The sequence below is a fragment of the Mycobacterium sp. IEC1808 genome, from assembly GCF_002101935.1.
GTDB lineage: Bacteria > Actinomycetota > Actinomycetes > Mycobacteriales > Mycobacteriaceae > Mycobacterium.
This window is the reverse complement of sequence record NZ_LQPV01000009.1, coordinates 57,672-112,823: the sequence shown is the minus strand read 5'-3', so window position 1 is coordinate 112,823 and position 55,152 is coordinate 57,672. Positions and strand designations below refer to the sequence as shown.

General features: G+C 68.6%; 59 protein-coding genes and 2 pseudogenes (2 of these 61 running past the window's edge). 28 read left to right on the top strand and 33 right to left on the bottom strand.

The genetic code is table 11. The features are described from left to right. The 6 genes from AWB92_RS06395 to AWB92_RS06370 form a co-directional block, all read left to right on the top strand. A protein-coding gene (locus AWB92_RS06395; protein ID WP_085184568.1) for a chorismate mutase crosses the window boundary here: on the top strand, positions 1–47 show its final stretch. Its footprint begins 493 nt before the window's first position; only the last 47 of its 540 coding nucleotides appear in the window; its start codon lies beyond the left edge, outside the window; it ends in the stop codon at positions 45–47. Between the two features lie 131 nt (positions 48–178). Then, positions 179–589, top strand: coding sequence for a transglycosylase family protein (locus AWB92_RS06390; RefSeq protein ID WP_068107642.1), 411 nt, complete (start codon positions 179–181; stop codon positions 587–589). Positions 590–620: 31 nt separating this feature from the next. Further along, entirely contained in the window at positions 621–1,094 is a 474-nt protein-coding gene (locus tag AWB92_RS06385) for an SRPBCC family protein (RefSeq protein WP_173817369.1), read from the top strand. Between the two features lie 6 nt (positions 1,095–1,100). Next, positions 1,101–1,934 (top strand): SDR family oxidoreductase, encoded by an 834-nt coding sequence (locus tag AWB92_RS06380; RefSeq protein WP_085184552.1) that lies wholly within the window; start codon positions 1,101–1,103, stop codon positions 1,932–1,934. A 13-nt stretch (positions 1,935–1,947) separates the two neighbouring features. Then, positions 1,948–2,367 (top strand): lipoprotein LpqH, encoded by a 420-nt coding sequence (locus tag AWB92_RS06375; RefSeq protein WP_085184551.1) that lies wholly within the window; start codon positions 1,948–1,950, stop codon positions 2,365–2,367. Between the two features lie 57 nt (positions 2,368–2,424). Continuing rightward, entirely contained in the window at positions 2,425–3,750 is a 1,326-nt protein-coding gene (locus tag AWB92_RS06370; protein WP_085184550.1) for a cytochrome P450, read from the top strand. Positions 3,751–3,754: 4 nt separating this feature from the next. On the opposite strand, the gene AWB92_RS06365 is transcribed toward AWB92_RS06370, so the two are convergent. From AWB92_RS06365 to AWB92_RS06355, 3 genes are all read right to left on the bottom strand, one after another. Beyond that, complete coding sequence (locus AWB92_RS06365; protein WP_085184549.1) at positions 3,755–3,937, bottom strand: hypothetical protein; 183 nt, start codon at positions 3,935–3,937, stop codon at positions 3,755–3,757. Positions 3,938–3,998: 61 nt separating this feature from the next. Continuing rightward, on the bottom strand, positions 3,999–4,346 hold the full coding sequence (locus tag AWB92_RS06360) for a hypothetical protein (RefSeq protein WP_142281960.1): 348 nt from the start codon (positions 4,344–4,346) through the stop codon (positions 3,999–4,001). Between the two features lie 11 nt (positions 4,347–4,357). Then, positions 4,358–5,266 carry a dienelactone hydrolase family protein gene (locus AWB92_RS06355; RefSeq protein ID WP_085184547.1) on the bottom strand — a complete coding sequence of 303 codons (909 nt, stop codon included), beginning with the start codon at positions 5,264–5,266 and terminating at the stop codon, positions 4,358–4,360. A 63-nt stretch (positions 5,267–5,329) separates the two neighbouring features. Between AWB92_RS06355 and AWB92_RS06350 the strand changes: the two genes are divergently transcribed. Continuing rightward, positions 5,330–5,788 (top strand): limonene-1,2-epoxide hydrolase family protein, encoded by a 459-nt coding sequence (locus tag AWB92_RS06350; protein ID WP_085184546.1) that lies wholly within the window; start codon positions 5,330–5,332, stop codon positions 5,786–5,788. A 362-nt stretch (positions 5,789–6,150) separates the two neighbouring features. Further along, positions 6,151–6,633 (top strand): hypothetical protein, encoded by a 483-nt coding sequence (locus AWB92_RS29290; RefSeq protein WP_142280261.1) that lies wholly within the window; start codon positions 6,151–6,153, stop codon positions 6,631–6,633. Positions 6,634–7,033: 400 nt separating this feature from the next. Here the strand turns inward: AWB92_RS29290 and AWB92_RS31010 are convergent, their stop codons facing one another. Then, entirely contained in the window at positions 7,034–8,512 is a 1,479-nt protein-coding gene (locus tag AWB92_RS31010; protein WP_085184544.1) for a PE family protein, read from the bottom strand. A 243-nt stretch (positions 8,513–8,755) separates the two neighbouring features. Continuing rightward, positions 8,756–8,959, bottom strand: coding sequence for a hypothetical protein (locus tag AWB92_RS06335; protein ID WP_068177107.1), 204 nt, complete (start codon positions 8,957–8,959; stop codon positions 8,756–8,758). A gap of 141 nt (positions 8,960–9,100) precedes the next feature. Between AWB92_RS06335 and AWB92_RS06330 the strand changes: the two genes are divergently transcribed. Continuing rightward, the gene (locus AWB92_RS06330; RefSeq protein ID WP_158090357.1) at positions 9,101–9,862 is read left to right on the top strand and encodes a ubiquinone/menaquinone biosynthesis methyltransferase; all 762 of its coding nucleotides are present in this window, start codon (positions 9,101–9,103) and stop codon (positions 9,860–9,862) included. On the opposite strand, the gene AWB92_RS31005 is transcribed toward AWB92_RS06330, so the two are convergent. Together AWB92_RS31005 and AWB92_RS31000 are read right to left on the bottom strand one after the other, a co-directional pair. Further along, positions 9,859–11,235: a PPE family protein gene (locus tag AWB92_RS31005; protein ID WP_085184542.1), complete on the bottom strand. Its 1,377-nt coding sequence runs from the start codon at positions 11,233–11,235 to the stop codon at positions 9,859–9,861. The genes AWB92_RS06330 and AWB92_RS31005 overlap by 4 nt on opposite strands. Beyond that, a complete protein-coding gene (locus AWB92_RS31000) occupies positions 11,232–12,620 on the bottom strand; it encodes a PPE family protein (protein WP_142281959.1) in 1,389 nt (462 codons plus the stop codon). Before AWB92_RS31000 ends, AWB92_RS31005 begins: the two co-directional genes overlap by 4 nt. A 117-nt stretch (positions 12,621–12,737) precedes the next feature. Here AWB92_RS31000 and AWB92_RS06315 point away from each other — a divergent pair, with 117 nt between their 5' ends. Further along, positions 12,738–14,078, top strand: a complete 1,341-nt coding sequence (locus tag AWB92_RS06315) for a phenylacetate--CoA ligase family protein (protein WP_085184566.1) — start codon at positions 12,738–12,740, stop codon at positions 14,076–14,078. Between the two features lie 31 nt (positions 14,079–14,109). On the opposite strand, the gene AWB92_RS06310 is transcribed toward AWB92_RS06315, so the two are convergent. From AWB92_RS06310 to bfr, 9 genes are all read right to left on the bottom strand, one after another. Further along, on the bottom strand, positions 14,110–14,301 hold the full coding sequence (locus AWB92_RS06310) for a hypothetical protein (protein ID WP_068177097.1): 192 nt from the start codon (positions 14,299–14,301) through the stop codon (positions 14,110–14,112). A 170-nt stretch (positions 14,302–14,471) separates the two neighbouring features. After that, positions 14,472–14,906: an SRPBCC family protein gene (locus tag AWB92_RS06305; RefSeq protein ID WP_085184541.1), complete on the bottom strand. Its 435-nt coding sequence runs from the start codon at positions 14,904–14,906 to the stop codon at positions 14,472–14,474. After that, positions 14,906–15,739 (bottom strand): lysophospholipid acyltransferase family protein, encoded by an 834-nt coding sequence (locus AWB92_RS06300; RefSeq protein WP_085184540.1) that lies wholly within the window; start codon positions 15,737–15,739, stop codon positions 14,906–14,908. Before AWB92_RS06300 ends, AWB92_RS06305 begins: the two co-directional genes overlap by 1 nt. Positions 15,740–15,769: 30 nt before the next feature. Then, positions 15,770–16,870, bottom strand: a complete 1,101-nt coding sequence (locus tag AWB92_RS06295) for an amidohydrolase family protein (RefSeq protein ID WP_085184539.1) — start codon at positions 16,868–16,870, stop codon at positions 15,770–15,772. Further along, positions 16,867–18,219: a glutamine synthetase family protein gene (locus tag AWB92_RS06290; RefSeq protein WP_085184538.1), complete on the bottom strand. Its 1,353-nt coding sequence runs from the start codon at positions 18,217–18,219 to the stop codon at positions 16,867–16,869. Before AWB92_RS06290 ends, AWB92_RS06295 begins: the two co-directional genes overlap by 4 nt. 22 nt (positions 18,220–18,241) lie before the next feature. Next, entirely contained in the window at positions 18,242–19,123 is an 882-nt protein-coding gene (locus AWB92_RS06285; protein WP_085184537.1) for a TIGR03854 family LLM class F420-dependent oxidoreductase, read from the bottom strand. 101 nt (positions 19,124–19,224) lie between these two features. Beyond that, a complete protein-coding gene (locus AWB92_RS06280) occupies positions 19,225–19,719 on the bottom strand; it encodes a carboxymuconolactone decarboxylase family protein (protein WP_067154583.1) in 495 nt (164 codons plus the stop codon). Next, entirely contained in the window at positions 19,716–21,812 is a 2,097-nt protein-coding gene (locus AWB92_RS06275; RefSeq protein ID WP_085184536.1) for an MDR family MFS transporter, read from the bottom strand. The genes AWB92_RS06280 and AWB92_RS06275 overlap by 4 nt, the downstream gene beginning before the upstream one ends. Positions 21,813–21,889: 77 nt before the next feature. Further along, positions 21,890–22,369, bottom strand: a complete 480-nt coding sequence (gene bfr / locus AWB92_RS06270) for a bacterioferritin (protein WP_067154673.1) — start codon at positions 22,367–22,369, stop codon at positions 21,890–21,892. A 239-nt stretch (positions 22,370–22,608) separates the two neighbouring features. On the opposite strand from bfr, the gene AWB92_RS06265 reads away from it, so the two are divergent. Then, entirely contained in the window at positions 22,609–22,788 is a 180-nt protein-coding gene (locus AWB92_RS06265) for a (2Fe-2S)-binding protein (RefSeq protein ID WP_085184535.1), read from the top strand. 4 nt (positions 22,789–22,792) lie between these two features. Here AWB92_RS06265 and AWB92_RS06260 read toward each other — a convergent pair whose 3' ends face one another. Genes AWB92_RS06260 through AWB92_RS06245 form a run of 4 tightly spaced genes read right to left on the bottom strand, consistent with a single transcriptional unit; the run spans position 22,793 to position 25,690 of the window. Beyond that, entirely contained in the window at positions 22,793–23,542 is a 750-nt protein-coding gene (locus tag AWB92_RS06260) for an enoyl-CoA hydratase-related protein (RefSeq protein ID WP_085184534.1), read from the bottom strand. Between the two features lie 23 nt (positions 23,543–23,565). Next, on the bottom strand, positions 23,566–24,009 hold the full coding sequence (locus AWB92_RS06255) for a TIGR03618 family F420-dependent PPOX class oxidoreductase (RefSeq protein ID WP_085184533.1): 444 nt from the start codon (positions 24,007–24,009) through the stop codon (positions 23,566–23,568). 8 nt (positions 24,010–24,017) lie between these two features. Beyond that, on the bottom strand, positions 24,018–24,719 hold the full coding sequence (locus AWB92_RS06250; RefSeq protein ID WP_085184532.1) for a hypothetical protein: 702 nt from the start codon (positions 24,717–24,719) through the stop codon (positions 24,018–24,020). A 26-nt stretch (positions 24,720–24,745) separates the two neighbouring features. Further along, positions 24,746–25,690 (bottom strand): hydrogen peroxide-inducible genes activator, encoded by a 945-nt coding sequence (locus AWB92_RS06245; protein ID WP_085184531.1) that lies wholly within the window; start codon positions 25,688–25,690, stop codon positions 24,746–24,748. A gap of 102 nt (positions 25,691–25,792) precedes the next feature. On the opposite strand from AWB92_RS06245, the gene AWB92_RS06240 reads away from it, so the two are divergent. From AWB92_RS06240 to AWB92_RS06230, 3 genes are read left to right on the top strand one after another with little or no spacing between them, the layout of a single operon-like run. Next, the gene (locus tag AWB92_RS06240) at positions 25,793–26,380 is read left to right on the top strand and encodes a peroxiredoxin (RefSeq protein WP_085184530.1); all 588 of its coding nucleotides are present in this window, start codon (positions 25,793–25,795) and stop codon (positions 26,378–26,380) included. A gap of 10 nt (positions 26,381–26,390) precedes the next feature. Further along, a complete protein-coding gene (locus tag AWB92_RS06235) occupies positions 26,391–26,927 on the top strand; it encodes an alkyl hydroperoxide reductase (RefSeq protein ID WP_068107691.1) in 537 nt (178 codons plus the stop codon). Between the two features lie 3 nt (positions 26,928–26,930). Beyond that, positions 26,931–28,217 carry an alpha-amylase family protein gene (locus tag AWB92_RS06230; RefSeq protein ID WP_085184529.1) on the top strand — a complete coding sequence of 429 codons (1,287 nt, stop codon included), beginning with the start codon at positions 26,931–26,933 and terminating at the stop codon, positions 28,215–28,217. On the opposite strand, the gene AWB92_RS06225 is transcribed toward AWB92_RS06230, so the two are convergent. Further along, on the bottom strand, positions 28,203–28,628 hold the full coding sequence (locus AWB92_RS06225; protein ID WP_173817364.1) for a DUF1810 domain-containing protein: 426 nt from the start codon (positions 28,626–28,628) through the stop codon (positions 28,203–28,205). The genes AWB92_RS06230 and AWB92_RS06225 overlap by 15 nt on opposite strands. Positions 28,629–28,644: 16 nt before the next feature. Between AWB92_RS06225 and AWB92_RS06220 the strand changes: the two genes are divergently transcribed. The 6 genes from AWB92_RS06220 to AWB92_RS06195 all read left to right on the top strand — a co-directional run bounded on the left by AWB92_RS06220 (position 28,645) and on the right by AWB92_RS06195 (position 34,918). Continuing rightward, entirely contained in the window at positions 28,645–29,889 is a 1,245-nt protein-coding gene (locus tag AWB92_RS06220) for an alpha-hydroxy acid oxidase (protein WP_142281964.1), read from the top strand. Positions 29,890–30,003: 114 nt separating this feature from the next. Continuing rightward, positions 30,004–32,316, top strand: coding sequence for an endopeptidase La (lon, locus tag AWB92_RS06215; protein WP_173817363.1), 2,313 nt, complete (start codon positions 30,004–30,006; stop codon positions 32,314–32,316). A gap of 217 nt (positions 32,317–32,533) precedes the next feature. Then, complete coding sequence (locus tag AWB92_RS30360; RefSeq protein ID WP_241523379.1) at positions 32,534–33,025, top strand: hypothetical protein; 492 nt, start codon at positions 32,534–32,536, stop codon at positions 33,023–33,025. Between the two features lie 148 nt (positions 33,026–33,173). Beyond that, positions 33,174–33,506, top strand: coding sequence for a TfoX/Sxy family protein (locus tag AWB92_RS06205; RefSeq protein WP_085184526.1), 333 nt, complete (start codon positions 33,174–33,176; stop codon positions 33,504–33,506). A 43-nt stretch (positions 33,507–33,549) separates the two neighbouring features. Beyond that, the gene (locus AWB92_RS06200) at positions 33,550–34,185 is read left to right on the top strand and encodes an endonuclease (RefSeq protein WP_085184525.1); all 636 of its coding nucleotides are present in this window, start codon (positions 33,550–33,552) and stop codon (positions 34,183–34,185) included. Between the two features lie 7 nt (positions 34,186–34,192). Beyond that, positions 34,193–34,918: a DUF72 domain-containing protein gene (locus AWB92_RS06195; RefSeq protein ID WP_068177054.1), complete on the top strand. Its 726-nt coding sequence runs from the start codon at positions 34,193–34,195 to the stop codon at positions 34,916–34,918. Positions 34,919–34,924: 6 nt separating this feature from the next. Here the strand turns inward: AWB92_RS06195 and AWB92_RS06190 are convergent, their stop codons facing one another. The 3 genes from AWB92_RS06190 to AWB92_RS06180 form a co-directional block, all read right to left on the bottom strand. Further along, on the bottom strand, positions 34,925–37,048 hold the full coding sequence (locus AWB92_RS06190) for a hypothetical protein (protein ID WP_085184524.1): 2,124 nt from the start codon (positions 37,046–37,048) through the stop codon (positions 34,925–34,927). Positions 37,049–37,158: 110 nt separating this feature from the next. Then, positions 37,159–38,643, bottom strand: coding sequence for an acetyl-CoA acetyltransferase (locus AWB92_RS06185; protein ID WP_085184523.1), 1,485 nt, complete (start codon positions 38,641–38,643; stop codon positions 37,159–37,161). A gap of 134 nt (positions 38,644–38,777) precedes the next feature. Further along, positions 38,778–41,186, bottom strand: a complete 2,409-nt coding sequence (locus tag AWB92_RS06180; protein ID WP_085184522.1) for a CoA transferase — start codon at positions 41,184–41,186, stop codon at positions 38,778–38,780. A gap of 152 nt (positions 41,187–41,338) precedes the next feature. On the opposite strand from AWB92_RS06180, the gene AWB92_RS06175 reads away from it, so the two are divergent. Both AWB92_RS06175 and AWB92_RS06170 read left to right on the top strand, forming a co-directional pair. Continuing rightward, positions 41,339–42,241, top strand: a complete 903-nt coding sequence (locus AWB92_RS06175) for an undecaprenyl-diphosphate phosphatase (protein ID WP_085184521.1) — start codon at positions 41,339–41,341, stop codon at positions 42,239–42,241. A 65-nt stretch (positions 42,242–42,306) separates the two neighbouring features. Beyond that, a complete protein-coding gene (locus AWB92_RS06170) occupies positions 42,307–42,804 on the top strand; it encodes a DUF427 domain-containing protein (protein WP_085184520.1) in 498 nt (165 codons plus the stop codon). 7 nt (positions 42,805–42,811) lie between these two features. Here AWB92_RS06170 and AWB92_RS06165 read toward each other — a convergent pair whose 3' ends face one another. The 4 genes from AWB92_RS06165 to AWB92_RS06150 all read right to left on the bottom strand — a co-directional run bounded on the left by AWB92_RS06165 (position 42,812) and on the right by AWB92_RS06150 (position 45,454). After that, entirely contained in the window at positions 42,812–43,615 is an 804-nt protein-coding gene (locus AWB92_RS06165) for an SDR family oxidoreductase (protein ID WP_085184519.1), read from the bottom strand. A 56-nt stretch (positions 43,616–43,671) separates the two neighbouring features. Next, positions 43,672–44,346 (bottom strand): TetR/AcrR family transcriptional regulator, encoded by a 675-nt coding sequence (locus tag AWB92_RS06160; protein ID WP_085184518.1) that lies wholly within the window; start codon positions 44,344–44,346, stop codon positions 43,672–43,674. Between the two features lie 72 nt (positions 44,347–44,418). Beyond that, the gene (locus AWB92_RS06155) at positions 44,419–44,835 is read right to left on the bottom strand and encodes a hypothetical protein (RefSeq protein WP_142281957.1); all 417 of its coding nucleotides are present in this window, start codon (positions 44,833–44,835) and stop codon (positions 44,419–44,421) included. Between the two features lie 91 nt (positions 44,836–44,926). Continuing rightward, entirely contained in the window at positions 44,927–45,454 is a 528-nt protein-coding gene (locus tag AWB92_RS06150) for a GNAT family N-acetyltransferase (RefSeq protein ID WP_241523378.1), read from the bottom strand. A 46-nt stretch (positions 45,455–45,500) separates the two neighbouring features. On the opposite strand from AWB92_RS06150, the gene AWB92_RS06145 reads away from it, so the two are divergent. The 4 genes and pseudogenes from AWB92_RS06145 to AWB92_RS06135 all read left to right on the top strand — a co-directional run. Beyond that, on the top strand, positions 45,501–46,349 hold the full coding sequence (locus AWB92_RS06145) for an SDR family oxidoreductase (protein ID WP_085184515.1): 849 nt from the start codon (positions 45,501–45,503) through the stop codon (positions 46,347–46,349). A 158-nt stretch (positions 46,350–46,507) separates the two neighbouring features. After that, positions 46,508–48,895 (top strand): phosphoketolase family protein, encoded by a 2,388-nt coding sequence (locus AWB92_RS06140; RefSeq protein WP_085184514.1) that lies wholly within the window; start codon positions 46,508–46,510, stop codon positions 48,893–48,895. 21 nt (positions 48,896–48,916) lie between these two features. Continuing rightward, a pseudogene (locus AWB92_RS31265) lies at positions 48,917–49,399 on the top strand (PE family protein); the annotation flags it as partial. 30 nt (positions 49,400–49,429) lie between these two features. Continuing rightward, positions 49,430–50,353: pseudogene (locus tag AWB92_RS06135) on the top strand (hypothetical protein); the annotation flags it as partial. Positions 50,354–50,413: 60 nt separating this feature from the next. On the opposite strand, the gene AWB92_RS29770 reads toward AWB92_RS06135, so the two are convergent. After that, positions 50,414–50,581, bottom strand: coding sequence for a hypothetical protein (locus AWB92_RS29770; RefSeq protein ID WP_156766615.1), 168 nt, complete (start codon positions 50,579–50,581; stop codon positions 50,414–50,416). An 81-nt stretch (positions 50,582–50,662) separates the two neighbouring features. Here AWB92_RS29770 and AWB92_RS06130 point away from each other — a divergent pair, with 81 nt between their 5' ends. Continuing rightward, positions 50,663–51,223, top strand: coding sequence for an ABATE domain-containing protein (locus tag AWB92_RS06130; RefSeq protein ID WP_085184513.1), 561 nt, complete (start codon positions 50,663–50,665; stop codon positions 51,221–51,223). 43 nt (positions 51,224–51,266) lie between these two features. After that, on the top strand, positions 51,267–52,010 hold the full coding sequence (locus tag AWB92_RS06125; RefSeq protein ID WP_085184512.1) for a CPBP family intramembrane glutamic endopeptidase: 744 nt from the start codon (positions 51,267–51,269) through the stop codon (positions 52,008–52,010). A gap of 4 nt (positions 52,011–52,014) precedes the next feature. On the opposite strand, the gene AWB92_RS06120 is transcribed toward AWB92_RS06125, so the two are convergent. The 4 genes from AWB92_RS06120 to AWB92_RS06105 all read right to left on the bottom strand — a co-directional run. Continuing rightward, complete coding sequence (locus tag AWB92_RS06120) at positions 52,015–53,043, bottom strand: zinc-binding alcohol dehydrogenase family protein (protein WP_085184511.1); 1,029 nt, start codon at positions 53,041–53,043, stop codon at positions 52,015–52,017. Between the two features lie 48 nt (positions 53,044–53,091). Beyond that, positions 53,092–53,391, bottom strand: coding sequence for a GlsB/YeaQ/YmgE family stress response membrane protein (locus AWB92_RS06115; protein ID WP_068188741.1), 300 nt, complete (start codon positions 53,389–53,391; stop codon positions 53,092–53,094). Positions 53,392–53,600: 209 nt separating this feature from the next. Continuing rightward, positions 53,601–54,626, bottom strand: coding sequence for an alanine and proline-rich secreted protein Apa (locus AWB92_RS06110; protein ID WP_085184510.1), 1,026 nt, complete (start codon positions 54,624–54,626; stop codon positions 53,601–53,603). 97 nt (positions 54,627–54,723) lie between these two features. Then, positions 54,724–55,152 carry the 3' end of a sulfate/molybdate ABC transporter ATP-binding protein gene (locus AWB92_RS06105; RefSeq protein WP_085184509.1) on the bottom strand. 669 nt of this gene lie beyond the right edge of the window, so 429 of the gene's 1,098 nt are visible here — the last part of the coding sequence; the start codon falls outside the window, past its right edge; it ends in the stop codon at positions 54,724–54,726.

Here is a 55,152-nt window from a genome sequence, read left to right as displayed (position 1 = left end):
ACCAGCAAGCCCTTTCGCTTGCGACCAAATCGTATTGCCAGGGCTAATTTATTTAATTCTCACCATTCTCTAAAGCTCTGATTTCGCTGCTCAGGGGCTCAATTGCGCTGCTAGACGGCTTATCTCGCCACCTTTTCGAATCGGTAACGCTTCGGACACGCCCCGCGAAATGCCTGGCATGAGAAAACTCTGCAAGCCTCTCATCACGTCCGCCATCATCGGCGGGTTCGTTGCAGCATCGCTGAGTTCCTCCGGCGTCGCAGGCGCCGCTCCCGGCGCCCCCAACTGGGACGCGGTCGCCCAGTGCGAATCCGGCGGCAACTGGCACGCCAACACCGGCAACGGGGAATACGGTGGGCTGCAATTCAAGCCGGGCACCTGGGCCCAGTACGGCGGTGTCGGCAATCCGGCAGCCGCGTCCAGGGAAGAGCAGATCGCCGTCGCCAACCGGGTTTTCGCGCAAGACGGACTCGATCCGTGGCCGAAGTGCGGCTCGGCGTCGGGCCTGCCGATCGCGATGTACACGCACCCCGCGCAGGGCATCAAACAGATCATCAACGGGCTTATCCAGGCGGCCGTCCCGCACTGACGGATATCGCGCCCTATGAGCCGGGGCGAAGCTGTGTTTGGATCAGCGCATGGAAGGTTCGGCGACTGTTCACATGGCGGCGCCCGCGGACAAGATCTGGGATCTCATTGCGGACGTTCGCAACACGGGACGGTTCTCCCCGGAGGTGTTCGAGGCGGAGTGGCTGGGCGATGCGACCGGCCCCGCGCTCGGCGCCCAGTTTCGCGGCCACGTCAAGCGAAACGAGATGGGACCGGTCTACTGGACGACGTGCAAGGTCACCGCATGCGAGCCCGGCCGCGAATTCGGGTTCGCGGTAATGCTCGGCGACCGGGCCGTGAACAACTGGCACTACCGGTTGGCGCCCAGCGGCGGCGGCACCGACGTGACCGAGTCGTTTCGGCTCAATCCCGCGCCGTGGCTGGGCATCTACTGGTTGTTGGGCGGATTCCTGCGCAGGCGACGCAACATCCGCGATATGACCAAGACCCTCAACAGGATCAAAGACGTGGTCGAGGCGGGCTGACTCGACGTGAAATCGGTCTTCATCACCGGCGCGGGCAGCGGCATGGGCCGCGAGGGAGCGAAGCTGTTCCACGCCAACGGCTGGCGCGTCGGCGCGGTGGACCGCAACGAGGACGGCCTGACGACGCTGCGAGGAGAGCTGGGTGACGACCGGCTGTGGACGCGTGCCGTCGACGTCACGGATAAGGCCGCGCTCGAAGCCGCGCTGGCCGACTTCTGCGCCGGCAACCCCGACGGCGGGCTCGACATGATGTGGAACAACGCCGGCATCGGCGAATCGGGCTGGTTCGAGGATGTCCCGTATGAGGCCGCGATGCGCGTCGTCGAGGTGAACTACAAGGCGGTGCTGACCGGCGCGTACGTCGCGCTGCCCTACCTGAAGAAGCGGCCCGGCAGCCTGATGTTCTCGACGTCGTCGTCTGCGGGCACCTACGGGATGCCGCGCTTAGCGGTCTATTCGTCGACCAAGCACGCGGTCAAAGGGTTGACCGAGGCGCTCAGCGTGGAATGGCAACGGCACGGGGTGCGCGTGGCCGACGTGTTGCCGGGTCTGATCGACACCGCCATCCTCACCACGACCACCAACCACTCGGACGACGGCGGGCGGGCGATGTCCGGCGAGGACGTCCGAGCCAGCGCGCCGAAGAAGGGCATGATGCGGCTGATGCCGGCGAGCAGCGTCGCGGAGGCGGCCTGGCAGGCCTATCACAACCCGAAGCGGCTGCATTGGTACGTGCCGAAGAGCATTCGCGTGATCGACCTGCTCAAGGGTCTGAGTCCGGAGTTGGTGCGGGGCCGCATCGTCAAGGCCCTGCCCGCGCTGATGCCGAAGCAGCAGTGAGGGGGATGGCAGGGTGCGAAACCGTTGGGCCGCAGCCATTTTGGTGCTGATCGCGGGGGCCGGTGTGGCCGGTTGCGGGCAGGCGCAGACGGTGCCCCGCAAAGCCGCCCGGGTGACCGTCGGGGGCGCCGCCCAGACGACGCGTCCCGCCGCGTGCAGCCAGACCCAGTCCTATCGGACCCTCGACATCGCCGATCACGATGCGCACGTCGAGGCGGTGGTGATGCTCAGCGGCTACCGGGCCATCCCGCAGTGGGTGAAGATCCGCAACTTCGGCGGGTTCACCGGCAGCTTCTGGCAGGGCGGGGTCGGAGACGCGCACGCCGACGTCACCAACAACGCCTACACCATCACCGGTAGCGCATACGGAATCAGCAGCAGCGACCCCAACAAGACGGTGACCACCGACTTCAAGATCATCGCCGAGTGCTGAGCGGGCACGCGAATTCCGCCTAGGCTGGGTCCAAACCACCGAGCTGATGGAGGCCCCGTGAAGGAGAGATTGCACTGGCTCGTGATGCACGGGTTCATCCGGGGCGTCGCGGCGATCGGCATGCGGCGGGGCGACCTTCAGTCCAGGTTGATCGCCGACCCGACGATCGCCAACGACCCGGTTCCGTTCTACGAGCAGCTGCGCGCCCAGGGGCCGCTGGTGAAGGGCCGGGTGAACTACCTGACCACCGACCATGCCCTGGCCCACGAGCTGCTGCGGTCGGACGACTTCCGTGTGGTGAACATGGGGTCGAACCTGCCGGCGCCGATGCGTTGGGTTGAGCGCCGCACCAACGACGACGATCTCCTGCATCCGCTGCGCGCGCCGTCGCTGCTGGCCGTCGAGCCGCCGGACCACACGCGCTACCGCAAGACGGTGTCGGCCGTGTTCACGCCCAGGGCGGTCGCCGCGTTGCGCGACAACGTCGAGCGCACCGCGACCGACCTGTTGGATCGGCTGACCGGCGAGCCCGGCGTGGTCGACATCGTCGGGCGATACTGCTCGCAGCTCCCCGTCGCGATCATCAGCGACATCTTGGGAGTCCCCGAGCGAGACCGGCCCCGGGTCCTGGAATTCGGCGAACTCGCCGCGCCGAGCCTGGACATCGGACTGCCCTGGTGGCAATACCGCACCGTGCAGAAAGGGATCGTCGGGTTCAACGCCTGGCTCGCCGATCACCTGCGCGAGCTGCGGCGCGCCCCCAGCGACAACCTGATGAGCCAGCTGATCCAAACCGCCGAAAGTGGCTCCGCCGAAACGCATCTCGACCCCGACGAACTTCAGGGCATCGCAGGCCTGGTGTTGGCCGCGGGCTTCGAGACCACGGTGAACCTGCTGGGCAACGGAATCCGGATGCTGCTGGACACACCCGAGCATCTGGACACGTTGCGTCGCCGACCCGAGTTGTGGCCCAACGCAGTTGAGGAGATCCTGCGCCTCGACTCGCCGGTGCAGCTCACCGCGCGGGTGGCGCTGCGCGACGTCGACGTGGCCGGCATGCGGATCAAACGCGACGAGTTGGTGGTGATCTACCTGGCCGCCGCTAACCGGGATCCGTCAGTGTTCCCCGACCCCGACCGCTTTGAAATCGAAAGACCAAATGCCGGAAGGCATCTCGCGTTCTCCGGGGGACGGCACTTCTGTCTGGGAGCCGCCCTCGCGCGTGCCGAGGGGGAAGTCGGGCTGCGGACGTTCTTCGACCGTTTTCCGGAAGTGCGGGCGGCCGGCACCGGAAGCCGGCGGGACACGCGGGTGCTGCGCGGTTGGTCGACGCTGCCGGTGGTCCTGGGGCCGGCACGGTCGATGGCGCAGGTCGACGCCTGACGGACTAGCGGCGGCGGCGGCGCCGCCGGCCCGGCCAGCTCCTGTTGCCCGAACAGGCCGCGATGAGCGTGGTGGGGGCTGCCGTCACGGCGACGAGCGCCAGCCTTCGGATGGCTTCGCGCCGGGTCAGCAGGCCGTCGACCGGATCGGCCCCGATCTCCTCGGAGGTATCGCGCTGCGATGTCACGACGCAAGTATGCGGCAAAGCCGCAGCCAACAGCGGGATTTGTGAGCGGTTGGTCCACCGGCTAGGGGTCCTCGCCCGGGGGGCCGCTTCGCCAGCGAAGCGCCCCCGACGCGACGATGATCACCGCGGGCAACGTGCCGGCCGCGAAAATGCCGAACTGCCAAGCCCATCCGATCGCCTTGTTGCGGAATTCCTCGTCGTGGGCGACCTCGGTGCCGGTGGGTGTCCTGGCGACGCAGCCGTGGGTCTTGGCCCACCAGTCGTTGCGCACCAATTCGTAGCCGTGGGCGTTCACCCAGTCATGGCAATCCTCGCTGGTCCCCCAGAACCCGCGGGCGAGCGCCCCGCCCGCGCCGGCCAGCATTCCGACCAGTGCAATGCCGATCAGCACCCTGGCCCGCGTGCTCATCGAGCCGCGGCTCATTGTCCGGCCAGGTAGCGGCCGAACCAATCGAGCAGCCGCTGCCACGAGTCGGCCGCGGCGGTGGCGTTGTAGCGCGGACCGGTGTCGTTGAGGAAGGCGTGGTCCGCGCCGGGCTCGACGACGATCTCGTTGACCAACCCGGCGCGGTCAAGCGCGGCTTTCGCGGCGGCCTGTGTCCCGGTGACCCGCGCGTCCAGAGCTCCGTAGATCGCCAGCACGGCGGCCCTGGATCCGGCGAAGTCCGGGTTGGCCGGCAACGGCCCGTAGAACGGGACCGCGGCCCACACCCCCGGCACGCCGGAGGCCAGCAGTTGCCACACCAATCCCCCGCCGAAGCAGAAGCCCACCACGCCAACCTTCTGGCCGGGGGCGCGCCGCTTCAGTTCCGCGACACCGGAATTCAGGTCGTGGGTGAACCGTTCCGGGGGGATGCCGCCCAACGCGGCGGTGGCCTGCGCCGGGTCCTGGAAGGCCGCGGTGCCGCCCTCCTCCGACAACAGGTCGATGGCGAGCGCCGAATAGCCGGCCCCGGCGAGCCGCCCGGCCACCGAGCGCACCCAGTCGGTCAGGCCCTTGTTCTCGTGAATGACCAGGACGCACCCCTTGGAATCGGCGACCTGGGCCCACGCCCCCTGCAGCTGGCCCTGTGGCCCGGCCCAGGTGATCGGCGTGGTCGGCCGCGTGTTGGCCGCGCCGGGTGGTTGCGCTGAGCCGGTTGAACTTTCGGGCGCGGACCTGGGCGCTCCCGCAGGGCTTTTCGCGGAGCAGGCCGAGATGAGCTCGGCGGCGGCCGCGGTCCCAAGGCCGAGCAGGGCCAGGCGCCGCAGGGTTTCGCGGCGGGTCAGCAGGCCGTCGACGTGGTCGGTCGCGATCTCCTCGGCTAAGTAGCGGCGCAGCGTGGTCACCCTGGCGAGTATGCCCAAAGCCGATGGTTGACACGTGTCCGGTAACCCGGTTTATTTGCCGCTATGACGGAAGTTTCTGAGGTCGCGGTCGAGGATGTCGTCGTCGGGATGTGGCAGGCACTGTCGCGGCGGGACTGGGATGCGGTCAAGACGTTCCTGAGCGACGACTGTCTCTACGTCGACATGCCGGTGCCCGCGTTGGCGGCGCGCGGTCCGGACGACATCGTCAAACGGCTCAAGATCGGGCTCGAGCCGCTGGCGGGCTACGAGAACCACGACGGCGTGCTGGTGTCCAACGGCTCCGACGTCATCTACGAGCATTCGGAGACTTGGACTTTCGCGTCGGGCGAGCAGGGCGTGCTCAGGTTCGTCACCGTCCACAAGGTCGAGGACGGCAAGATCACCGTGTGGAAAGACTATTGGGACATGCAAAGCCTGGTCGGCTTCGCACCACCCAATCACTTCGAGAACTTGGCGAGCGCCGACACCAGCTGGGTTTTCGACGCGTCGGCCTTGGTCTGACGGGCTATAAGGCACCATGACTCCTTCTACGTTGGGAGATTAGGAGCGGAGCGGGCCGCTGAGGCCGATAGCCGTAGCAGACGCGCTGCTGGGTGAACGCCGCAGGCTGCTCGTGTCCTTCGGTCTCCGCGATCGGCCACTGCCGCCACGGTGACGGGCCACCCCTGAGGAGAGCAGGGGCGGCTCGATTCATCGTCGAGATAGGCGCGGGCATCGTCCATCGGAGTAGCGGGCCGACTGCTTTCAAGTAGTGAACTACGCTATGCCGCGCGCGGGAGAGCTGAAACGGTGATTTAGTGGTCGTCTTTTACGGGCTAACGGCACGCAAGAGGGCAATCTAACCCAGGAAAGGGAAGTCTGTCATGTCGAATGCGCAAACGGAAAAGGCCCTTGACGAGATCACGCGTTGGGCTCGTGAATTCGCCGCGGGCGGGAATCCCGATGGTGGAGAGAACATCACTTTTGCAATCGCACGCCAGGGTTCGCACACGATCACGAATGCGTTTCTCGCCGAGGGCGACTGTACACAACCGTTCGTCCCGTCAGGCAAACGCGGCACGCTGCACAATCAACCGCCGCCAGAACTGCCACCGGCTGCGTTCTTCATTACGGGGGCGCACGGTGTCGACCAAGTGCCGCTCGGTATGGAAGTAGATCTGAATACGGGAACCGTGACGATGCAAGGGGCATTTCCCGAAATCGCATCAACGCTCAAGTTCAAGTTGGAGTACTTGGAGCATTTTACAGATGACGTTGGTAAAAATATCGCCTTCTACTCGAAATCGGATAAACCCGATGATAAGGCTGGGTACATAAGCGTGTTCTGTCTGATTGGCGCGGTTTAGTGGCACAAGGCTGAGGCGGCCTTCCGAAAACTTCGGATCCAAATCCCCAGAGCGTCGGCTGTAACCTCTGCTGTTGCAGTGCGCATGGCAGGAGGGAAAGCGTTTGCCGATTCGGAAATATCTGGGTCCACAACTGTGCTCGCGGCCCCCGGTCTACCGGGTCAGACCACATCGCTACATCCTGGCTACGGAAGGACTGCTGGAAATGCAAAGCCCCGTCAGCTTCGCGCCGCCAAATCACTTCGAGCGCCCGGCCACGGCCGACACCAGTTGGATTTTCGACGCGACAGCCTTGGTCGGACGAGCCCGCTGGTGGCGGGCTCTCGGACCGGTGGCTGATGGCTGCCATTGATTGCGTTCTGGCGCAGCGTGATTCGGCTATCCCGATCAACCGCGACGGTCACTTGAAGAAGTTGCTCAGGCCAAAGAAGCCCGCGATAAGGTTGCCGGTGTTGAGCAGACCCGACACCTGGCCGGATATGCCGGGGTTCAGGGCGCTCGGGACGCCGGTGTTGAAGAAGCCCGAGACGAAGGCGTTCACGGTGCTGCCGTAGGCCCTGTTTCCAAATCCCGACATGAAGCCGTCGGCTGTGGTGCCGCCGCTAGCCGTGTTGCCAAAGCCCGAAACGTCGAAGCCGGTGTTGCCGAAGCCCGACGTGGTCTGGCCGCTGTCACCGGTCAGCCCGAGGCCAGTGTTGACGTTGCCCGAATTCCAGATGCCCGTGTTGACGTTGCCCGAATTCCCCCATCCGGTGTTCGTGCTGCCCGAGTTCCAGAAACCCGTGTTGCCGCCCGTGTCCAGGGTGCCGCCCGCGTTCCCGAAGCCGGTGTCCAACTGGCCTGAGTTGAAGAACCCGGTGTTCAGCGCGCCCGAGTTGGCGAAGCCGAAGTTGGCCGTGCCGGAGTTCCCAAACCCGACGTTCCCCACGCCGGAGTTCCCGATGCCGAAGTTGCCGTGGGCGCCCGGCGCATTGACGGCTGCGTTGAGGATGCCGATATTGCCGTTACCGGAGTTGAAGAAACCAATATTGCCGGTACCGGAGTTCCCGATGCCGATGTTGCCGCTGCCCGAGTTCAGCCCGCCGAGGTGGAACTGGCCGGTCACGTAGTTGTAGTAGGTATCGCCCACGCCGATCTCGTTGTCGCCGGTGAGCCCGAGGCCGATGTTGGCGTTGCCGGTGTTGCCGGCGCCCGTGTTGCCGAAGCCGTTGTTCCCGGCGCCGACGTTGGAGTTGCCGTTGTTTCCGATTCCCCAGTTGGCGTTGCCGGTGTTCCCAAACCCTATGTTGCTCAACGGGCTACCCGGTGGGGTGGTGAAGTCGGAGTTGGTGTTCCCGAAGCCGACGTTGAGGCTGCCGGTGTTTCCGCTGCCGAAGTTGAGGTTGCCGGTGTTTCCGCTGCCGACGTTGCCAACGCTGGGGTGCAGAGCGTTGCCGTTCCCGCCGCCGATGTTCCTGTCGCCGGTGTTCCCGGTGCCGAGGTTGGAGTTGCCGGTGTTTCCGTTGCCCACATTGTTGGTGCCCCGGTTACCCAGACCCAGGTCGAAGGTTGGGGCGGCAGCGACCAGGCCTTGCTGCAGCGCCTGCAACGGCGCGGCATTCGTCGCCTCGGCCACGGCGTAGGTGATCCCGGCCCCGTTGAGGGCCTGCGCAAACTGGGCGTGGAACGCCGCGGCCTGGGCGCTCACTGTCTGAAAGCCCTGGCCGTGGGCGGAGAACAGCGCCGCTATGGCCGCCGACACCTCATCCTCGGCCGCGGCCAGCACCCCGCTAGTGGGGGCGGCGGCCGCCGCGTTGGCGGCGGTGAGGGCCGAACCGATGTTGGACAGATCCGTTGCCGCCGACGCGAGGAAGTCCGGGGCCGCCACCAGATAGGACATCGTTGTGCTCCTGCTCGATATCAACAATCCCCCCGGCGGACGGCACTGTATCGCCGTCGCACCCGCGCAGTGGGCGTTTCAACCAAACATTCACCCCGGCGTCAGGACCTAGACGGCTGTTGCGGTCTGAGTTTGGGACACGCGAAGCCGCTGAAGCGGCCCGTCGCCGAAAATGGTTAGCGCGCGTAATGATTCGTCATCGGAGGCCGGTCGCGCCCGCGGCCGCCGTCGGCATGGCTGCGGTCAAAGATGCTCCATGAGGCGGGACATCAGCTCGTCCTCGAGAAAACGGCGCTCATGCAGCGGGTAGGTCCTGGGCTCGGGCAGCTCAACATGAATGTGCCCGATCGCCGCGATTACCGCCGCGCCGGGCCAGTGGTGATGGGGACCGGCGTCCGACGCCGGAGATTCGGATTGCGCGTGGAATTTGGGCAGTAAGTGCAGCATGGCGGATGCCTTCGGGTCGTGGCTGGCTCCTACCAGTAGTCAAGCCTATTCAACACATGTTAGACAAGCATGATGGCGCCGGCAACGCCGATCGCCGAGGGAGAACGAACCCGACCTCGATGGAAGGGGTGCGCAGATCCGATGATCACCCGGCGGTGGAACGAGTCCGACGAGGCCAAGAGCAGCTACGTCAAGGAGCTGTTTTCCGCGCTGGCTTCGCGCTACAACGTGATGACCGATCTGTGGACCCTCGGGCTTCATCGCTTGTGGAAGCGACAAGCCATGGAGCTATGTGCCCTACGGCCGGGGGAACGGGTGCTGGACGTCGCGACCGGGACCGGTGACCTGGCGTTCCTGGAGGAGGCGGCCGTCGGGCCGGAGGGCAAGGTCGTCGGGGTCGACTCCTGCGCGGCGATGCTCGCGGTCGCGCGGGGTCGACACCTCGGCAGCGTCGACTTTCAGGAGGGCGACGCCATGGACCTGCCGTTCCCGGACGCATCGTTCGACGTGGTGACGATCAGCTTCGGGCTGCGCAACGTCGCGGACCGCGGCCGGGCGCTGCGCGAATTCCGGCGCGTCCTACGCCCGGGCGGCCGGTTGATGGTCCTCGACTTCAGCAAGCCGAACTCGAAGGTGCTGACGCTCCTGCACGACGCGCTCTACTTCGTGCTGATGCCGGCGCTGGGCTGGGCCGTGGCCTGGCACCGCGACGCCCATCACTACACCTCAGATTCGATCCGCACCTGGCTGTCCCGGGACGGGCTGGCCAAGGCAATGCTGGAATCGGGCTTCGCCGACGCCCGCTACGTCTCACTCAGCAGCGGGTTCGCAACCGTCCACTTCGGTGTGCGCGAACCCCGGCTGACCGAGCTAACAGCAACGGCGGCAACGGATTCGGCCTAGCGCTGCAGGGCCTCCTTGATCAACAGTGTTGCTGAGCGTTTGAGCACATCGCGCTCCCGGGTCAGGTCGGCGACCCCCTTACGCAGCGCGATGAGCTCCTCGCGCTCGCTCAACGGCGACGGCGCGTCCGGCGTCAACACGTCGAAGCCCCGCCACTGCGCCCGCGCGCGCTCGGTTGCGCCCTTCTCCCCTCCCGCCTGGGCCTGCCCGCAGCCGTTGGAGGCACCGGCGCCGTTACGTGGCGCGTTGACGATGCTGCCGATCGGACCGATCGCGGGCATCCCGCCCAGCGCACCCGTCGCTCCGGCCTGCGGCACCGAGGCGGCGCCCGCCACCGGCAATGCGCTTGCGGCCAACCGGATCTCGGGGGCCGCGCTGCCCCAGGACTGCGGCACCGAAAGTCCGCCCACCGAGGCCGCCCGGCCTGCCGACGCGCCGGGGCCGCCCACGGAGCCCGCCAGGGTCGACCCCGCGCCCGCGGGCACCTCGGAGACGTCGGAGGCCGCAATCGCCGGCGCCGCGGGTGCCGACAAAACCAATGCCGATTGGATCCACGGGTTTTCGAACGGGGCCACCAGGAACGAGACTCCCGAGGCAAGAAAGGCTCCCGTGCTGAAGAGGTTTTGATAACCCGAGGTACCAAACATCACGGCTTCGAAAGCCTGGACCGGAGCGCTGTTCAACAGATCCAGCAGCCACTGCGATGGCCCACCCGCGGCGAGCCCTTGCAGCGCGTTGGGCACCGCATTGAGCAGCTGCGACAGCGTCGACTGGATCGACGCGCCCGGCGTGCCTGACGCCTGACCGACCGCGGCGGCCTGGGCGGCGATCCCGCCCGGGTCGGTGTTCTGTGCCGGCGTGCTGAACGGCGCCAGGGTCGTCGCCGACGCCGAGGCGCCGGCGTATCCGTACATGGCGGCGGCATCTTGAGCCCACATCTCGATGTACTGGGCTTCGGTGGCCGCGATGGCGGGCGTGTTTTGGCCGAAGATGTTGGTGGCCACCAACGTCATGAGCAACGCCCGGTTGGCCGCGATCACCGGCGGTGGCACGGTGGCGGCGAACGCCGCCTCGTACGCCGCGGCCGCCGAGCGGGCCTGGTTGGCGGTCGCTTCGGCCTGTGCGGCGGTGGTATTCATCCACTGCACAAATGGAAATGCCGCCGCGGCCATCGACCCCGAGGCCGCGCCCAACCACTGTCCACCGGTGAGCGCCAACACCGCCGCCTGGTACCCACTCACCGCCGAGCCCAGCTCGGCCGCGAGCCCGTCCCAGGCCGACGCGGCGGCCACCAAGGGACCCGAACCCACTCCCATATACATCCGCCCGGAATTGATCTCCGGCGGCAGCGCCCCGAAATCAAAAATGCTCATGGCCGGATCGCCTCCTTGATCAAGCGGGCCACCGCATCTCGCTCCATCGCGAGGTCGGCCATCTCCTGGCGCAACTCGTTGAGTTCGAGGCGTTCGCGTTCACCCAACTCGGCGTCCGCATCTCGCCGCGTCGGCGTCGTGGGCGAATCCGATTGGCTCGCCAACAGGCTCCCGCCCGTCGCGATCTCCGGGATCACCTTGCGGCGGCCGCGGGAGGTGGAAGGGCCTTCCCCGACCCGGGGCGCGTTGACGACGCTGCCGATCGGGGGCATGCCGCCGAACCAGCCGGCCGGCCCGACCGCCTCCGCCTGGGGTAAGGCGTCCGGGTCAGCCATCGGCAATCCCCTTGCGGCAAGGCGGATTTCGGGCGCCGCGCTGCCCCAGGACTGCGGCACCGCGAGGTCGCCGACCGAGGCCGCCCGGCCCAGGCCCGCCGATACGTCGGCGCCGCGCACCGAGCCCGCCAGGGTAGACGTCGCCCCCGCGGTCACCCCGGACACATCCGACGCCGCCAGGCCAGCCGGCACCGCACCAACCGTCGGCACCACCGGTGCCAGCCCGGGAAAAGCCGCCGAGATCAGCGGGGCGACAAAGTAGATCGCGTCGACAGCCAAGAACGAGCCGCTGTTGCCGATACTGTTGACGGGCATACTCACCGCCGTGCTGAAGGTGTTGAGAGCGCTGCCCAGAGGGCTGTTCAACAGGTCGATCAGCCAGGTTACCGGGTCGAACGACGGTGATCCCGCGGCGAGGCTTCCCAGTGCGCTGGGCACCGCCGACAGGGCGGACAGCGTCTGTGACGTCGTTGCTTGCGCCGACGACGCCGCCGCAGCGACGGACTGGGCGCTCTCCCGGGCGGGGTTGGTGTTCGGCGCCGGCGTGCTGAACGGTGGCAAGGCGGTTGCCGTCGCTGCGGCGCCCGCGTAGCCGTACATGGCGGCCGCGTCTTGAGCCCACATGTCGCCGTACTCAGCTTCGGCCGCCGCGATCGCCGCGGTGTTTTGGCCGAAGATGTTGGTGGCCACCAATGCCATCAGCAACGCCCGGTTGGCCGCGATCACCGGCGGTGGCACGGTGGCGGCGTACGCCGCCTCGTACGCCGCGGCCGCCGAGCGGGCCTGGTTGGCGGTCGCTTCGGCCTGTGCGGCGGTGGTATTCATCCACTGCACGTAGGGGAAGGCCGCCGCGGCCATCGACACCGACGACGCGCCCAACCAGTGCCCGCCGCTGAGCTCCAGGATCGTCGCCTGATACGAACTGGCCGCCGAACTCATCGCCGCCGCCAAACCGTCCCAGGCCGACGCGGCCACCATCAACGGGCCTGAACCCGCTCCCATATACATCCGACCGGAGTTGACCTCCGGCGGCAACGCCCCGAAATTCACGAGTAGTACCTCCTCGCTAACTGGCCCCGCGGGTAAGCATGGCGCTATTCGGCCCGGAACGATAGAAATCGAGACGACGATGCGGAGGGCGGCTTGTCACGGGCGGACTACGAACGGATGCGGGCGGCGCATCTGAATGCGGTGCGCGCCGCCCTGGAAGACCACATCGCGCGGCTGGACTGGTCCCGTCAGCGCATCGAGCGCTACCAGGAATTGCGGCTGCGATCCCTGCTCGCCTTCGCCCGCGAACGCTCACCGTTTCACGCGCGGCGGCTGCGCGGGATCGACCCGGCGCGTGCCTCGGTCGCCGATCTGGCATCGCTTCCGATGATGACCAAGCGGGACGCCCAGGAACAGTGGGACAGCATCGTCACGGCATCCGGCCTCGACCGCGACCGCGCCGAACGCATTCTCGCTGAGCAGCAATGGTTTTCGTACACCCAGGGCAACGAGCAGATCTTCAGCTCGGGCGGGTCCAGCGGCGTGCGCGGCGTGTACGTATGGGATTGGCAGTTCTTCATCTCCGCGGCCTGCCTGGCGTGGCGCACCCAGACCCGCGAAGAGCAACGCGGCGAGACCATTTCGCGCGGCACGCGGCTGGCGGTGCTGGAGGCCGGCGTTCCGCCGCATGCCAGCACGCCGCTGTTCGACGTGCCGACCGTCCCGGGGATGGAGACTGTCGTGATCGCCGCCGGCGGCCCGTTCGAGGAGGTGCTTGCCGCGGTGGCCGCCGGGCGCCCCACCCACCTGGTGGGCTACCCGTCCGTGATCGGGCGGCTCGCCCGCGCCGCGATCACCGGCGGGCTTCGCATCGAGCCGGTGCGCATCAGCACGAACTCCGAGCCGTTGCTCGAGGAGGACCGGCGGGCGATCCGCGAGGCGTGGGGCGCGCCGATCCACAATCTCTGGGGCTCAACGGAAATCGGGGTGCAAGCGGTGGGCTGCGCCCGCGGCCAGGGGCTGCACGTTTGCGAGGACGAGGTCGTCCTGGAGCGGGTCGACGACGACGGCAGGCCGGTGGGGCCCGACCAGCCGGCCGCACGCACGCTCGCCACCGGACTCGCCAACCGAACGTTCCCCTTCATCCGCTACGACCTCGGCGACGAGGTCACGCCACTGCCGGGTGAGTGCGCCTGCGGCAGCGCGTTCGCTCGGGTTGCCGACATCGGCGGACGCCACGACGACGACTTCCGTTACGGCGCAACGACGATCCCGGCGACCGCGTTCCGTCACGTCCTGGGCACCGATCCGCGGATATCCGAATACCAGGTCACCCAGACCGCCGCCGGGGCCGACATCGTGGTCGTCGGGAACCCAGACCGAGAGGCCCTGGGTTCCGCACTGGTTGCCGCGCTGCGACGGTACGGGTTGCCCGAGCCGGAGATCCGGATCCGGGCCGCCGACACCCTGCAGCGCCATCAGGGCAGCGGAAAGCTGCGACGGTTCATACCGCTCTAGCGCTGCTGCGACGACGGCGCCGAAAAGCCCCTTACCCCAAGTTCGACTGACCGCGACTCGAGCGCAGCTGCGGCTGTTCAGCGGCCTGTTCCCTGGCATAGCACAGCATCCGCTCGCTCAAGTGGATCAGCGGATCCTCGTGCCCGCTCGGCATCGTATAGGCCAACCGGCGCAACTCGATGGCGAACTCACCCAGGCGCTGGCTCAGGGACGCGACAGACATGAAACGGCTACTACAAGTGGTGTGGTGCGGGACAACATCGCCCCCAAACCTCCCCATTGGTTCCTGATCTTGCTTGCGACGCGGCCCGACTCGTCAATGAAAGCGTAGTTGGCGCTGCAGCTTACTCACAATGGCAATTGTGAAAACCCCCGTCATCAGTTTCCGCCCGGCTAGGTCTCGGCCAGGCGCTTGAGGCACTTCAGGGTTTCGGACAGGTTGCGGCCGACCTGACGCACGGCGATTCGGTCGGCGATGTAGCCGAGCAGGCCGCCGGGCGCCTGGTAGGACAGCCGGAACGTCACCTTGGTCTTGCCGTCGGCGGCGTCGCGCAGCCGGATGCGCCCACGCAGGTTGACTCCGGTGATCCCCACCCACGCGACGTCGCGGCGGTCGTCGAACTCGACGATCTCGATCAGGCCGCCGACCGGCACCGAGCCGATCTTCCAGTGCACGGTATAGCGCGCACCGACGCCGCGTTCGATGTCGTTCGACGACTCCCAGCGCTCCAGGCTGGTCATGAACGACGGATAGCAGTCCGGATCGCTGACGATCTTCCAGACCGCGTCACGGTCGGTGTTGATTACACAGCGGCGTTCGACGCGCATCAGCCGATCACCGGGAATCGACGCTCGGCGGCCAGGCGATCGACGCCGCCCTGCAGGCTGGCCATCACCTTGTCGTGGACGGCTTCGTCGTCTCCGTCGACGTCGATCGGGTGTTGCACCTCGATGACGATCTTCGTCGGCAGCGGAATGTGGCCCGCGAGGTCGCTGATGTTTAGGCCCCAGGGCAGGGCCAGCGATATCGGGATGCTCTTGAGCCGCAGCAACTTGTCCGCCATCAGCAGCTTGGCCAGCCACTGCCCGCGGTTGAGGAACAGCGCGCTCTCCTGGCCGCCGACGCTGGCGACGGGCACTATCGGCACGCCGGCCTCCCGGGCCAGCCGCACGTAGCCCTTGCGGCCGCCGAAATCGACCTTGTGGCGCTCCCATGACGGGCGGAACACCTCGTAGTCCCCGCCGGGATAGACCAGCAGCGCCGCGCCGGAATCCAATGCCAGGCGGGCGTTTTCGGGATTGGCGGCGACGGTGCCGAACTTGCGTAACCAGCCCAGCGGCGGCGCGGAGACGACGAGGTTGTGCGCCAACTGATAGAAGGGCCGCTCGACGCCGAAGTACGAGCAGAACGCGAGCGTGAACACGAAAGTGTCAGGGGGCACGTTGCCGCCGCTGTGATTGCCGACCAGCAGCACCGGCCCCTCCGCCGGGATGCGGTCCAGGCCCCGCACGTCGGCCCGAAAGTACAGCGACGCCAGCAGCCAGGTGCCCGGAAGCTGGTCGCGGATGTAGTCGGGGTCGCGCTGGTCGAGGTCGGCTTTGGGAACCCGCGACACCACCTGGTTGCGGGCCCACCCCAAGACGTCCCCCATGGTCGCCATTACGGCGGTGTACCCCGGTGTCGCCGGGCGTCAAACGCGGTAGATGCGGGCGGCGTTGTCGCGGGCGACGAGGTCGACCACCCGAATCGCGTCGTCGCGGCTCCAGTCTCCGTCGGCGACGAATCTGCTCAGCACGCGATGAATGCCCTTGCGCCACAAAGCCGCACCGAGGAAGTGCAGTTCCGGGGGGCCGTAGCCGTCCGACGAGTACAGGATGCGTCGGAACGGCGCCATTTCCAGTAGCCGGGCGAGGAACGACGGTGACCGCGCACCCAGGTAGTTCACGCTCAGCCCGCCATCGACGTAGACGTTGTTGAAGGCCTGCGCCAGGTAGCCGGCCTCGCGCTCGAAGGGATAGCAGTGCAACAGCACGATCGGCGTGGGAGCGGATTGCCGCAGTAAATCGAGCAGCAATAGCGGGTTGGCCTGGTGCAGGTCGCAGTCCCGGTCGCCGAAGCCGACGTGGAACTGCAGGGGCTTGCCGAGCCGCAACGCCTGGTGCAGCCCGAACCGCAGCAGCACCCGATCGGTCAGCCGGGTGCCGCCGCTGTCGCGCCAGCGGCCCGCGGCCTCGGCGACCTGGGCCGCGGACGGTTCGCTCAGGTCGCCGCGGAACCCGCCGCGGTAGGCCAGGATGGACTTAGTGCCGACGGCGGTGGCCGCCCGCCGGTGCAGGATCTCCTCGAAGGCCGAGGCGTAGTCGCCCGGCGCCTGAGCGGCCTGCTCGGCCACCTGCTCGAGCCGGACGACCTCGTGCGCGCGGTTGCCCGACCACTCGGCCATCTCGGCGGTGCCGGCCGTGGCCCCGCCGCCGATTCCGGTGTCGACGAGCCAGTCGCTCACGTTGGCGGCCGGCAGGAACCGCCTCGCCAGCTCGGCTTCCGTGTGCTGCCGACGTCGTTCCCAGTAGGCCTGCGGGTCAACGTGTTTGGGCAGCCCGAGGATGGGGGCGCAGTGGGCACGCACGGCGAAGCCGAGCTGGGAGTCGAAGCCGGAGTCGACGAGCGGTTCGGTGTTGGCCTCGTTGAGGGCGTTCTCGAACCGTCCCCGATCCCCCGCCGCCAACCAGGACCCGTGGACGTGCTGGTCGATCAGCGCCACCTGATCGATGTGCTCCGCCAGGGCGTTCACAGGCTCCAGGCCATCCGGAACTTGTCTGTCAGCTGCTCGGCGTCGAGGTCGCCGTAGCGCTCATGCTCGAGGCTGCGGACCGCGACCACCATGTCGACCGCGGCGTCGCCCAGGATGCCCCGCAGCAAGGCCGAACCATCAAGCGCGGCAATGGCTTCCGGCTGTGCTTCCGGTAGGAGCAGGATGCCGGCGTCGGCGCGTTCCGACTCGGACAGCTTGGCCGGGTCCACGGTGATCTCCGGCGGCAGCGGCGCCTGGCGCTTGATCCCGTCGAGCGCCAGGCCGAGGATCGCCGCCGTCGCCAGGTAGGGGTTGGCCGACGGATCGACGATCTTGACCTCGACGTTGGCGCCGCGCGGATTCGCGGACCCACCCTTGATGAACCGCACCGCCGCCTCCCGGTTCTCGGTCCCCCAGCACGCGTAGGCGCCGGCCCAGTTCCCGGGCCGCATCCGCAGCCCGGACACGATGGATCCGCAGAGAATGCCCTGGGCTTCGGGCAGGCCAGCGATCACCCCGGCGACGGCGCTCTCCCCCGCCGCCGTCATGCCTGCTCGTCCGGGCCCGTCGGAAAACAGCGGCCCGTCCGGGCCGGCCAATGAAAAGTGTTGGTGCGCACCGGATCCGACGCTGCCGGCGAACGGCGCCGGTGACATGCTGACGCGCAGCCCCTGACGGCGCGCGGCCCGGCCGATGATGAGCCGGGTCACCGCCAGCTGATCGGCGGCGGCCACCGGCGCCAGCGGTGACAAGGAGATCTCGAACTGATTGGCGCCGTACTCGGGATGGAACTGCTCGATGCCGACACCGGCCGTCGTCGCCGCCGCGTTGACGTCGCGAATGAACGCTTCGTGTTCGAGCACGCCGGCCAGGCCGTATTGCGCCCACAGCGCGGCGGGCAGCCGGCCGCCGTCGGGCTGGACCAGGAGGAACTCGATCTCGTGCCCCACGATCGCCTGCAGGCCGGCTTCTTCGATCGCGGCCTCGATCCGGCCCAGCGTGCCCCGGGCGCACGCCGGCACGGGTGTGCCGTCCTGCTCGAAGAACGAGGCGGGCGCCCAGGCCAGCCCGTCGCCGACGATCCGCATGGCCGACAGGTCGATGCGCAGCCGCTGATCGCCGACCACCCCGACCTTGTCGGTGAACGCGATGCCGCTCTGGTCGATCGTGAAGCCGTGCCAGGAGGGGCTGGCGCCCAGGCCGGGATCGGCAAAGGTGTTGGTGCGCCGGATCGGGACCGTTTTGGCGTGCGTGAGACCGGCGGGGTTCACGACGCTGCCGATGACCGTGTCGACGCCTTCGCCCTCCAGCTGAGCGATCGCGGCGGCGGCGAGCGGGGTGGCTGTCATGGCAGCCATTGTGGCAACTCGGTCAGTTCTGGCGCGGGATCAACTCGGTGGCGAAGCGATCGAGGAAGTCGTCGAGCGGCGCCTTGCCCGCCGGCCGGATGACGAATTTGGTCAGCCCGGCGTCGAGGTAGGCGTCGAGTTGGCGGTGCAGTTGGTCCCAGTCGGCGGCGATCAGCTCGCGGGGATCGAGTTCGGGGCGCCGCCGCCGGGCCGCCGCCACCAGCTCCGGGGACAACTCGCCGTCCGCGACGGCCAGCGAGATGCCGTAGTGGTCGGGCTCGATGCGCCGACCGGCTTCCGCGGCGGCCCGTTCGATCGCCTCGCGTCCCGCGCGCGCCTCGGCCGGGGTGAGGAAGCTGCCCAGCCACCCGTCGGCCAGCGCGCCGATGCGCCGAAACGCCGCCGGCGCGGAGCCGCCCAGCCAGATGTCCAGCGGCGGCACCGGCCGCGGGGCGACCGCGGCCCCGCTCACGGTGAAATACCGGCCGTTATAAGTGGCGGCGTCGTCGACCAGCGCCGCGCGCAGCACCCGCAGCGCCTCGTCGAACACGGCCGCGCGTTCGCCGTCGGGGACCACGAACACCTCCCGTTCGGCCGGAATCGCCGAACGCAGTCCGAAGACGGGCAGGACGCGTTTGGGGGCGACCGCCGCCAGCGACGCGAGCTGCTTGGCCACCAACACGGGGTGCCGCCCCGGCAGCACGGCCACCGACGTGCCCACCTTCAACCGGGTCGTGCGGGCCAGCGCGTAGGCCATGCCGACCATCGGATCGACCGCCGGGGAGTAGACCAGCTCGGAGAACCACAGCGAGTCGACCCCGCTGCTCTCCAAATGATCGACGATGCCTGCGAGCCGGTCCGGGGCGGTGTCCAGTCCCAGCCCAACGCCGAAGCGAATCTTCACAGGTATCGCAACGCCGGTTGCGTGCCGGTTTGTGCCCGCCAAACTTAACTGGCTGCGACGTTCCCCGGCGTGTCGTCGCAGACGTTGCAGTGTCGCCGCGGCTAGGCGCGGCTGGGCAGGGTCAGCTTGCAGGCCTGGCCGATGTCGAGGGTGCGGAGCATCCGGCCCATGCCGACCCACAGGGCGCAGGACATGGCGAGGTCGGCGAGCAGCTCCTCGGTGAAGTGCTCGTTGGCGCGGGCCCAGAAGTCCTCGTCGTCGCGCAACTTGGTGTGCTCGGTGCCGAATCGGTGCGCGAACTCCGCGGCCAGGCGCTCCTGCTCGCTGTACCCCGGCCAGGTGCGCCACTCCAGCGCATGCTCGTAGAGCTCCTCGTCCACGCCGGCGGCGGGGCCGTCCGCGTCGCGGGTGTTCATGCACACGGTGCATTCGTTGTCGTGGGCGATGACGGTCCGGGCCAGCTCGCGGGTGCGCATGGGCAGCCGGTTCTTCGTGTAGACCGCCTGGCTGAAGTTGGCGATCGCGCCGCCGAGGTCCGGAGACTTCGCGGCCCAGCCATAGATGTCGTCGTCGGCGAACGTTCCGATTCGGCTCATGGCGTGATGGTACGCCCAGCCCCCTGGCCTAGCGCGTTCATGGCCACCGTCGGAGTCTCGTTGTCCCAATCGCGTTGGGCCAGAACTCGATGCGCGACGCGTCCGAGCGCGGCCTGCACCTGTCGCCGGTCGGGCCGGCCCTCGAAGCCGGGCGAGCGTTCCAGCTTGTCGACCAGCCAGGCCACCAGCAGCGAGTGCACGTATTCGACCTGCTGCGCCCCGGCCGGGGTCAGCCACAATTCGTCGCCCTCGCCGCGCGCGTAACCGGTGGCGACCAGGCGGGAGAAGGTGGGCTCCAGCACCTCGAACGGGATCCGCAGGTAGTCGGCCATGTCGGTGAGCCGGGCGACCCCGTACATCTGCCCGTAGCGGTTGATGCGCAGGACGCCCCACAACCCGGCGACGTCGAGCCGGCAATCGGGTCGCATCGCGATGCTGCGCAGTCGCATGCCCGGAACGCCCCGCAGCAGGCGGCCGATCGCGGCCTCCAGCATGTCGTCGGGCGTCTGGCTGGTCGGCATGGCGAACGCCTCGCCGATGTCGCCCCGCTTGTTGCCGATGCCGCGCAACGGCACCTGGCGCAGAAACAGCGCCACGACGAAGCCCACCAGCGCGACCGGGACCGCCCACAGGAACACCTGGGTGAGCGAGTCGGCGTAGGCCCGCACGATCGGCGCGGCCATGTCGTGGGGCAGCCGGTGCAGGGCCTCCGGCGAAGCGGCCGCGGCGGCCGGGGCGCGCGCGGCGGCCAGGGCCGGACCGATCCGGCCGTGCAGGAAGTTGGTGAACAGCGAACCGAATATCGCTGCGCCGAAGGAACTTCCGATCGTCCGGAAGAATGTCACGCCGGAGGTGGCGACCCCGAGGTCGTCGAAGCTCGAGGTGTTCTGCACGATGAGGACCAGCGTCTGCATGCACATCCCGATCCCCGCCCCGAGGATGACCAGGAACAGCGACTGCAGCCACGCCGACGTCGACGGTTCCATTCGGGACATCAGGAAGAACGCGAACCCCATCACCGCGGTGCCGGCGACGGGAAAGACCTTGTATTTGCCCGTGCGCCCGACCAGGATGCCGCTGCCCATCGAGGTGGTCAGCATTCCCACCACCATCGGCAGCGTGCGAAGGCCCGACGTGGTGGCGGAGACACCGTCGACGAACTGCATGTAGGTGGGCAGGAACGTCAGGGCGCCCAGCATCGCGAACCCGACCACGAAGGACAGCACGCAGCACACCGTGAACACGGGGCTGGCGAACAGCCGCGTCGGCAGGATGGGCGCGGCGACGCGGCTTTCCACCCAGACGAAGATCGCCAGGGCCACGGCGGAGCCGGCGAACAGTCCGATGATCGTCGCCGAGCCCCATGGATATGTGGTGCCGCCCCAGCTGGTGGCCAGCGTCAGCCCCGAGGCGCCCAGGCCGACGAAGACGATCCCGACGTAGTCGATGACCGGTTTGCTGCGTTCGGACAGCGCCGGGATGGCGGCGGCCGCCACGAAGAAGACCACGATCGAGATCGGCACGTTGATCCAGAAGGCCCACCGCCAGGTGAGGTGGTCGGTGAAGTAGCCGCCGAGCAACGGGCCGATCACCGTGGTCACGCCGAACACCGCTCCCATCGCGCCCTGGTAGCGGCCGCGATCCCGCAGCGGAATCACCTCGCCGATCAAGGCCATGGCGGTCACCATGAGCCCGCCGCCACCGATGCCCTGCAGCGCGCGCGCCGCGACCAGCATGCCCATCGAGGTCGAGAGCCCGCAGAGCACCGACCCGGCGACGAAGAACACCACGGCCGCCTGGAACACCCGCTTGCGGCCGAACAGGTCTCCGAACTTGCCGACGAGGGCGGTCATGATGGTCGAGGCCAGCAGGTAGCTGGTGACGACCCACGATTGATGGCCCGCCCCGCCGAGGTTGGCGACGATGGTCGGCAGCGCGGTCGCGACGATGGTCTGGTCCAGTGCCGCCATGAGCATGCCGAGCAGGACCGCGACGAAGATGAAATTCCGCCGCTGCGGATTGACCGCGACTTCCCCGGGCGTGGACTGGTCAGCCTGGCGGGCCGGAACCGCCGCCGGTGTCGTGCTCGTCATGCCTGCCTTCCCTGGGCGTTCGATGCCTATGAGTGCCCAGGGTTAACCGATGGCAACCAAGCGCTGCCTCGACGGGCTCAGCTCGGTGGCCGCGACACGCACTGCGCCGAGTACAACTCCTCGCCGAGCTTTTCCATCAACTCCAGCTGCGTTTCCAGGTAGTCGATGTGCTTTTCCTCGTCGGCCACGATCTTCTCCAACAGGATGGCGCTGGTGCTGTCCTGCTTTTCCCGGCACATGATGATTCCAGGCTTGAGCCGCTCCATCACTTCGTATTCGATGGCCAGGTCGGCCTCGAACTGCTCGCGCAGCGTCTGGCCGACGCGCAGCGAGAAGAGGCGCTGGTAGTTCGGCAGTCCGTCGAGCAGCAAGATGCGATCGGTGATCTCCTCCGCGTGCCGCATCTCGTCGAACGACTCTTCGCGGGTCTTCTCGGCCAGCTCGGTGAAGCCCCAGTTGTCCTGCATCTTGGAGTGCAGGAAGTACTGGTTGATCGCGGTGAGTTCGCTGGTCAGCTGCTCGTTGAGCAGGCGCAGAACGTCCGGATCACCTTGCATGGTCACTCCTAGCGTCGGAGGGCTGTCACGTCGTGCCGCGGCGGCGGGCTGGGCTGAAACACCGGGCGCTAGCAGCACTTTGCCATGCCCAATTGGAATCTTCCAGGAAGGTATGGCTGTGCTCAGTGTGTCGCATGAGTCACGGAGACGGGGTTAGGCGTCGCTAACCTACTTAGGGTAGACTTCACTAACATGCGGCCTGTTCGCTCGGCTTACGCCCGCGCCCGAGGGGTGCGCTGATGTACGTGTGCCTGTGTGTGGGAGCCACCAACCAGACCGTCTCCGAAGTCGTCGCGCGCGGCGCCTCGACGTCCAAAGAGGTCGCCAAGGCGTGCGGCGCCGGGGGCGACTGCGGACGGTGCCGGCGCACGCTGCGAGCGATCATCGCCGCGTCGCGCCAATTCGAACCCGCTCAGTAGCCGGTTAGCGCTTGTTGAAGTCCGCCAGCGCCGCGGCGTTGGCCTGGGCGCCCATCAGCTCGGCGAAGTGATCGTTCTCGCGCGCGCTCGCCGCGGCGATCTCGGGACGGATCGGCTCCATCATCGTGTGCTTGACGGCCATCAGGCTCGAAATAGGCCGGGCCGCAAGAACTTCCGCGTGCCGACGGGCTTCGGGTAGCAGCTCCTCCGGCTCGCAGACCCGCCAGACCAGCCCCATCCGCAGCGCCTCTGCGGCGTCTACCCACTCAGAGGACATCAGCAGCCAGGCGGCGTTCTGCCGGCCCACCAGCTGCGGCAGCAGATAGGAGGAGGCCGCCTCGGGGGCCACACCCAGGCTGGTGAAGGGGCACTTGAGCCGCGCCGTCGACGACATGAACGCCAGGTCGGCGTACCCGAGGATGGTTGCGCCGATCCCCACGCCGACGCCGTTGACGGCACAGATCAGCGGCTTCGGAAACGCGGCGAGCGCGTCGATCAACCCAGGGAAGCCGTGTTTTCCGGGCGTGAAGCCGGGGTCGGTGATGCGGGCCTGCATCTCGGCGAGGTCCGTGCCCGCGCTGAACCCGCGGCCCGCCCCGGTCAGCAGCACGACGGCGACCTCGGGATCCTCGGCGGCGGCCAGCAACGCGTCCGCCGTCGCGTCATAGAGGGCTTCGTTGAATGCGTTGAGCGCCTCGGGCCGGTTCAGCGTGAGGGTGCGCACCCGGTTCTTGTCGTCGATCTGCAGCGTCACGGCTGCAGCCTAACGGGTGCGGTTCAGCCGTTGCTGTAGACGCGGGTCGGCGCGATCAGCACCACCGCGCGACGCTCCTTGGCCATGACTCGGTCGTACTCGTCCCAGTCGTCGTGGGTGCCGCCGGCGGCGGTGAAGACCTCGCGCAGCAACAGCCGCAACTGGTCCGCGTCTTTGAGCCAGGGCGGCGCGTCGTCCGGGCCGGCCAGCTCCGCGCTCCCCTCGACGGTGGCCCACTGCCAGCCGTTCTTGAACGTGACGGCCAGGGGCGGGCGGGCCCGCAGGTTGGCGAGCTTGACCTTGCCGTAGGTGGTGAAAGCCAACGACGGCTCACCGGTGGCCGGGTGCGGCAACAGCCCGACGTTGACCAGCGAAGCCTGCACGGTGCCGTCGGCGCGAACCGTCGAGACCACGGCCAGACCGCTTTCGCCCTTGGCCAGGGCCACTGCCTCGTCGAGTGTTGTCATGGCGATCCTCAATCCCGGAATGGTGTTCTGAACACGTAGCGGCTGGTCGGCACCGTGTCGATGTTCTCGTTAGCGCCGAATGCAGTTGTGCTGGCGACCATCCGCCCGAGCCGGTATTGCAGGTCGTCGTCGTCGGCGGCACCGAAGAACGCCTTCAGATCGGTGATGGCTTCCTCGGGGAACAACTCCTCGACGATGCCCGCGATTCCCGGCGCGTCCGGGGTGAGGGCACGCACCACCCAGTTCTGGGTGTAGCCGAACGTCGACTGCGTCTCGATGGCCACCGAGGTGTGGTCGCCCTGCCACCGGGCCAGCCAGGTCGCCTGATCCAGCTGCGCGGGGCGGCGCAGCAACGCGATGTTGGCCAGACCCGTTGTCCGGCAACCCGGTTCGGTTGGCGGCGCGGCGAGCGGAACCGATTCCGTCACCAGGTAGGCGGCGACCTGGTCGCATTCCTGGGCGAGGAACTTGAACGCCGCCTGCATCTGGTCGCCATAGCATTGCTGGGTCCACATGCTCACCACCGCGGCCGCCGGCGGGTCCATGGTCGTCAGCGTCATCAGTGAGTGACGCACCGCGCTGTCACGGACGTTCACCTGCAGCCCGAACAGCCCCAGTTCCAACAGCGCGTCGGCGACGTGGCCCCGTTGCCGGGCACACCAGTCGTCGTCCGGCTCCGGGCGCATCAGCACCGCGATCACTTTTTCCATGCGCCGAACTTACCGCCGGCGCGCGATTATTTGACCGGGCTTACCTGGTGTTCCTGGCCGATCAATTTCCCGATCATCGCGGCCAGTTGCCGGTAGGACTCGTCGCGGCCGCTCGAGGACCGAAACACCAGCCCGATCCGCCGCCCGGGGCGCGGCGCGGCGAACTGCGCGAGCCCGAGCCGGCTCCTGGCGGCCTCGACCGGCACCGCGGTCTGCGGGATGAGCGTTACCCCCAACCCGCCGGTCACGCACTGCACCGCGGTGGCCAGCGACGCGGCGCGGGTGTTGGCCAGCTCCGCCCGCACGCCCGCCTTCTGGCAGACGTCCAGCGCCTGGTCGCGCAGGCAGTGCCCTTCATCCAGCAACAGCAGCGGCAGCTCGGCCAGCGCGGTGGCGGGCACCCTCCGCTTGCCCGACAGCGGGTGACCGGGCGGCAGCGCGAGCACGAAGTCCTCGTCGTACATCGGGACGGCGGTGATCCCGACGGCCGGCACGTCGGAGGCCGGCAATGCGATCAGCGCCGCGTCCAGCGCCCCCTCGCGCAGCAGCCTGAGCAGGCGCTCGGTTTGGTCCTCGATCACCCGCAGCGTCAGCGACGGCAGTTGCTCGGCCAGCCCGGCCAGCACCGTCGGCAGCACGTAGGGCGCCACGGTGGGAATCAGCCCCAGCCGCAGGCCGGCCTGCAGCGGGTCGGCGGCGCCTGCGGCGGCGGCGCTGAACGCGTCGACGGCCTCGACCACGGCCTGCGCCCGGGGCAGGAGTTGGGTGCCCTCCGTCGTCAAGAAGACACGCCGGGTGGATCTTTCGATCAGTTGGGTGCCCAGACCCGCTTCCAGCACCGCCAGCGCCTGCGACAGCGTCGACTGGCTTACGCCGAGACTCGTTGCGGCGCTGCTGAAATGCTGCTTCTCGGCCACCGCGACGAACGCGCGAAGGCCGGCGACGGTCGGCTGATAGGTCTTATCGGACATAACCATAAGTATAGTGTGATATATCACCTTTACTTCAAATCCGCGGGGCGGCAAGATGGTGACAGACGGCTAATCTTGAATAATTCCAGTTAAAGGAGCGATATGTCCCTGCTGACAATCGGCGACCAGTTCCCCGCCTACCAGCTCACGGCGTTGATCGGCGGTGACCTGTCGAAGGTCGACGCAAAGCAGCCCGGCGACTACTTCACCACCATCACCAACGAGGACCACGACGGCAAGTGGCGCATTATCTTCTTCTGGCCCAAGGACTTCACCTTTGTGTGCCCGACGGAGATCGCCGCGTTCGGCAAGCTCAACGACGAATTTTCCGACCGCGACGCGCAGGTGCTCGGTGTCTCGATCGACAGTGAGTTCGTGCACTTCCAGTGGCGCGCGCAGCACGAAGACCTCAAGAAGCTGCCCTTCCCGATGCTCTCGGACATCAAGCGGGAGCTTTCGCTGGCCACCGGCGTGCTGAACGCCGACGGCGTCGCCGACCGGGTCACCTTCATCGTCGATCCGAATAACGAAATCCAATTCGTCTCGGCGACCGCCGGATCCGTGGGGCGTAATGTCGACGAGGTGCTGCGAGTCCTGGACGCGTTGCAGTCCGACGAGCTGTGCGCCTGCAACTGGCGCAAGGGCGACCCGACCATCGACGCGGGCGAACTGCTCAAGGCATCGGCATAAGGGGGGCGAGATGAGCGTCGAGAACCTCAAGGCCGCGCTGCCCGAGTACGCCAAGGACCTCAAGCTCAACCTGGGTTCGATCACGCGTAGCACCGTGCTGACCGAGGAACAGCTCTGGGGCACGCTGCTGGCCAGCGCCGCGGCCACCCGAAACACCCAGGTGCTGGCCGAGATTGGCGCCGAGGCGGGCGACTACCTGTCGGCCGAGGCCTACCAGGCCGCGTTGGGCGCCGCGTCGATCATGGGCATGAACAACGTGTTCTACCGGGGCCGCGGCTTCCTGGACGGCCAGTACGACGACCTTCGGCCCGGGTTGCGGATGAACATCATCGCCAATCCGGGTGTGGACAAGGCGAATTTCGAGCTCTGGTCGTTCGCGGTGTCGTCGATCAACGGGTGTTCGCACTGCGTGGTCGCCCACGAGCACACGCTGCGCGAGGCGGGCGTGGACCGCGAGGCCATCCTCGAGGCGCTGAAGGCCGCGGCGATCGTCGCCGGGGTGGCCCAAGCGATCGTCGCCTCCCAGACCCTGGCCGCCGTCGGCTGACCAGTGACGAGACCAGCCTGGGTAGAGCACGCCATCTGGTGGCAGGTCTACCCACTGGGGTTCGTCGGCGCGTTTCCTCAGGCATCGGAGTCGGAGCCGCCGCAGCCGGACCAACATCGGCTGCGGCGGCTCGTCGACTGGTTCGACCATGCCATCGTGTTGGGGGCGTCGGGGATCGCGCTCGGGCCGATCTTCGCCTCGCGCACACACGGTTACGACACCACCGATCACTACCGGATCGATCCCAGACTGGGCGACGACGGCGACTTTGACCACCTCGTCGCGGAGGCCCACCGCCGTGGGCTGCGCGTCCTGCTCGACGGCGTGTTCAACCACGTCGGCGTGGACTTCCCGCGCTATCGGGAAGCGGCGCCCGGCTGGTTCAGCGGAGGGACGTTCGAGGGTCACTCCGAGCTCATCACGCTCAACCACGACAGCCCCGAGGTCATCGACTACACCGTCGACGTGATGGCGCACTGGCTCGGGCGCGGCGCGGACGGCTGGCGCCTCGACGCGGCCTACATTGTGCCGCAACAATTCTGGGCGTCGACGCTGCCGCGGGTGCGCGAGCGGTATCCGGACGCGTGGTTCGTCGGCGAGCTCATCCACGGCGATTACGCCGCGGTGGTCGAGGCGGCGACGTTCGACTCCGCAACCCAGTACGAGCTGTGGAAGGCGATCTGGAGCAGCCTCAACGACGGCAACTTCTTCGAGCTGGACTGGGCGCTGCAGCGGCACGGCGCGTTCCTGGAAACCTTCGCCCCGCTGACGTTCATCGGCAATCACGACGTCACCCGAATCGCCAGCCGGCTCGACCGACCCGAGCACGTTGCCCACGCGCTGGTGATCCTGCTGACCGTCGGCGGGGTGCCCAGCGTGTACGCCGGCGACGAGCTCGGATTCCGCGGCGTCAAGGAGGAGCGGTACGGCGGCGACGACGCGGTGCGCCCCGAGTTCGGCACTCCCCCACTAAAATTGGACCCGTTCGGTACCCAGATGTGGGCGTTGCATCAGTTCCTGGTCGGGTTGCGCCGTCGCCACCCGTGGCTGCACGCGGCATCGACGACCGCGTTGCGGCTAGAGAACCGGCACTACGTCTACGAGACGCGCAATGGTGAGGACGCGCTTCTGGTCGCGCTCAACATCGGCGACGAGCCGATGCGCGTCGCGCTGTCGGAGGCGGGCGGGGCGCGCGCACAGGTCGTCGCGGGATCCTCGGCGCCACCACCGGAGGTGCTCGACGCGGTGGTTGTCGAGCCGCACGGCTGGCGGATCCTAAGCCCGGCCTAGGCGCGCCAGCGTCAGCTGGTCCTGCTCGCCGCCGTAGTACTTGTCGAGCAGCGCGACGAACTCCCCGTTGTCGTCGGTTGCCTGTGCGAACAGCGTCATCGACGAGCGCAGCTTGAGGTCGTCGGGCGAGCCGAAGATCTGCGCCGCGGAACGTCCCTGCACCGCGTTGACCAGCCGGGTGCACTCGCGCAATCGCGGCCCGAGCACCTCGTGCTCCAGGTACGCGCGGGCCTCCACGAGCGAGGAGATGCCGTAGTGCAACGCCGTCGGGCTGCTGCCCAGGCCGCGCAGCTGCGGGAAGACGAACCACATCCAGTGGCTGCGCTTGCGGCCGCCGCGCAGCTCGTCGACGACGTCGCGGTACACCGGGGCCTGCGCGTCCACGAAGCGCTTCAGGTCGAAGGGATCCATGCGACTACCGTTGCACATTGTGGTCAAGCGACGAGTGCCCAAGGTGCGCGATCTGGCGCCGCTGATGCAGTTCAAACGGCCGCAGTTCGACGCGACCAAGCGCCGCCTGGCCGCCGCGTTCACCATCGAGGACCTGCGTCGCATCGCAAAACGGCGCACCCCCAGGGCGGCGTTCGACTACACCGACGGGGCGGCGGACGACGAGCTGTCCATCGCGCGGGCCCGACAGGCGTTCCGCGACATCGAGTTTCACCCGACCATCCTGCGCGACGTCTCCAACGTGACCGCCGGATGGGACGTTCTGGGCCAGCCGGTGGTGCTGCCGTTCGGGATCGCGCCGACCGGATTCACCCGGTTGATGCACACCGAGGGCGAAATCGCCGGCGCGCGGGCGGCCGCGCGGGCGGGGATCCCGTTCTCGCTCTCCACCCTCGGCACCACTGCGATCGAAGACTTGGTGACCGCTGTTCCGCAGGGACGCAAATGGTTTCAGCTCTACATGTGGCGAGACCGCGACCGCTCGATGGCGCTGGTGAAGCGCGCGGCCGACGCGGGCTTCGACACCCTGCTGGCCACCGTCGACGTCCCGGTCGCGGGTGCGCGGCTGCGCGACAACCGCAACGGCATGACGATCCCGCCGACCCTGACGCTGCGCACCGTGCTGGACGCGGTGCCGCACCCGAAGTGGTGGTTCGACCTGCTGACCACCGAACCGCTGGCCTTCGCGTCGCTGGATCGCTGGTCGGGCACCGTCGGCGAGTACCTCAGCACGATGTTCGACCCCAGCCTGACCTTCGATGACCTGGAATGGATCAAGGCCCAATGGCCCGGCAAGCTGGTCGTCAAGGGAATTCAGACGCTCGACGACGCCCGCGCCGTCGTGGACCGCGGCGTCGACGGCATCGTGCTGTCCAATCACGGTGGGCGCCAACTGGATCGGGCCCCGGTGCCCTTTCACCTGCTGCCCACCGTCGCCCGCGAACTGGGCAAGCACACCGAGATCCTGGTCGACACCGGCATCATGTCCGGCGCCGACATCGTCGCGGCGATCGCGCTGGGCGCACGGTGCACGCTTATCGGGCGGGCCTACCTGTACGGGCTGATGGCCGGCGGCGAGGCGGGTGTGACCCGAGCGATCGAGATCCTGCAGAGCGGGATAACGCGGACGATGGCGCTGCTGGGCGCCACCTGCCTCGAGGAGCTATCGCCCAAGCACGTGAGCCAACTGCGGCGGCTAGGGCCGATTTCGCCGCCAGCGTAACGCCAGCGCGACGTTCGAGGTCCAGCCTCGCGCCAGCATGACGGCAGCATTGGTCGGGAACAAACCCGCGCTCGGCTGGGTTAAGCGCAGCAGACTCAACTTTTGGAGGACCTAATGGCTGAAGCCAAGTCTGTTCCGGTCTTGTTCACCGGGACGATCGTGTTGCCCGGAATGGTGGTCCCGATCGCCCTGGACGACGCCGCCCGGGCGGCGATCGACGCCGCACAGGCGAGCGAATCGGGGCAGCTGCTGATCGCGCCCCGGCTGGACGACCGCTACCCCACCCACGGTGTGATCGCGAAGATTCTGCAAGTCGGCCGGATCGCCGGTGGTGGCACCGCGGCCGTCGTGCGTGGCGAGCGCAGGGCGCACATCGGGGCGGGCGCATCCGGGCCCGGCGCCGCGCTGTGGGTCGAGGTGACCGAGGCGCCCGAAACACCGGCGACCGACGAGGTCAAGGCCCTGGCGGCGGAATACAAGAAACTGCTGCTGGCCATGCTGCAGCGCCGCGAGGCCTGGCAGATCGTCGACTACGTCAACAGCCTGACCGACCCGTCGGCGCTGGCGGACACGTCCGGGTATGCGTCCTACCTCACCGACGTGCAGAAGCGCCAGCTGCTCGAGACCGTGGACGTGGCCGAGCGGCTGCGCGTGCTGATCGACTGGACCAGCTCGCACTTGGCCGAGGTCGAGGTCAACGAGAAGATCGCCGAGGACGTCCGCGACGGCATGGAGAAGACGCAGAAGGAGTTCCTGCTGCGCCAACAGCTGGCGGCCATCCGCAAGGAACTGGGCGAGGGCGAGCCCGACGGATCCGATGATTATCGGGCCCGCGTCGAGGCCGCCGACCTGCCCGAGAAGGTGCGCGAGGCCGCGCTGCGCGAGGTGGGCAAGCTGGAACGCTCCAGCGACCAGAGCCCCGAGAGCGGCTGGATCCGCACCTGGCTGGACACCGTGCTCGACCTGCCGTGGAACGTGCGGACCGAGGACTCGACCGACCTGACGGCGGCGCGGGCGGTGTTGGACGCCGACCACCACGGGCTGGACGACGTCAAGGACCGCATCGTCGAATACCTGGCCGTGCGCACCCGCCGCGCGCAGCGCGGGCTGCAGGTCGTCGGCGGGCGCGGCTCCGGCGCCGTGATGGTGCTGGCCGGTCCTCCCGGCGTCGGCAAGACGTCGCTGGGCGAGAGCGTGGCCCGGGCTTTGGGCCGCAAGTTCGTGCGCGTCGCCCTGGGCGGCGTGCGCGACGAGGCCGAGATCCGCGGCCACCGGCGCACCTATGTGGGCGCGCTGCCGGGCCGGATCGTCCGGGCCATCGGCGAGGCGGGATCGATGAATCCCGTTGTGCTGCTGGACGAGATCGACAAGGTCGGTTCCGACTACCGCGGCGACCCGAGCGCAGCGCTGCTCGAGGTGCTGGACCCGGCGCAGAACCACACGTTCCGCGACCACTACCTGGATCTAGACCTGGACCTGTCCGATGTGGTGTTCCTGGCCACCGCCAACGTGATCGAGAACATCCCGTCGGCCCTGCTGGACCGCATGGAGCTGGTGCAGATCGACGGATACACCGAGGACGACAAGGTCGCCATCGCCCGCGACTACCTGCTGCCCCGGCAGCGGGAGCGGGCGGCGCTGAACGACGACGAGGTCACCGTCACCGACGCCGCGCTGCGCAAGATCGCCGCGGATTACACCCGCGAGCCGGGGGTTCGGCAGTTCGAGCGGCTGCTGGCCAAGGCGCTGCGCAAGGTGACGACCAAGATCGCCGACGAACCGGTCACCATCGACGAGCCCGATCTTGTTGGTTACCTGGGCCGTCCGCGGTTCACCCCCGAGTCGGCCGAGCGCACGGCGGTGCCCGGGGTGGCCACCGGGTTGGCCGTGACGGGCCTGGGCGGCGACGTCCTCTACATCGAGGCCGGGGCGACCGACGGCGAGCCGGGTTTGCAGCTCACCGGTCAGTTGGGCGACGTGATGAAGGAGTCCGCGCAGATCGCGCTGTCCTACGTGCGCTCACACGCCGCGGAGCTCGGCATTGACCCGACGGCGCTGGACCGGCGCATCCACGTGCACGTGCCCGCCGGCGCGGTGCCCAAGGACGGCCCGTCGGCCGGTGTGACGATGGTCACCGCGCTGGTGTCGATGGCCACCGGCCGCCAGGTGCGCAGCGATGTCGGCATGACCGGCGAGGTCACGCTGAACGGCCGGGTGCTGCCGATCGGCGGCGTGAAGCAGAAGCTGCTGGCCGCCCAACGGGCCGGTCTGTCAACGGTTTTCATCCCGGCGCGCAACGAGCCCGATCTGGATGACGTGCCCGGCGAGGTGCTCGACGCGCTGGACGTCAAGCCGATGACGGACGTCGCGGAGATCGTCGCGCTGGCGCTCGAACCCGCGCCACAGACCGCGACCGTCGCCGCCTAGGGGGCCGTGGCTGCCAGGAGCTTGTCGTAAACCTGGGAGTCTGCTGCCAATGAATTGCCGTCGGCGGGTTTTCGGTTCCGCCGACTCGGGTAGCCGAGGGACCAGGGGGTCATCCCCCGTCCCTCGGCCCAAACCCGGAGCTTGGGGAAATAACTGAACAACACCGTCAATGCTGTTGCGCTGCGTGCGTCGCAGCCAAGCTGGACAAGGAGTTCACATGAATCTCACCAAGATCGCCGCCACCGCCGCGATGGCCGGTGGCCTCGGGTCCGCGGCGCTCGGGTTGAGCGCCGGTTTCGCGCTCGCCGATCCCGGCCCGAACGTACCGGGGCCGGGCCCCAACGTGCCCGGGCCGAACGTGCCGGGCGGGGACCGCGACCTGCCGGGTCCGGGCCAGCCGCTGCCCGGGCAGCCGATTTGTAACCCCGGTGCGCCCGGCGTGAACTGCAACGCGCCCGGCAGCCCGCTTCCCCCGGGCCAGAACGGCTTCCCGCCGCCGGGGCACTACAACGACCCGGGCCGCTACGGACTGCCGGCCACCTGGGTTCCGCCAGTCGGTGACCCCGACGGCACCCAGCTTCCGGTCGTGTTCAACCCGGACGTGGGCCAGTGGGGCGTCAACACGTCGGCCGGTTTCCAGGCGTACACGCCCGCGGGCAACGCCGGCGGTCAGGTCAACGGCGGCGGCACCGTCGGAACCCCCCGCTAAAACCGGGACCTAACAACCCGAATGCGGGCGGCCGCCCCCGAAAGGGGGCGGCTGTTCCGCGTTATTGGGTGTCGCGCTACTGACACATCGCCGAGCCGGTAAGTCCGCAGGCTCGGTGCTTGTCGGACCCCGGCGCTATGGTCGGCCCATGGCCTACGACGAAGACCTGGCCAACCGGATCCGCGAACTGCTCGGCTCCGAGCGCGGCGTCGAGGAAAAGCGAATGTTCGGTGGTCTGGCGTTCCTGATCAACGGCAACATGTCCGTGGCCGCCAGCGGACAGGGCGGGCTGCTGGTGCGGGTACCGCCGGAGGAGACCGACAAACTGCTCAAGCGTGCCCACGTCGGGCCCATGGTGATGGGGGGCCGGGAAGCGCGCGGCTGGCTGCGCGTCGAGGCCGGCGGCGTGGGAACGAAACGGCAGCTGCAGGATTGGGTCGCCAAGGGCGTCGGCTACGCCCGCGGCCTGCCCCCGAAGTGAGTGCCGCGGTTTGCTCGAGGGTGGTTCGGGTAAGCGGTGCGGTGTGGACAAGCGCGACGAAGTGGTGCGGCGGCTGCTGAAGGTCGCCGGCACGACGTATGCGGCCGAGGCTGGCGTCAAGATCCACGACAAGCCGATGCCGCTGTTCCAGTTGCTGGTGTTGTGCATGCTCGCCAGCAAGCCGATCGACGCCGCCGTCGCGATGAGCGCCGGCCGTGAATTGTTCAAGGCGGGCCTGCGCTCCCCCAAGGCCGTCCTGGCATCCGACCGGCGCACCATGATCAGCGCGTTCGGCCGCGCCCACTACGTGCGCTACGACGAGAGTTCGGCCACCCGGCTCACCGACATCGCCGAGCGGGTCCGCGACGAGTACCACGGCGATCTGCGGGAAATGGCCGAAAGCTGCCACCAGGACGTCGCCACGGCGAAACGAATGCTGAAGAGTTTCAAGGGAATCGGCGACACCGGCGCCGATATCTACCTGCGCGAAGTGCAAGACGTCTGGCCCTGGGTGCGGCCCTACTTCGACGACCGCGCCACCACGGCGGCCAGGCGGTTGGGCCTGCCGGCTCAGCCTGCGAAGTTGGGCGCCCTCGCTCCTCGGGCCAACGCGCGGCTGGCGGCCGCGCTCGTGCGGGCATCACTGGACGACGACGTGCGCCGGCAGGTGGCCGGATGAGCCGGCGTTGACCGTCCGGATCGGCACCTCCGGATGGTCTTACAACCATTGGGCGGATGTGCTCTACCCGACCGGTTTGCCGTCGGCGCGACGGTTGGCCCGCTACGTCGAGGTCTTCGACACCGTCGAGCTGAACGCGAGTTTTTATCGCTGGCCGAAGGATTCGACGTTCGCCGGTTGGCGCGATCAGCTGCCCGACGGGTTCAGGATGTCGGTCAAGGCGCATCGCGGGCTGACGCACTATCGCCGGCTGTCATCCCCCGAGCCGTGGATCGAGCGGTTCGAGCGCTGCTGGCAGCTGCTGGGCGACCGCCGCGGGGTGCTGCTCGTCCAACTGCACCCCGAGCAGCAGCGCGACGACGCGCGGCTGGACGCCTTCCTGGCCAGCGTGCCCGAGCCGATCCGGGTGGCCGTCGAGCTGCGCCACCCGTCGTGGAACGACCCGGCCGTATACGAGTTGCTGGAACGCCGCCGCGCCGCCTACGTGGTGATGAGCGGCGCCGGCCTGGCGTGCGTGCCGCGCGCCACCACCGATCTGGTGTACATCCGCATGCACGGCCCGGACCAGGACGCGATCTACGCGGGCTGCTACTCGCACGAGCAGCTGCGGCGCTGGGCCGACCAGATCACCGAATGGGACCGCGACGGCAGGGACGTGTGGATGTATTTCAACAACGACCTGGGCGGCCACGCGGTACGCAACGCGCTGTTCTTGCGCGGGCTGCTGGGTTGATGTGGCTCAGGCGTCGCCGCCCTGGTCGACGGGCGTCCAGCGCCCGTCGATGACGTCGGGCGGGCGTTGGACCTGCAACCGCTCCCGTTCGGCCCGGCGACGCTTGACCCGCAGGCGCGCGTCGGCCGGCATGGTGAACAGTTCGTCGCAGGTGAGGTAGTAGACGTCGTCGGCAGCGTCGAGGATGTCCGCCGCGACGCGCCGGGATCCCAACTCGCGCAACGTCATCCGCAGCTCATGGGTGAACCGCAGGGTGGTGTCGTGGGCCAGCTCGCGCGACGCGCGGGCGTTTGCGGCCACCCGCCGCACCAGGTTCGGCGCCGGGGCCGGGCCGCCGGGGGCGGCGCCCCCTTCGGATGCGGCGAGCGCGGCGGCCGCCGTCAGCAACATCGCCGGATCGTCGCTGAACACCCGGCTGGCCAGCTCGGCCTCACCCGGCCCGCGGTGCCCGATCCTGGCGACGACGGCGTCGAGGGCGGCGGCGGTATCGGGAGACAGGGCGCGGATGCTGCCGACGTTGCCCTCAGCGGCCAGCGCGCACAACGGCGGATCGCTGCGCAACGCCGCCACCAGCTCGGCGGTCTCGGTCGCGATGCGGGCGCTTTCCATGATCATGCCCATCCCCGACACCCGGGAAGCGGCACGCATGGGCTGCAGCGCCGCCGCGGTCACGCCCGAATCGATCAGCCACAACGCGGTGAGGATCCAGCCCTGGTGGATGCGATCCCGCAGCAGGGGCAACCGGACCTCGAGCGCGGCGTCGGGCAGCGCCGTCAGCTGCGCGGCATCGGCGTGTTCGACCTCCGCGGCCGCGGAGTACGCCAGCGTGTCCCGCTTGAGGTGGCGCATCACCGTCAGCGAGCGCGCCGTCACGACCGCTTTGGCGAGCGACCCGAGCGCGCCCTCGGCCAGCCTCGGCTCGCCGAACGGCAGGACGTCACCCACCTGGGGTTGATCGGCCAGGGCGTGCCGGGCGACGGCGTGCTGGTCCCATCCGGGCAGCTGGGTGGCGGCGACGACGTTGGCCGACACCCCCACGTAGGCGCGGTGGCCGAAGACCGCGATCGCCCGGCTGCTCCACTCGTCGTCGACCACGCCGCCGAGCGCGAGCACCTGTCCCAGCACCCGGCTGGCCGTGCGCAGCCCGCTCAGCTGGACGTCGAGCGTCATCGGCGTCAGCGGGCCGGGCAGCGCCTCGGCGAGCCGGGCCGCGCTGAAGACCGGAAACCGGGGATCGATGCGGTCGTCGAACTCGCCCTCCAGCCCCTCGGGGGCCGCGCTGCGCAATTCGTCGGACGGCCGCGGCCGCGGGAGGACCTCCACCGGCAGCGCCACCTGGCCGCCGTGGCTGAGCGCGCCCTCGGGAAGGAGCCGGCGCCCGGCGAGGCCGCGCGCGGTGTCGGCGACCGCCTCGAGCGCTTGCCAGCCGAATTCAAAGCCCCAATCCTCTTGCACCGCAGTGATATCCATCTTCGGAACCAGTTTCGACCAGCTGCGAACCCCGTTCAGCCGCGAACGCGGGCCGACGGCGCGCAACAGCCGCCACGCGGTGACCAAGTTGGTGGTGTCCGGGGTGGCGAGGTCCACAACGCCGGTGCGGTCACTGCTCAGCGCGAAAACCAGGAACCGGACCAGGTCGTCGACGTGCAGCACGCGCATCGGCCGGGTGGAAACCTTCGCGCGCAGCAGCGTGGCCACGGTGCGGCACACCATCCAGTCGAGCTGGCGGCCGACCGGCGGCGCGATCCGGACGACCAGGCTCGGCGCCCAGCTCGTGGACACCAGCTCCTCGGCGGGTCGATAGAGCTCGGGCCGGCCGGCGGCCTGGGACACGAACAGCAGCCGCGCGCCGGCGCGGGCGGCCGCATGGGTCACGTGGGCGATCCCGTCGACGTCGGCGCCGCCGGGCGCGCTGGGGTCGGCCGGGGCCAGGTGGATCAGCGTGTCGGCTTCGTCGGCCATGTCTTGCACGACGGGGTCGCTCAACGGCGCGCAAACGAGTTCGACCGCGGGTTCCAGGCAGGGATGGGGGTGTTCAGCTATCCCGCTGACCGTGTGCCCGGCAGCGATGAGTTGCCGTGCGACCAGCCGGCCTACGGCGCCGGTGGCGTCGGTAACCAGGACGTGCACCTGGGCTCACCTCCCCCAACGTCCAACCCGACAATAGGCAAGTTGATGTCACTTACGCGACCGTTACCCCGTTTTCGGGACCTTTGGCCCGTGGTGCTGTAACCCGCCGGTTACCGCAGCGACGCGATGCCGTCCGGGGTGACGGCAACCTTGGCGCCACCGATGTCTTCGCGCACCGTTGCCTCGGCGGCGTCGGGATCGGCGATGACGGCCAGGGTGCGGGCCCCGTCGGGCGTCCGCACCGCCACGAATGCCTTCTCGGGCTGTCCCTCGCGGTCGAACGGTGTGGTCCACGCTTCGACGGTCCCGACGCCGTCCCACTCGACCAGGCCCTCCCGGGTGGGTTCGCGATCCACGGCCGGCTGTGCGTCCTCCCAACGGAACGAGGCCGGCGGCTCGGTGCCGTAGACCCCGAAGCTGTGCTTCGTCAGGTAGCCGCCGTTGCCGGTGATGAGGCCGCGCCGGCCCGGGTTGGCCACCAGCAATTCGGCCATGGTGGCGATGGAATGCATGACGTAGTTGCTCCACGGGCCGCCCGCGAAGGTCAGCCCGCCGGTGACGGTGAGCGGGCGGGCCGGGTCGTCGGCGCTCAGGCCGAGTTCGGCGGCGGCGACCTGCACGGCGGATGGGAAGCACGAGTACAGGTCGACGTAGTCGACGTCGTCGATGCCCAGGCCGGCCAGCTGCAGGGCGCGCGCGCCCGCGATGCGGATGGCCGCCGAGCGGTGCAGCTCGTCGCGCTCGGCGATGGACGGGGTGTCGTGGGCGTCGGTGCCGGCGTGCGGGTACACCCACCGGTCGGCGGGGACCTGCAGCCGTTGCGCCTGCTCGACCGACGCCAGGACTAGCGCGGCGCCCTGGTCGACCATGTTGTTGGAGTTCATCAGCTTGGTGTAGGGCCAGCTGATCATCCGGTTCTGCGGTCCGGCCCGCCGAATTTCCTCGGCGGTCACCGGCTTGCGGATCCACGCGTGCGGGTTGTCGACCGCGACGGCGTTGAACCGCGCCCACAACTCGCTGACGCGCCGGAGGTGGTCGTCGACCGACTCGCCGTTGGCGATGCGAAGCGCCTGTTCGAACAGGGGGTAGACGAATGCCGGCAGGTTCAGCCCGCTCTTGAGCTCCGCGTCGCCGAACATCGGGATGTCCTCGCCGGTGACCTCGCCCAACGGCACGGATTCGTCCTGCACGGTCCACTCGAGCCTGCCGCCCTTGGCCTTCAGCCCCCGCCTGGTGCGCCACGTCTCGGCGCCGGCCAGCAGCACGACACCGGCCCGGCCCGCCTGGATGTCCAGGCAGGCCTGGTTGACCAGCGTCTGCGGGACGTTGCCGCCGACAGGGCTGTAGCGGGTGCTGAACTCTTCCGCGCCCAGCCGCTCGCCCAGCAGCAGCGCGGGGTCGCGGTAGTGGGCCGACAACACGTTCACCACGCGGATGGAGTCCACCGCCTCGATCACCCGGGCGTCCGCGGCCTCGCGGGCCGCGACGGCCATCAGGTCCACCGGTTCGACCGACCGCGTCGCCGGGTCGATTTCGTCGCGGTGGTTGACCTGGCCGTAGCCGATCAACACCGGTGTCCTGGGATCGACGGTCATCCGACGAATTTAGCGTGCCTATGGATCCGGCCGGCCCGCAGCCCGGGAATGCTGCCGAGCGTCACGCCAGCGTGGCGTTGGTTGCCGAGCGTCACGCCAGCGTGGCGTTCGGAGCCCTGGGACCCTAAGCCTGGCTAGGCAGGCCCCGGCGTCGCGAACAGCACCCCGTCCCGGATCAGCCGCTCGGTCTCGTCGGCGCTCATCCCCAGCAGGTTGCGGCAGATGGCGCGGGTGTCCTGGCCGGGCAGCGGCGCAGGGCGCTGCGGCGCCGGCGGGATGTGCTGAAACGGCGCCGGGCCCGTCTCCGCGGGCATCGGGCGCTCGATCAGCGGATGGGTCATGTCGCTGAACAGTTTCCGCTCGATCAACTGAGGGTCCTCGAGGATGTCCGGCGGGCGGTTCATCGGCCCGGCCGCGACACCTGCCGCCTGCAGCAGTTCCGTGTTGCGCAGCGGGGTGCGGGTGCGGGTCCAGGCCGACACCAGCTCGATCAATTCGCGGCGGTTGGCAAGGCGCGCCTCGCCGGTCGCGAACCGCGGGTCGTCGATCCACTGCGGGTGGTCGAGAAGCTCTGCGAGGCAGCGCCATTCGTCGTCGGAGCCGATCGAGATGACGCACCATTCGTCGTCGCCCGCACACGGGTAGACCGCGTGCAGGCTGGTGTCGTCGCGGATCGGGCCGACGCCCGCGGCCAGCGCGGCCTTAGTGACGTAATGGGTGTCGAGCTGGTTGAGCACGACCTCGGCCTGCGAGATGTGGACGTGCGACCCGCCACCGGTGCGATCGCGATGAATCAACGCCGCCAGCGCCGCGATCGCGGTGACCCGCCCAACCACGTGATCGGGGAAGATCGTCGTCGCGTCGTAGAAGGCGTGCCGTCCCGTGCCGGTGTCCGCGTCGTCGTCCGCCTCATCGGACGTCCACAGCCGGGTCACCCCGGTGGCGGCGCGGACCAACGGGCCGTAGCCCATCCGCGTGCGCCAGGGGCCACTGTTGCCGTAGGCGCTGCTGCCGGCGAGCACGATCCGCGGGTTGATAGCGCGCAGCGCCTCGTAGTTAAAGCCAAGGGCGGTAAGGGTTCCCGGCTTGAAGTTGGCGAACACCGCGTCGGCCTCGGCAACCAGCCGGCGGAAGATGTCCTTGCCCTCGGCGCTGCGCAGGTCGAGGCCCAGCCCGAGGTGATTGCGGTGGGTCCACGCGAACGACTCGCTCATGGCGTCGCCTTCGCGGGCCTGCCGCAGCCCGTCGGGGTATTCGGCGCTTTCCACCTTGATGACCTCGGCGCCCAGGTCGCCGAACAGCCGGCTCAGCTCCCCGCCCGCGACGATGATGCCCAGATCGAGGATCCGCAGCCCGGTGAGCGGATAGTCGCCGACCCTGCCCGACGGTGCCCGCACCAGCACCGGATTCCCGCGCCAATACGGTTGGTCCCGGCCGATGGCTGGGGCCGGCGTGCGGAAGCCCGCGCGCTGCCCGTCGACGACGAAATACCCGGTGGGCACGCTGGTCCGCACCCGCGGCAGCAGCTCCGCCTCGGTGATCGCGCCCACCTCTTGGAAATGTTCGGAGCCCAGGACCCAGGACGGCGGCAGCACCGCGGCGATCGGCACACCATGCGCCTGACCGGCGGCGACCAGGTCCTTCATTGTCTGGTCGGCGAACAACGCCTGGGCCAGCACGCTGATCTCGGGCCACGCCGCCATCCGGGCGCCGATCGCGTCGTATTTGGGGTCCTGAAACTCCTCGGGCTCCCCCAGCCAGCGACGCAACCCCCGCCACTGCCGGGGCGCCATCACGCACAGCCGGACGTAGCCGTCCTTGCACGGGCAGATCGGGTAGGCGTCCTGGTTCTTCGGGCGCCCCCGCCACCGGCCGCTGTGGCGGATGCCGGCGGCGACCTGCCCGTGCGCGCCGAACGCCGGGTCGAGCGCCATCACCACGGCATCGAACCGGGAGAAATCGATGTAATCGCCTGTGCCGCAGCGCAATCGGTTGTAGTAGGCGACGAGCGCCGCCCACGCCGCCTGCACCGCGGCGGTGGCCGAGGCGATGCCGTCCGGCGGCAACACCGGGGTGCCGGTGGTGGGACCGGATCGGGCCAACGAGCCGCACATCGCGAACAACACCGGATCGGTGGCGCGCCATGCGGACCGCGGACCCGTCTCGCCGAAGTCGGTGACCGACAGCACCACCAGGTGCGGGTAGCGGGCCGCCAGCTCCGCGCCCGTCATCCCGAACGCGCCGATGTGTCCGGCCAGGCCGCTGTCCACGACGATGTCGGCCTCGGCGGCCAGGTCCAGGAACCGGCCGCAGTCGCCGTCCTCGAGCGGGTCCAGCACCGCGGCGCGCTTGTTGGCGTTGTGCAGCGCGAACGGGATGCTCGCGCCGGCCAGCGCCGGCAGGTCGTCGCGGCCCATGCTGCCGCCGGGGAATTCGATCTTGAGGACGTCGGCGCCCAGGTCGGCAAACAGGCGGGTCACCGCGTCGGCGTTGCCGCTGGACAGGTCCAGCACGCGCACGGTTTCGAGCAGCCCCTCCGCCATCCGCTCACCGTACCTGCCTGGTCGGCGGCGGCCCGCGCGCACGTGTCCGGTGGCCAAATGCGCAGCAGCCCAAGCCGGTTCGCGCGCGAATTCCGACCGGCTACGCTCGGTAGTTCTTGTCGGCAGTGACCCCGGATGGAGGCGCCCACCCAATGACCGCGCACTTGAGCTATGTCGAGGCCGTGGTAGTCGGCGCGTTCCAGGGCGTCACCGAGCTGTTCCCGGTCTCCAGCCTGGGGCACTCGGTGTTGGTGCCGGCGCTGGTCGGTGGGCAATGGGGCCGGGACCTCGACGTCTCCACGCCCGAATCGCCCTACCTCGCCTTCATCGTCGGCCTGCACGTCGCGACCGCCGCGGCGCTGCTGGTGTTCTTCTGGCGGGACTGGGTGCGGATCGTGGCCGGCTTCTTCTCCTCGCTGCGGCATCGCCGGATTCAGACGGCCGACGAGCGGCTGGCCTGGCTGATCGTCGTCGCCACCATCCCGGTGGGCCTGGCCGGGGTGGCCCTCGAGCACCTGTTCCGGACTACGCTGGGCAAACCCATTCCGGCGGCCGCTTTCCTGTTGCTCAACGGCATCGCGTTGTATGCCGGCGAGGTCCTGCGCCGCCGCGTTTCACCGACCGGCGACGAGGAGCACGAGGACCATCGCGGCGAGGCCATCGACAACCGGCTGGCCCAACTGCCGATGGGTCGTGGGCTGGTGATCGGCTCCTCGCAGATCCTGGCGCTGTTGCCTGGCATCAGCCGCTCCGGCATTGCGATGGTGGCCGGCCTGTGGCGCGGGCTGTCGCACGAGGACGCCGCCCGCTTCTCGTTCCTGCTTGCCACGCCGATCATCCTGGCGGCCGGGGTGTACAAGATCCCGGACCTGTTCGGCCCGCTCGGTGCCGGGATCGGCGGCCAGGTCCTGGCCGGCAGCGTCGCCTCGTTCGTCTGCGCCTACCTGGCCGTGCGGTTTCTGACGCGGTATTTCCAGACGCGCACCCTGACGCCGTTCGCGGTCTACTGCGCCGTCGTGGGCGGCGCCAGCCTGGTGTGGCTGAGCGTGCACTAGACCGGGTTCGCCTAACCTGGGCTCATCGCGACCGAAGGTCGATCGACGAGTTCGGAGACTGTGCAATGAGCCGTTCCGAGGGGCGGGGAGACGGGCCCGAACGGGAATCGGTGTGGGACTATCCACGACCGCCTCGGGTCGAGCCCTTCACCGGGCTGATCACCGTGGAGCTGGGCGGCGAAGTGATCGCGTCGACCGAACAGGCCTGGCGCGTGCTCGAGACCAGTCATCCGCCGACCTATTACCTCCCGCGGGAAGCCTTCGCCGGCGCGACGCTGCGTGCGGCGTCCGGAAGCTCGTGGTGTGAGTGGAAAGGGCAGGCCACCTATTACGACTTGGTGACCGCTAATGCTGCCGCAGCGAAGGCCGCGTGGAGCTACGTGAACCCGTCGCGCGGGTTTGCGCCGATACGCGGCGCGGTCGCGGTGCTGGCGGCGAAGGTCGACCGCTGCACCGTCAACGGTGAGGCAGTCGTGCCACAACCAGGCGGCTTTTACGGAGGCTGGATCACCAGCTGGATCACCGGTCCGTTCAAAGGCGTCCCCGGCTCCACAGGTTGGTGATGACCATTCAGGCGGCCGGTGCGGGCGCGGCCCGCATCCGCCGAATCACGTTTCCAAGGATCTCGCTGCGGAGGCGTCGGGGTAGCGGCGTGAGCGACGCGGTCAGAAACTTCGCCTGCAGACCGGGCACGACGGTGGTCCGCCGTCCTAGGGCTGAGAGGGCGGCTGTGGCGACTACCTCTGGCGTGGTCGCCGAATTCATAGTCATCCCGGCCCGCGCGCCGAAGCCGGTGTGCACGGGACCCGGTGCCACCGATATGACGTCGACGCCTTGCGGCTTCAGCTCGCCGTGCAGCGCCTCAGCGAAGCTCTGGACGTAGGACTTGGTCGCCGAGTAGGTGGCCTGCCCTGGGACGCCCTGCCATCCGACGATCGACCCGAACAACACGATGCCGCCGCTTGCGCGGTGGGTCAGTCGGGGGGTGAACGCGTGCGTCAGCGCGGTCACCGCGGTGATGTTGACCGCGATCATCTCGAGTTCTGGCGCGAGGGCCAAGTCGGTGAACGGACCCACGGTGCCGAAACCCGCGGCAAGGACGACGAGGCCGACGTCTATGTTCCTCGTCGCATCGGCCACCGCATCGGCTCCGTTGGCGTCGGCAAGATCGGCTGCCACGACCAGGGTTTCGACTCCGGTGGCGGCGTTGAGTTCCCGTGCGATCGCCTCCAGCCGCGCCTGGTTTCGCGCCGCCAGCACCAGGTTGAGACCGCGGCGGGCCAGCTCGTCGGCGATCGCGCGGCCGATGCCGTCGCTGGCTCCGGTGACCAGGGCCCACGGTCCGTAGCGGCTGCGAAATCGACTGGCGTCCATTGCGCAACGATAACCATCCGATGTTATCGGTGTCAACATACGGGGGAGAACCCTCGCTAGCCGATGCCGCGCTCGAAGGTGTCGAGCAAGCGGCCGGTGACCTGTCGCTTCTCGGGCTCCCCCAGGCCGCTCAGCGCCCCGTCCAAGTACAAGATGGCCAAACCGTGGACGGCGGCCCACGCCGCCTCGTCAAGGCCGGCTCGTTGGCGAGGATCGATCACCCCGGTCGCCACCAGGTCGTCGACGCAGCGGCGCAGGAGTTGAAACGGATGCTGTTCGCCCGCAACGTCTTCGGCGGCTTCGGCGGCCTCGACGGCCTCGACGGCTTGGAGGCTTGCCGGATGGGCCGCGAAAGCGGTGCGAAACAGCCCTGGTTCGGCAAGCGCGAAGTCGACGTACGCCTGGCCGGTGGCACGGAATCTTGCCAGCGCCCGGCGCTTTCGATCACCGCGTGGCGGCACCGTGTTCAGGGCTTCGTGCATCATGGCGGCCAGCCGTTCCAAGGCGTAGCCGATGACCGCGGCGAGCAATTCGTCGCGGTTCGCGTAGTGACGGTAGGCCGCGGCGTTGCTCACGCCCGCCCGGCGCTGCACGTCACGCATGACCACCGCGTCCGGGCCACCCGCGCGGGCGAGTTCCACCGCGTGGTCAAGCAGAGCCCTTCGAAGGTCCCCGTGGTGGTAGGTGTCGGTGGATGACCGGGTTCGATGCGCGTCTGGCCGTCGTGGCATGGCGTTATGGTGACATCGCCGCTCGTTGGTTCCGGGCGAGACTCACCGTAGTGTGCGGAACGGTCCGCAACGTCATTTAGTGTGCGTCGTCTGGTCTTTGGTGAAACGCGATTGCGGTACCTCGTCCCACGTGGCTGGTAAAGCCGTGACGGCAAGCGTGCCGTAGTTGACCGATACGTCACCGAGCCGGCCGCGCAGGCGTCGGTAGATGGCCCCGTGTGCGCCATCGGCGATGTAATCGCGCAGCGAAGCTTCGCTGTCGAAGGCTCCGAACGTGCGGAATCTGGCGCGCTCCCAGTCGATATCGAACCCGAAGCGAACCATGCCGGGGAAGGCTTTAGCATGCTCGATCACCGAGGGTATGGCCACCGCGAAGGTCGTCAGATGTGTCATCCGCCGTACCTGCAGTTGCAACCACACCGACGGATAACCGTCCGCACCCGGTTGCGTCGCCGGCATCGGGTTCTCACCGTCGAACATCACTTTCACCGCTGATGCCTCCCTGCGATGTTATCGCCGTAAACATACCAGGATGGCGCGTCGCGGGCAACGGTGGGCGTCAAGTCGCGTGGGGACCGACTCAGACCGGCGCGCAGCGGTAGCGCACCTGTCGCACGGGTGTGTCACCGAAAGTCTCTGTGCGGCAAGCTCCGTCGAACCGCCACCCGTCGCGTTCGTAGAACCGGCGGGCGCCGAGGTTCCCGTCCAGCACCCACAGCACGGCTCCGGTCACGCCGAGCCGGCGCAGCCGCTCGCGCGCGGCCGCCATCAGCAGCCGCCCGATCCCGGTTCGCGCGTGCCCGGGGTCGACGTAGATCGCCATCAGCTCACCGAAATTCGGGGACTCCATCTCGCGGCACAGTCCGATGGTCGCGAGGCCGCGGATCGCGGGACCGTCGACCGCGACCACGGTTGACGGCAGCCGAAGCCCGACCCGACCGAAGGTGTACCGGCCGGCGAAGAACTCGGGAGTCAGGCCGTCGAGGTAGGCCTGGTCGATCAGCCCGCGATAGGCCGACTGCCACGACCGGACCTGCACCCGGGCCACGTCGCGTGCGTCGGCCGGGACGGCCGCCCGCACCTCGATCACGGGTGCAGTATCGGGCATAATCGCCAAAATTGACACCCGTCAAACTTCGGGAAGGACGACGAAGATGGCAGACACGGCTTCAATCGGCGTGAAGGTGCGCGAGAAGGTCGTCGTCATCACCGGCGGCGCCCGCGGGATCGGGCTGGCCACCGCGACCGCGCTGCACAACCTGGGCGCCAAGGTCGCGATCGGGGACATCGACGAGGTGCGGGTGAAAGAATCGGGTGCCGCGCTCGGCCTCGACGTCTACGGGAAACTCGACGTCACCGACCCGCATTCGTTCGCGGATTTCCTCGATGAGGTGGAGCGCCAGCTCGGCCCCATCGACGTGCTGATCAACAACGCCGGCATCATGCCCGTCGGGCGGATCATCGACGAGCCGGATGCCGTCACCCGCCGCATCCTCGACATCAACGTCTACGGCGTCATCCTCGGCAGCAAGCTGGCGGTGCAGCGCATGGTCCCCCGCCGATCCGGGCACGTCATCAACGTCGCCTCCCTGGCCGGCGAGCTCTACATCGTCGGCCTGGCCAGCTACTGCGCCAGCAAGCACGCGGTCATCGCGTTCACCGACTCGGCCCGGCTGGAGTACCGCTCGGCCGGTGTGGAGTTCTCCACGGTCTTGCCGACGTTCGTCAACACCGAGCTCGTCGCCGGGACCCCCGGCATGAAGGGGTTCCGCAACGCCGAGCCCGCCGAGATCGCCGACGCGATCGTGCGGCTGGTGGCCCACCCCAGGCCACGGGTGCGGATCACGAGGGCCGCCGGCGCGATGGTCGTCTCCCAGAAATTCTGGCCGCGCAGAATCGCCGAGGGGCTCAACCGCCTGCTCGGCGGCGACCGCGTCTTCACCGACGACGTGGATGTCGAGAAGCGGCGGGCCTACGAGACGCGGGCCCGCGGGGAGGAGTAGTCGGCGATCGCGAGCGCGGCGCAGCCGGGCGACGCGGGTCGCCGCCGTCGGGATTAGTCGGCGATCGCGAGCGCGGCGGAGCCGGGCGACGCGGGTCGCCGCCGTCGGGATTAGCCCGCGACAAGCGCCGTTCACCGAAGGCGCGGACAATCGGCCGGGTGACCGCAGAAACCTCGACTACGGATGTCGCAGCCCTCTCCGACGACGAACTCGCCCTCATCGACAAGTATTGGCGCGCAGCCAATTACCTGTCGGTTGGCCAGATCTACCTCCTGGACAACCCGCTGCTGAGCGAACCGCTGTCGTCCGAGCACGTCAAACCCCGGCTGTTGGGTCACTGGGGCACCACGCCCGGGCTCAACCTGATCTACGCGCACCTGAACCGGGTCATTCGCAACCGCGACGCCAACGTCATCTACGTCACCGGTCCCGGTCACGGCGGGCCCGGGCTGGTCGCCAACGCCTACCTGGAGGGCACTTACACCGAGGTGTACACCGGCATCGAGGAAGACGCCGAGGGACTGCGAAAGTTGTTCCGGCAATTCTCTTTTCCCGGCGGCATCCCCAGCCACGTCGCGGCCCAGACGCCCGGGTCGATCCACGAGGGCGGCGAGCTGGGCTACGCGCTGGTGCACGCCTTCGGGGCGGCATTCGACAACCCGGACCTGGTGGTGGCGTGCGTGGTGGGCGACGGCGAGGCCGAGACCGGGCCCCTGGCCGCGGGCTGGCACTCGAATAAGTTCCTGAACCCGGTCACCGACGGCGCCGTGCTGCCCATCCTGCAGCTGAACGGCTACAAGATCGCCAACCCGACCGTGCTGGCCCGCATCCCCCACCCCGAACTGGAATCGCTGCTGCGCGGCTACGGCTACCGGCCCATCACGGTCGCCGGTGACGACCCGGCCAACGTACATCAGCAGCTGGCCGCCGCGCTCGACGACGCCTTCGACGACATCGCGGCCATTCAACGCGCCGCCCGCACCGGCGGCCGCGCGGAGCGGCCCGTCTGGCCGATGATCGTGCTGCGCACCCCGAAGGGCTGGACCGGCCCCAAAGTGGTCGACGGCAAGAAGGTGGAAGGCACCTGGCGGGCCCACCAGGTCCCTTTGGCCGAGACCCACGACAATCCGGACCACCGCGCGCAGCTGGAGGAATGGCTGCGCAGCTACGGGCCCGAGGAGTTGTTCGACGGCAACGGCGCGCTGCGCCCCGAGCTGCGGGCGCTGGCGCCCCGCGGGGATCGCCGGATGAGCGCCAACCCGCACACCAACGGCGGGCTGCTGCTGCACGACCTCGACCTGCCCGACTTCCGCGACTACGCGCTGGCCGTGCCGCAGCCGGCGGCCGAGACGCACGAGGCCACCCGGATGCTGGGCACCTTCCTGCGCGACGTGATCGCGCGCAACCCGGATCGGTTCCGGCTGATGGGCCCCGACGAGACCGCCTCCAACCGGCTCGACGCCGTCTACGGGGCGACCGACAAGGTGTGGCTTTCGGAAATCGGGCCCGACGACGAGCACCTCGCGCCCGACGGCCGCGTGATGGAGGTGCTCTCCGAGCACCTGTGCCAGGGCTGGCTGGAGGGCTACCTGCTGACCGGCCGGCACGGCCTGTTCAACTGCTACGAGGCGTTCGTGCACATCGTCGACTCGATGCTCAACCAGCACGCGAAGTGGCTGGCCACCAGCCGGGAACTGCCGTGGCGGCGGCCGATCGCGTCGCTGAACTACCTGCTGACCTCCCACGTGTGGCGCCAGGACCACAACGGCGCGTCGCATCAGGACCCCGGATTCATCGACCTGGTCGCGAACAAGCGCGCCGAGCTGACGCGGGTGTACCTGCCGCCGGACGGCAACACGCTGCTGTCGGTGGCGGACCACTGCCTGCGCAGCCGCAACTACATCAACGTGATCGTCGCCGGCAAGCAGCCCGCGCTGGCCTACCTGGACATGGACCAGGCCATCGCCCACTGCGCGCGGGGCCTGGGCATCTGGCCGTGGGCGAGCACGGCTAAGTCTTTAGGTGCCGAGCCCGATGTGGTGCTGGCCTGCGCCGGGGACATCCCGACGCTGGAGGTGCTCGCGGCCGCCGACATCCTGCGGCGCGAACTACCCGGCCTGGCCGTCCGGGTGGTCAACGTCGTCGACCTGATGCGGCTGCAACCGGAATCCGAGCATCCACATGGCTTGCCGGACAAGGAGTTTGACGCGCTGTTCACCCGCGACAAGCCGGTCATCTTCGCCTACCACGGCTATCCGTGGCTGATCCACCGGCTCACCTACCGGCGCACCAACCACCCGCACATCCACGTGCGGGGCTTCAAGGAGCGCGGCACCACGACGACGCCGTTCGACATGGTGATGCTCAATGACCTCGATCGCTTCCATCTGGTCATCGACGTCATCGACCGGGTGGACGGGCTGGCCAGCCAGGCCGCCGTGCTGCGGCAGCGAATGGTCGACGCCCGCCTCGCCGCTCGCGCCTACACCCGTGACCACGGCGAGGACGACCCGGCGATCTCGGGGTGGACCTGGGAAGCGGACTGAGCTGGGGAACGGGGCCGCCCGATGGTCTGGCGCCGTCGGTGCCGCCCCGAACCCGCACGACGCGACCTACCCCAGTCACCGCGACCCACCCGGCGGCCGCCTGGTCATCCCTTCGGCCGCGGACGGATCGCTCGCGGCGTACTAACGGTTTGCCAAACGACGAAAATACCGGGCAGAAACTCGTTACAGTGCCTTCCACCGGAAGTTCGGTACTGGCCGGACGGGAGAATCTTCATGTCGTATCTGGTGGCGGCACCCGAGTCCTTGGCGTCGGCGGCAACGGATCTGTCCAACATCGGCTCGGCGTTGAGCGCCGCGAAAGCCGCCTCGGCGACCCCGACGACTGGCGTGCTGGCCGCGGCTGCGGATGAGGTGTCGGCGGCCATTGCGGCGGTGTTTTCCGCCCACGGTCAGCGCTTCCAGGCGCTAGGGGCACAGGCGGCGGTGTTTCATGACCAGTTCGTGCAGCTATTGAATGTCGGCGCAGGGCGCTACGCATTGGCCGAAACCGCGAATGCCTCGCCTCTGCAGGTTCTCGGCAGCACAAACCTCGGTTTCGGGAACAACGGCAGCGCGAACCTGGGCAGCGGAAACCTGGGCGCCTTCAACGTGGGAAGCGGAAACACTGGCAACAACAATGTCGGCTTCGGCAACCTGGGCAGCAACAACATGGGCTTGGGGAACCACGGCAATGGAAACCTCGGCTTTGGGCTCACCGGCAACAACATGGTGGGCGTCGGCGCGCTGAATTCCGGCGTCGGAAATTTCGGCTTCGGGAACTCGGGTAACAACAACATCGGGTTGTTCAACTCGGGTAATAACAACGTCGGCTTCTTCAACTCGGGTACTGGTAACTTCGGCTTCTCGAACTCGGGCAACACCAACACAGGGTTCTGGAACGCGGGCGAGGTCAACACCGGCTTTGCAAACTCGGGTGACTACAACATGGGTTTTGCAAACCCGGGCGACTACAACATGGGCTTCGGGAACGCCGGCACCAACAACATGGGCTTCGAGAACACCGGCTCGGACAACACGGGAAGCTTCAACTCCGGCGACTTCAACACGGGGTGGGGAAACTCGGGCGACATCAACACCGGCTTCTACAACTCGGGCAACCTGAACACGGGTTTCGGCAGCTCGGTCAACCAAACTGGTCCGAACTCGGGCTACGGAAACACAGGTATCGGGAACTCTGGGTTCTTTAACCAGGGCCTCAATAACTCGGGCTTCTGGAACTCGAACACGGGCCCCGGCTGCCACAAGACTGGGTTCTTCAATTCGGGGAGCGGCGTATGGGACACCGGCATCGGGAACTCGGGCGGCGGCGACTACAACACGGGCTTCTTCAACTCGGGCATCGGCGGCTACAACACGGGCTTCTTCAACTCGGGCATGGACAGCTCCGGGGGCTTCAACACGGGTAATGACCAGTCGGGTTTCTTCGGCCTGTTCTGACATTGAACTGCGAGCCGCGAGCCTAACGAGCCCGTGAGCTGGTACCCCGATCGTCCGCGGCTACGCGGCGCGGGGTTCGCCGGTGGCGCCGGAAGGCTCGCCGTAGTCCCTCGGCTTGTCGGCGTCGATATGCCAGATCCAATTGCCGTGCAGGGGGCGGTCAACGGCCAGGGCGCCCAACGGCGCGATGACCAGGATGGAGACCAGCGTCCACACCGTCGTAGCCATGAGTTCTCCCTCCGCCGGATATGTAACCGTCTTAGATAGTTACATATTGTCGTGAGCGTTGAAACCTGTCAAGGTGGTTACATGAAGTTCGTCTACGTGAGCGGGCGGCGGTGTTTGGACTTCGCGGGCACGCTGAAGTATCGGGGCTCGGCGCGTCGCGAGGAATTGTTGACCGACCCGCAGCGGGTGTCGGACTGGGCGGTCGGTGCTGGGCTGGTCGATACGCCGCTCGAGATGACCGACGATGAAGTCGCGACGGCGATCGCGGTGCGCGAAGCCATCTACCGGGTCGTCGTCGCGGGCCTTGACGGCGGCCGGCCCGACGCCGCCGACGTTGATCTGCTGAATGCATACGCGTCCCGACCCCAGCTCACGCCGACGTTGCATCCGGACGGATCGGTCAGCCGCAGCGGTACCGTGCAACAGCTGCTCGCGGGCCTGGCCGCCGACCTCCTCGACCTTTATGCCGGACCCGACATCGGCAAGGTCAAAAGGTGCTCCCACCCCGGCTGCACGCGCCTGTACGTCGACGCGTCGCGAGCCCAGAACCGGCATTGGTGCGGGATGCGCACCTGTGGCAACCGAGCGAAAGTCCAGGCCTTCCGCGCCCGCCAGCAAGCCGCCGCGGCCCAGCCTTCCTGAGCGACTGAGGTGGGCGAACGCGACCGGCAGGTAAGCTGGCCCAATGCCCGACGCGACGGTTGCCGACACCGATCTCGTGGCGCCGCACCCGTTCCGATTCCATCTCGACATCGCCGTGGTGGTCGTCGTGCTGGTGCTGACCAACCTGATCGCGCACTTCACCACGCCATGGGCGAGCATCGCGACCGTGCCCGCCGCCGCCGTCGGCCTCGTCGCCTTGATGCGTTACCGCGGTTTGGGCTGGACCGACCTGGGCCTCGGCCGCGAACACTGGCGGCCCGGGCTGGCCTATGCGCTTGGCGCCGTGTCCGTCGTGGCGTCGGTCATCGCGATCGGCATCCTGCTGCCGATGACCCGGCCGATGTTCCTGAACAACCACTACGCCACGATCTCCGGCGCCCTGATCGCCTCGATGGTCATCATCCCGCTGCAGACCGTGATTCCCGAGGAGCTGGCATTTCGCGGGGTGCTGCACGGCGCGCTGAACCGGGCCTGGGGCTTTCGTGGGGTGGCGCTGGGCGGGTCGCTGCTGTTCGGTCTGTGGCACGTCGCCACGTCGCTGGGGCTCACCAGCAACAACGTCGGCTTCACCCGGCTGTTCGGCGGCGGCTTCGCCGGGATGGTGGCCGGCGTGACGCTGGCCGTCCTGGCCACTGGGGCGGCCGGCTTCGTCTTCAGCTGGCTGCGCCGGCGGAGCGGCAGCCTGATCGCGCCGATCGCCCTGCACTGGTCACTGAACGGGCTTGGCGCCCTGGCCGCGGCGCTGGTCTGGCACCTGTCGACCTGAGCGGTTAGACGAGCAGCACCGCGGCGCCGGCGATGCGACCGGCGCTCAGATCGCTCAGGGCCTCATCGGCGCGGGCAAGCGGATATTCCGGCGTGGTCACCTCGATGCGATGTTCGCCCGCGAAGTCGAGGAATGCGCGCGCATCGGCCCGCGTGTTCGACGTGACCGATCGGACCTGGCGCTCCTGGAACAGGTGACGCTGGTAGTTCAGCGGCGGGATATCGGACAGGTGGATGCCCGCGATCGCCAGGGTGCCACCGCGGTCCAGCGCCTGCAGCGCGGGCAGCACCAGCTCGCCGACCGGCGCAAAAAGGATCGCGGCGTCCAGCGGCACCGGCGGCGGATCGGCCGCGCCCTGGGCCGACGCGGCGCCGAGTTGCAGCGCCAGCTCGCGCGCCTCGGCCCCGCGGGTCATCACATGCACCTCGGCGCCCTGAGCCAACGCGACCTGCGCGGTGATGTGGGCGCTCCCGCCGAAGCCGTAGAGGCCCAGCCGCCCACCGGGGGGCAGCTCCGCGCGCAGCAGGGACCGGTATCCGATGATGCCCGCACACAACAACGGCGCCAGCTCGCTGTCGCTGTAGCCGCTCGGCAGGTGGTGCGCGAAAGCGGTTGGGACGGTGGCGAATTCGGCGTATCCCCCGTCCGCGTCCCACCCGGTGTAGCGGGAATCCGGACAGAGGTTCTCGTTGCCGCGGCGGCAGTACTTGCACACGCCGCAGGTGTGGCGCAGCCAGGCGATGCCCACCCGGTCGCCCGTTCTGAACTCGTCGCCGGCTTCGGCCCCGACTTCGACGACCTCGCCGACCACCTCGTGACCGGGCGTCACCCCGTTGCGGTGCACCGGCAGGTCGCCTTCGGTGACGTGCAGGTCGGTGCGGCACACGCCGCACGACCGCACGGCCACCAGCAATTCCGACGGTGCGGGCCGCGGCACCTCGGCGGTGACTTGCTCGAGTGGGCCGGTGGCCATGGGGCCGGGGCGGCGCACCCGCCACGCGCGCATCGTCGTGGTCGTCGCCGCTTCGGCCATCACCCCATCATGCCGGGATCCGGCACGGCCGCAACGGGTTAGGCCGGGTCAGGCCCGGCGAACCATGCCGACCACCCAGAGCAGGAGCACCGCGCCGAGCAGCGCGGTGAAGAAGGTGAAGATGATCCCGCCGCCCGCGGTGTTGACGAAGAAGCTCAGGATGAAGCCGCCGATCAACGCGCCGACGATGCCGATGACGATGTCCATCAGGATGCCGGCCCCGCTGCCCCTGATGATCCTGCTGGCCAGCGCCCCTGCCAGCCCGCCGATGATGATGTAGCCGATCCAGCCGACGCTGGTCGTTGTCGTCGAGCGGGCGAGAAAGTCGGTTGCTGCCATGACGTCCATGCGGGCCTCCTTGCAATCGAGGGCAAAGCCAGCTCACTGCTGAACCGGGATTGCGTATACCCGCTTTGCGTAAAGCTACGTGTGTCTAATTAGGCGGCGTCCCCGGTCGGGTGTGAATCGTTGGTGCGGCGCGTGAGTTCCGGGCGGGAAGATCGCCGGGATTCCGCCCTGGGCGCCCACACCAGGCCCTGAGTGCACACTCGGCCGAATCAGGCCGGCAGAGCCCGTTGCGGCGCAGCAGTGGGAATGACTTCGCTGGCGGGCGCTTGGCCCGGAGCCGGCGCCGGGGCAGCCGGTGCTGGAGCGGGCGTCGGTGCGCCGGGAACGGGCGCGGTCGCGGGGGCGCCGGGCGCCGGGGCGGGGGCGGCCGGCGGGACCCACGGCTGGATCGATTCGGCGAGCGCCTTCGCGCCGCCCTGGTCCACCGCGTCGTTCGAGGTCCCGAGCCAAACCACGAACCAGCGCTGCGGCGGACCATTGCCCGCCGAGGGCCCGCTGACCACTCCGGTCCAGATCTGGCCGTTCGGCTTGGACGGATCGCTGAACTTCACCTCGTAGTACGACGCGCTTCCGGTGATCCCATTGGCGCCGGTCAGCGGAGTGGCGCTTTGGTTGATTCGGGTGCCGGGATAGGGCATGAAGAACTCACCCATGTCGGAGCCCAGCCGGACGGCGGCCTTGGCGTCGTTGGCTTCGGCACTGGCGTAAAGCTTTTGGTCCAGTCGGCCCATCACGATGCGGGTGTCGTTGGCAACCGGCGGCGCCTGCCCCGGCGCCGGCGGTTGGCCGGTGGTCTTGCTGAGCAGCTCAGAACCGTAGTCGAGGTGGGTCGCGTCGGACTCCACCCAGCCGGGGGGAAGGACGAAGCTGAAGCCACCCACGGCGTTGCCGATCCGACCCGCGTTGGGGTCGACGGGCGGCGGCGGGGGCGCGTTCGGATCGACGGGCGGTGGCGGCGTCGCGTTGGGATCGCCCGGTTGGGGCTGCGGCGATGCAGGCGCACCGGGAGGCGGCGGCGTCGTGGGCGTCGGCGACCCGGGCGCCGGGGCCGTCGTCGGCGACGCGGGCGCCGGTGTCGTCGTCGTGGTTGGCGGGACCGGGGTCGGGGTCTCGGGGTCGGCCTTCGAGATCGCCGGTAACGCGATAGCGATGGCACTGGCACTGGTCACCGCGGCGATCGTCAGCGTCGCCCACAGCCCTTTCCGACGTGTCGAGTTCTGGTCCACCTGATCCATGGCGACGAACCTACCGCGTTACGGCTGTGACGCAAGGGTGCCGTGCGGCGGTTCTTGCGATGTTGCCGATGTGCAATCTTGCGGGCGTCGGCGCAGGTCAGTGGGGCGCCGGATACAGCGTCACCTCGTGGGCCTTGACGGAGAACCACACCCGCTCCCCGGGCGTCAGCCGCAGCTCCGCGGCGGCGTCCGCGGTGATTTCCGCGGCCAGCCCGGGGGCGCCATCCGCCTGTTCGCGGCCGCGCACCAGGACGGCGGATCCGTGAGCGTCCAGCTCCGCCACCGTCACCTCGACCGTGTTGCGGGGGCTGCCGTGCGGCCGGTCCCGGTACACGGCCACCGCCGTGGGCGGGAACACCGCGACCGCGTTGACCACCTCGGCGTCCAGCTCCTGGGCCGGGGTCGCATGCCAGTGGGCGCCGGCGTGATCGTGCAGCGAGCCGTCGGGGCCGACGGTGCCGTTGACCAGGTTGATGCCCGCGATGCGGGCGCCGAAATGACTGCGCGGCGCGGTGAGAACCTCTGC

Bases quoted from the DNA above. Each gene is read 5' to 3' on its own strand.
- AWB92_RS06390 (WP_068107642.1), top strand. From the start codon at position 179: ATGAGAAAACTCTGCAAGCCTCTCATCACGTCCGCCATCATCGGCGGG.
- AWB92_RS06360 (WP_142281960.1), bottom strand. From the start codon at position 4,346: ATGAGCACGCGGGCCAGGGTGCTGATCGGCATTGCACTGGTCGGAATG.
- AWB92_RS06350 (WP_085184546.1), top strand. From the start codon at position 5,330: ATGACGGAAGTTTCTGAGGTCGCGGTCGAGGATGTCGTCGTCGGGATG.
- AWB92_RS29290 (WP_142280261.1), top strand. From the start codon at position 6,151: ATGTCGAATGCGCAAACGGAAAAGGCCCTTGACGAGATCACGCGTTGG.
- AWB92_RS31010 (WP_085184544.1), bottom strand. From the start codon at position 8,512: ATGTCCTATCTGGTGGCGGCCCCGGACTTCCTCGCGTCGGCGGCAACG.
- AWB92_RS06335 (WP_068177107.1), bottom strand. From the start codon at position 8,959: ATGCTGCACTTACTGCCCAAATTCCACGCGCAATCCGAATCTCCGGCG.
- AWB92_RS06330 (WP_158090357.1), top strand. From the start codon at position 9,101: ATGATCACCCGGCGGTGGAACGAGTCCGACGAGGCCAAGAGCAGCTAC.
- AWB92_RS31005 (WP_085184542.1), bottom strand. From the start codon at position 11,235: ATGAGCATTTTTGATTTCGGGGCGCTGCCGCCGGAGATCAATTCCGGG.
- AWB92_RS06315 (WP_085184566.1), top strand. From the start codon at position 12,738: ATGCGGGCGGCGCATCTGAATGCGGTGCGCGCCGCCCTGGAAGACCAC.
- AWB92_RS06310 (WP_068177097.1), bottom strand. From the start codon at position 14,301: ATGTCTGTCGCGTCCCTGAGCCAGCGCCTGGGTGAGTTCGCCATCGAG.
- AWB92_RS06305 (WP_085184541.1), bottom strand. From the start codon at position 14,906: ATGCGCGTCGAACGCCGCTGTGTAATCAACACCGACCGTGACGCGGTC.
- AWB92_RS06300 (WP_085184540.1), bottom strand. From the start codon at position 15,739: ATGGCGACCATGGGGGACGTCTTGGGGTGGGCCCGCAACCAGGTGGTG.
- AWB92_RS06290 (WP_085184538.1), bottom strand. From the start codon at position 18,219: ATGACAGCCACCCCGCTCGCCGCCGCCGCGATCGCTCAGCTGGAGGGC.
- AWB92_RS06280 (WP_067154583.1), bottom strand. From the start codon at position 19,719: ATGAGCCGAATCGGAACGTTCGCCGACGACGACATCTATGGCTGGGCC.
- AWB92_RS06275 (WP_085184536.1), bottom strand. From the start codon at position 21,812: ATGACGAGCACGACACCGGCGGCGGTTCCGGCCCGCCAGGCTGACCAG.
- bfr (WP_067154673.1), bottom strand. From the start codon at position 22,369: ATGCAAGGTGATCCGGACGTTCTGCGCCTGCTCAACGAGCAGCTGACC.
- AWB92_RS06265 (WP_085184535.1), top strand. From the start codon at position 22,609: ATGTACGTGTGCCTGTGTGTGGGAGCCACCAACCAGACCGTCTCCGAA.
- AWB92_RS06255 (WP_085184533.1), bottom strand. From the start codon at position 24,009: ATGACAACACTCGACGAGGCAGTGGCCCTGGCCAAGGGCGAAAGCGGT.
- AWB92_RS06250 (WP_085184532.1), bottom strand. From the start codon at position 24,719: ATGGAAAAAGTGATCGCGGTGCTGATGCGCCCGGAGCCGGACGACGAC.
- AWB92_RS06245 (WP_085184531.1), bottom strand. From the start codon at position 25,690: ATGTCCGATAAGACCTATCAGCCGACCGTCGCCGGCCTTCGCGCGTTC.
- AWB92_RS06240 (WP_085184530.1), top strand. From the start codon at position 25,793: ATGTCCCTGCTGACAATCGGCGACCAGTTCCCCGCCTACCAGCTCACG.
- AWB92_RS06235 (WP_068107691.1), top strand. From the start codon at position 26,391: ATGAGCGTCGAGAACCTCAAGGCCGCGCTGCCCGAGTACGCCAAGGAC.
- AWB92_RS06225 (WP_173817364.1), bottom strand. From the start codon at position 28,628: ATGGATCCCTTCGACCTGAAGCGCTTCGTGGACGCGCAGGCCCCGGTG.
- lon (WP_173817363.1), top strand. From the start codon at position 30,004: ATGGCTGAAGCCAAGTCTGTTCCGGTCTTGTTCACCGGGACGATCGTG.
- AWB92_RS30360 (WP_241523379.1), top strand. From the start codon at position 32,534: ATGAATCTCACCAAGATCGCCGCCACCGCCGCGATGGCCGGTGGCCTC.
- AWB92_RS06205 (WP_085184526.1), top strand. From the start codon at position 33,174: ATGGCCTACGACGAAGACCTGGCCAACCGGATCCGCGAACTGCTCGGC.
- AWB92_RS06185 (WP_085184523.1), bottom strand. From the start codon at position 38,643: ATGACCGTCGATCCCAGGACACCGGTGTTGATCGGCTACGGCCAGGTC.
- AWB92_RS06180 (WP_085184522.1), bottom strand. From the start codon at position 41,186: ATGGCGGAGGGGCTGCTCGAAACCGTGCGCGTGCTGGACCTGTCCAGC.
- AWB92_RS06175 (WP_085184521.1), top strand. From the start codon at position 41,339: ATGACCGCGCACTTGAGCTATGTCGAGGCCGTGGTAGTCGGCGCGTTC.
- AWB92_RS06170 (WP_085184520.1), top strand. From the start codon at position 42,307: ATGAGCCGTTCCGAGGGGCGGGGAGACGGGCCCGAACGGGAATCGGTG.
- AWB92_RS06165 (WP_085184519.1), bottom strand. From the start codon at position 43,615: ATGGACGCCAGTCGATTTCGCAGCCGCTACGGACCGTGGGCCCTGGTC.
- AWB92_RS06160 (WP_085184518.1), bottom strand. From the start codon at position 44,346: ATGCCACGACGGCCAGACGCGCATCGAACCCGGTCATCCACCGACACC.
- AWB92_RS06150 (WP_241523378.1), bottom strand. From the start codon at position 45,454: ATGCCCGATACTGCACCCGTGATCGAGGTGCGGGCGGCCGTCCCGGCC.
- AWB92_RS06145 (WP_085184515.1), top strand. From the start codon at position 45,501: ATGGCAGACACGGCTTCAATCGGCGTGAAGGTGCGCGAGAAGGTCGTC.
- AWB92_RS29770 (WP_156766615.1), bottom strand. From the start codon at position 50,581: ATGGCTACGACGGTGTGGACGCTGGTCTCCATCCTGGTCATCGCGCCG.
- AWB92_RS06130 (WP_085184513.1), top strand. From the start codon at position 50,663: ATGAAGTTCGTCTACGTGAGCGGGCGGCGGTGTTTGGACTTCGCGGGC.
- AWB92_RS06125 (WP_085184512.1), top strand. From the start codon at position 51,267: ATGCCCGACGCGACGGTTGCCGACACCGATCTCGTGGCGCCGCACCCG.
- AWB92_RS06120 (WP_085184511.1), bottom strand. From the start codon at position 53,043: ATGGCCGAAGCGGCGACGACCACGACGATGCGCGCGTGGCGGGTGCGC.
- AWB92_RS06115 (WP_068188741.1), bottom strand. From the start codon at position 53,391: ATGGACGTCATGGCAGCAACCGACTTTCTCGCCCGCTCGACGACAACG.
- AWB92_RS06110 (WP_085184510.1), bottom strand. From the start codon at position 54,626: ATGGATCAGGTGGACCAGAACTCGACACGTCGGAAAGGGCTGTGGGCG.